Genomic DNA, 57,671 nt, shown 5'->3' on the forward strand with positions numbered 1-57,671 from the left:
GGCTTGCCGGATTGGTCGCAGCGATGGCCCCGGTCTTCGATGAGGACGAGGACGAAGGCGAGGGCGGCGATGATGACGCAGACGACATCCTCGACTTCGACCCGGACGCCAGCGACGATCCGCTGTTCAACGTGATGATCACCGGGCTGATCGAGCGTGGAGAGATGTCGCCGAAGGCCATTCGCGAATGCCTCCAGCGTGCGTTGCGCGGTTTCGATCAGGCGTCGATTCACACCATCCACGGTTTCTGCCAGCGAGCACTCGCCGAAGTGCCGTTTGCCGCGGGGCTGCCATTCGCTTATGAGTTAGTGCCGGACGACAACGGCGTGCGCCACGATCTGGCGGTGGAGTTCTGGCGTCGTGTTGTCGAGCCGATGGCGGCGCAGGACGACAATTTCGCCGCATGGCTGGTGGACCGCAAGCGTTCACCCGGCACGCTCACGGATCAATTGGCGCGGCGTCTGAAGAAGCCGATGTCCGAGTTGCGTTGGCCGGAGGCCGTGCAAAGCGATGTGGAAGCGTCGCCCGATTCGACGTTGCTGGCGACGTATTTGGCAGCGTGCGATTGCTGGGAAGCTGAGGCATCGGTGATTGCCGACCTGATGCACGCAGTACTGCCTTCCTACAAGAAGAATATCTACAACGAGACGTCGCTCCCGCAGGCCGTCTCGGCATGGCAGCGATATCTTGGCGCGCGCGACGCCGGTGCATTGCTGGCGCCGAAGGCCGAGTTGCTGACGACAACGCGACTCTCCAAGGACATCAAGAAGGGGGAGACGCCCCCCGACCATCGCTTCTTTGAAATGGCGGACGTACTCGTTCGGGCGCGCGCGGATGCCGACGAGCGCTACGCGATGCAGTGGTTGCGAATCCTGCGTGAGTGGTTGATACAGGCGCCGGAACAGTTGGCGCTGCGCAAGCGCGAACTGCGCGTGGTGTCGTTCGACGACTTGCTTGGCAATATCGCGCGCGCGCTGCATCAGCATCCCGATCTGGCGGACGCGTTGCGCGAGCGCTATCCGTGCGCACTGATCGACGAATTCCAGGATACCGATCCGCTGCAATTCGCCATTTTCAGCGCCGTGTACGGGCATCGGACAGGCGCATCGGACGAAGCGATGGAGCAAATTCCGGCGGCCAGCGGGCGCGGCCCGATGTTCATGGTCGGCGATCCCAAGCAGGCCATCTACAGTTTCCGCGCAGCGGATCTGCACACTTATCTGGCCGCGCGCGAGAACGCCGACGCGGCGTATACGCTCGCCGTCAATCAGCGCTCGACGCCAGCCATCATCGAAGCCGGTAACCGCTTGTTTGGTGCCAACGATCGTGCGTTCGTGCTGGAAGGGCTGGCGTACCCGCCGGTGCGTCCCGGCACACGTCGGCGTCCTCCGCTGTCGGACGTGCGGGACGTGGCCGACTTTACGGTCTGGTGGCTGCCCGACGCCGACGAGCCACTACCCAAGGACGAGGCGCAACACGCGTGTGCCCGCGCAACGGCGGCCGAAGTGGCGCGCTTGCTGGCGGGGGCGTCGCGCGGTGAGGTACTGGTTGGCGACGAGCCGCTCGCACCTGGCGATATTGCCGTGATCGTGCAGACGCACCGTCAGGGCGCGCTGATGAAGTCGATGCTCGCCGAGCATGCGGTAGGGAGCGTGGAGCTGACGCAGGACTCGGTATTCGCGAGCGAAGAGGCGGAAACCTTGCTGCGCGTGCTTCGCGCGGTGGAGGCGCCGGGCGACGTTCGAGCCCTTCGCGCCGCGCTCGCGACAGAGTTGTTCGGACTCGATGCCACGGCGCTTTATCGCATGCAGACAAGTGATGCCTCGGATGCGGAGGCGATCGCGTGGATCGAGCGCCTGCAACGCTATCGTCAGTTATGGACGGATCGTGGGTTCTCCGCGATGTGGCGCACGCTCATGCGCGAGCTTGGACTTGCGGCACGGTTGGTTGGGCAATCGGGAGGAGAGCGTCGTCTGACCAATTTCATGCATCTGGCTGAGCTTGCACAAGCGCGATGGGCAGAACAGCCTGGCATGCCTGCGCTACTGCGCTGGCTGGCGTCGCAGCGCAATGCCAGCGGCGGCGAGGAGGCGCAACTGCGCCTGGAGTCGGATCAGAATCTGGTCCAGATCGTGACCGTTCACAAATCGAAGGGCCTTGAGTACGGCGTGGTGTTCTGCCCGTTCCTTTGGGACGGCTCGGTGCGCGACGGTGGCGGTCTCGAAGGTCTGGAGTACCACGATGGTGCGACGGCCGTCATCGACTTCACCGACGCGGCAGGCAAGGGATCACCTGCCGCTGCCGCGTTGCGGCAGGAACAATCGGCGGAGCAAGCTCGCCTGCTGTACGTTGCGCTGACGCGAGCGGTTTACCGCTGCTATCTGGCAGCGGGTATCTATTCGTCACGTCGTAGCGTGAAGGAGGCGTGCGGCGGCATGCTCCACTGGTTAGCGGCCGGGCAGGGGACGACGTTCGACGCTTGGATTGCTTCGACCATCGATGCCGATGAGCGCGTTGAGGCGATTCGCTCAGCGTGGAAGGCGCTTGTTGGCGGGCCACTTGAGGTCGTGCCGTTGCCAGTGGGCGATGCGCTCGACGGCGACACGCGCGTCGTGCACGATGCCGCGCCGGAACTGGCCACGCGCGCGAGTACGCGAGCCTTGCGCGAAGCATGGCGCATCGGCAGCTTCTCCGGGTTGCTTGCAGGCATGCACACCGGACCGCAACTCGGTGGCGGGCAGTTGAGTGCACCGGAACGCACGCGTCCCGATTACGACGCACAAGCCAATGCGGGACCGACGTTTGCGCTGCCGCCGGAAGGCGATGACGCCTGGCCGCCTGCCGACGACATTCTTCGCTTTCCACGTGGCCCGGCCGCGGGGGAGAGCTTGCACCGGGTGTTCGAACTGGCGGACTTCCAGTCGCGGGCCCAGTGGTCGCATGCAGTGTCGCGGGCGCTGCGCGAGCGTCCGCCGGGACGCGGCGCGGAGCAAAACGACACATGGCGCGCCATGATGATGAACATGCTGAGCGACACGCTCGCCACGCCGTTGCGCCCGGGCATGCAATTGGCGGATGTCTCGCTGGTCGAGCGTCTTACCGAGATGGAGTTTACGTACCCGGCGGATGCGGTGTCGCTCGACGCACTGCGCGGCCTGTTGCGCCAATTCGGGTATCCCGATCTGCCGCTGGACGCGACGGTCCTTCGGGGCTATCTCAAAGGCTTCATCGATCTGGTGTTCCGTCACGGCGGTCAATGGTGGATTCTCGACTGGAAGTCGAACTACCTCGGCACCGCCCCCGAGAACTACGGCGGCGACGGCTTGCGCGAGGCCATGGCCGAACACGGCTATCACCTCCAGTACTTGCTTTACACGCTGGCGCTGCATCGCTATTTACGGCGTCGCTTACCCGATTACGATTACGACCGCGATATGGGCGGCAGCCTCTATTTGTTTGTGCGGGGCGTTCGTCCGGATTGGGCCAGCGCGCATCTTGCCGGGGATGAAGTCCCGGGGGTTTTCTTCGACAAGCCTTCTCGGGAAATGGTCGATGCACTCGATGGACTGTTCGCCGCCGGTGAAAACGCGGCGCTGGCTCAGGCGCTCTCACTGAACACGAGCAGTGCTTCGGTCGGGACCCGGGAGGAGGACGCATGAGCGATAGACGCCACATGGGCGATGCGTCCGGTGCCCCGCTGGCAGACAGCGGAGTGGTGCGACTCGCGCAAGGTTTCGCGCGTCGCATGGGTTTGCTCGCGCGAGGGAACGGTGCGGATGAGGTCACTTGCCGCTACGTTCGGCGGGCGGCGCTCGAAGTGAGCCTCGCCACGTCGGAAGGTCATGTTTGCGTGCCGCTCGACAACCTGCTCGACGCGCAGGCCAGCGGCGAACTGTTTCCCGGTGACGCGCCGGCGTTGTCCGTCTGGCGAGAGGCGCTCTTCGCAAGCGGCTTGTGTGCGCCGGCCAGCCTCGCACATGTGCTCGAAGGCGATGGGCGGGCAGACGCCTATCCGCTCTTGCTCGACGATCGGGACCGTCTGTATCTGGCTCGCTATTACCACTATGAAGCGCGCCTGGCCCTCGCGCTGGGACGAAAACTGACCCTGAGCGGCGAGGCGATGTCCGCATCGACGGCACTGACTTCGTCGATCACGGAGGAGGACCGTAAGCGCTTGCAACGCTACTTCCGCGATGGCGTGCTGCACTCGCCCGAAGGCCAGCGCGAGCCGAATTGGCAGATGGCGGCGGCGGCGCTCGCATTGCAGCGCTCGCTGGTCGTGCTCAGCGGCGGCCCGGGAACGGGGAAGACGACCACCGTCGTCGGTCTGATTGCGTGTCTGCTGGAGCGTGACGCCAACCTGCGCGTTGCGCTGGCGGCACCCACCGGCAAAGCGGCACAGCGTATGCAGGAAGCCCTGACGGCACGTCAGGACTTGCCGGAAACCGTGCGATTCGCGCTCCCCGAAGCAGCGGTAACGTTGCATCGACTGCTCGGTGTGTTGCCGGAATCGGCGGAGCAGGTCGGGCGACGCTTTCGTCATCACGCAGGCAACCCGTTGCCTTATGACCTGATCGTGGTGGACGAAGCGTCGATGATCGATTTGTCGATGGCGACGCAACTGCTGGAAGCGGTGCCGGAGGGGGCGCGTCTGGTTTTGCTGGGCGACAAGGACCAGTTGGCGGCTGTCGAGGCGGGAGCGGTGTTCGGCGAATTGAGCGCCCAGCGGGTGTTTTCGCCATCGATGCGCGTGCAATTGCTGTCGGCACTCGGCTGGCCGTCAAACGACTTCCCTCGATCCGGTCCGTTGGCTGTGAGTCGGGACAGCGTGTCGAAAACGAACGCTGAGCCGACGACGCAAGCTCGGGCACCACGTGGTTTGGAGGACGCCGTCGTTTGGCTGGAACGTACCTATCGCTTTGGCGCGAACTCGGCGATTGGCCGTCTGGCCACGGCCATTAAGACAGGGAAGGTCATTGATGCGCGTAAGGAGTTCACTGTTGCCGAGAGCGAGTCCGTCCGCATGAATACCGGGGGAAGGGCGGGCACCGCACTCTCCGAAGCCAGCCCGGTGGATCGCGTGCTGTTAAGCGAAGATGGCGGAATCCAGTTGTCACCAGCAACACTGAATGCGCTGGCGGATGGCTATGGCGAATACCTCGATGCGCTCGCTCAGGCGTTAACGACGATTGAGCAGTTAGGCGATCCCGCTGCCGCCACGACGGCCGACATTGCGATGGTCGCGCAGCCTGTCTTTGCCGCTTTTGGGAAGTTTCGCGTGCTATGCGCGACGCGAGGCGGGCGACGGGGCATCGAGTTTCTCGGTGCACAACTGACAGCGCTGCTGGCGCGTCGTGCGGGCGTGGCGTTGGGCGCGGGGGGCGGTGCGTGGTTTGCGGGGCGTCCGGTGCTTGTGACGCAGAACGAATACGCGCTGAACCTCTTCAACGGCGATATCGGCATTGCGTTGCCGCTTGGTCCTTCCGGCACGTTGCGTGTGACGTTCGCTACGCCGGACGGCGGCTATCGCCTCTACTCGCCTGCCAGTTTGCCCGCGCATGAAACAGCGTTCGCAATGACGATTCACAAGTCGCAGGGATCGGAATTCGAGCGCGTCGCGATAGTGCTGCCCGAGCAGGCAAGCCGGGTGCTATCGCGAGAACTGATCTATACGGGGGTCACGCGTGCGCGCCGGGAGGCGTGGCTATATGCGCCGTGGCCGGTGATCGCCTCGGCCATTGCGCGCCCGACGCAGCGCGATGGCGGTCTCACCGACCGTCTGACGGAGGTGCTGGCTACGATGTCTGATTCTCCGACGGGTTCGCGTTCAGCTTTGCCGCTGCGATAGCGGCCTCGGCAACTGCACCGATGCGGGTGACGAGCAGCTGGTCGATCTTGTAGTTGTCGATGTCGACCACTTCGAACTTGTAACCCGCCGCTTCGGTGGCTTCCGACTTTTTCGGAATGCGCTTTAGCTGATAGATCATGAACCCGGCGATGGTCTCGAACTCGCCCTCGCCGGGGAGTTCGTCGATATCGAGCGCCTTTTTCACGTCCTCGACGGACGTGACACCGTCGACGAGCCAGGAGTGCTCGTCACGCCGCACGATCTGGTCTTCGTCGGCCGGGTGGACGACGTCGCCCATGAGTGCGCCAACGATGTCGTTAAGCGTCACCACGCCGACCACCAGACCGTACTCGTTGATGATGACGGCGAAGCCTTCGCGGGTTTCCTTGAAGCGTGCCAGCGCTTCGGACAGGTTGAGCGTGTCCGGAATCACCAGCAGTTTCTTGGCGTAGAGGCGATCCAGATTGCGGATCACGCTGGAGAGGTCTTCGCTCGCAATGCGCTGGAGCAGGTCCTTTGAGTCGACGTAACCGAGCACGTTGTCGATTTCGTCGCGACACACGAGATACTTCGAATGCGGACTTTCCGTGATTTTCTGACGGATGCTGCGTTCGTCCTCAGCGATGGTGAAGTACACCACGTCGTCGCGGAAGGTCATGACTGAGCCAACGGTGCGCGACTCGAGCTCGAACACGTTCTCGATCAGATGCAGTTCCTGCTTGCGCAGCACGCCGGCCTGCGCACCGGCACCGACCATGGCTGCAATGTCCTCCGACGTGATGTTGTCGATCGCATGAGTGGGCAGCTTGAACATGCGCAGAAACAGGTTCGCTACGCCGTTGAAGAGGTAGACCAAAGGACGCAGGATTTTCAGGCAAAGCAGCATCGGATCGATGATTGCCATTGCGACGCGCTCAGGATTGACCATGGCGAGACGCTTCGGAATCAGATCGGCGAACTGGATGAAGGCGATCGTAATGAACAGGAACGAACCGATGCCAGCCAGTCGGAGCGCGAGCGCTTCGTCGGTGAATGGCGAGAGCCAGTCGAACAGGTAGCCGGTGAGGAAGCTTTCGCCGAGCACACCGCCGAGCACGGCGACGGCATTCACGCCGATCTGAACGACGGTGAAGAAGTTGCCTGGCTGTTCCTTGAGCGCGAGCACTTTGACCGCCTGTTCGTCACCCTTCTCCATAAGCACCTGGAGTTTAGTGCGCTTAGCCGCAGTGAGCGATATTTCGGAAGCGGAAAAGAAGGCGCTTGCCAGCACCAGCAAGAGAATACTGAAAAGAAAACCGTAACCACTCATATTGTTGTCCCTGTAAGTGCGAGTGCGGGTACATAGCCGCGACGCAAGCCGGACCGGTTCGCACGGGAGTGGGTCCGGGAGCAGGGAGACATTTCAAAACAAGGCCGGCGGGCCATCATTTTGAGATGCCTTCGGGCTGGAGCGCGGGAGCAGCGTACCCGCCGGGCGGGTCGCGTCAGCCGCGTCGGCTGTACCGCTGTCCGATAGCATGCCATAAGTTCGGGGCACTCCGACAGCGCGACCCCCGCGTACCCGACCCACACCGGACGCATTCAGGCGGCCCGGCTGTCCACTCCGAGGCGGTCGCTTGCACGAGCTGCGAGAGTCCGAGTGCAGAACCGAAAATTCCCGAGCGACCGTTCGGGCATCGTGGACGCCGTCCTGACGACGCCTCCCGGCGACATCCGAGCCCTATCGGTGTCTGCGGGGCCCGGCGCAGGCGACGTTGAGACCGTGGTGCACACCACGCTTCTCCCTTTCCCCTATTTGAGGACTTATCGATGACTTTCGGTATGCAGTTCGCGAATCACGCCCCCGCCATGGGCAGCCTTGCCCCGGTGCCCGTCACGCTTCATCCCTCCGGGCTCAACAATGTCGTAGATATGCCGCTCACGCGCATCGCAAACGTGCGAAGCGATCCCTCGGCGTCTTCCCGGACCGGGACCACAGTGACGCAATCGTCGAGTCACACTAATCGCGACACGGATCGTCTTCGGTTCAAAGCCGATTTCGCGAGCGTTTCGTCGCAAGAGAATCGGTCCGGTGAAGCATCCGTCGGCGCACTCACGGTCGGGCTCGAGGACGTCGACAGTGTTGATGTCCTTGTGGCACCCATGACCGGTGAATCGTTGGCGTCCTTTCTTGCCCCGCGTGTCGCACAACCGGTCCTCCCGCCTGCGGCGCTGGCAACGCTGCACGTCTGTGCCAGTGCGTATCAGGTCAGTACCCGGGTTGCCTCGCTGGACGGGCGTAACCACCCGGTTGTCATGCCGGACGGACGCAGCGAACGCGCGCAAGTCTGTCGCGACATCGTCAACGGTTCGTTGCTCGGCACGGATGGTCGCAACGGTACGGCGCCATTCGAGCCGACCCGTGCCGACGTAACAAAGACGGTGGCGGACACGGCGCGTCGATGGACCGGCAAGCCCGCACTGGCAGGCAAGAAGGAGTGGTCGACAGCATGTCTTGTGCGCGAGACGCCGGACAAATTCATCGGCAAGCTGAATGCGCACCTGCAATCCGGCACACGTCCCATGCCTGCGAGCGAAAGCACTGAGTGGATGCTTCGGGTGGGGTTTGCCGCCGGTCTGCCGATGCATCAGGCGATTGTGCGCAGCGATCTGCCCGCGTCCATCGGGTTGGGGACGGACGAGTGGGCGAAGCTCGCGCTCGGCGTCGAACAACTGGGCGAGCGCCACTGGGAGATGCGTCACACCGAAGTGATGGATGCCGCAGCTATGCCCGCGACCAACACGGAGGCGTTCACGGCGCTCGCAACGTCGATGTCTTCGGTCGCCAAGCACATCGCCACAGAGCGGTTGCGTAACTATCTGACGCAGCGTGGCGTGCCCACGGCGCCGGCCGCCGTGACCAGAGAGTCTCCTTCCGTCGTATAACGACGGTGTCAAACCTGTCCGCCACGTCGTCCGCCTGACTTAGGCAACAGAAGCCGACAACGCCATCGCAACAAAAAAAAGCGCCCGGTTTTACCCGGGCGCGTTTCGTTCCCTACGCGATGGTTTGCCGCACACTGCAGCGGCGTTGATGCCTGCCGCCGCGCACGCGTTCCTCTCGCGTTAATCAGGTGCGACGATAGATTTCGGCACCGCTCTTCACGAACTCGACCGCCTTGACCTCCATCCCTTGCTTGAGGGCGGCTTCGTCGGTGAGCCCTTGCTTGGCGGCGTAATCGCGCACGTCCTGCGTGATCTTCATCGAGCAGAAATGCGGTCCACACATCGAGCAGAAGTGAGCAACCTTGGCCGAATCCTTCGGCAGCGTCTCGTCGTGGAATTCACGCGCCTTGTCCGGATCGAGACCGAGGTTGAACTGGTCTTCCCAACGGAATTCGAAGCGTGCCTTCGACAGCGCATTGTCACGAATCTGCGAGCCCGGGTGACCCTTGGCGAGGTCGGCCGCGTGGGCAGCGAGCTTGTACGTGATGATGCCTTCTTTCACGTCGTCCTTGTTCGGCAAGCCAAGGTGTTCCTTCGGCGTGACGTAGCACAGCATGGCGGTGCCGTACCAGCCGATGGTGGCCGCGCCGATGCCCGAAGTGATGTGGTCGTAACCCGGGGCGATGTCCGTGGTCAGCGGTCCGAGCGTGTAGAACGGGGCTTCGTCGCAGTACTCAAGTTGGAGATCCATGTTCTCCTTGATGAGCTGCATCGGCACGTGGCCCGGACCTTCGATCATGACCTGCACGTCGTGCTTCCACGCGATTTGCGTGAGTTCGCCCAGCGTCTTGAGTTCGGAGAGTTGCGCTTCGTCGTTGGCGTCGTAGATCGAGCCGGGGCGCAGGCCGTCGCCCAGCGAGAACGCGACGTCATAGGCCTTCATGATTTCGCAGATCTCTTCGAAGTGCGTGTACAGGAAGCTTTCCTTGTGGTGCGCGAGGCACCACTTGGCCATGATCGAGCCGCCGCGGCTGACGATACCCGTCATGCGGTTGGCCGTCATCGGCACATACGCGAGACGCACGCCGGCGTGGATCGTGAAGTAGTCGACGCCTTGCTCGGCCTGCTCGATGAGCGTGTCGCGGAACATTTCCCACGTCAGATCTTCCGCCTTGCCGTTGACCTTTTCGAGCGCCTGATAGATCGGCACCGTGCCGATCGGCACCGGGCTGTTACGCAAAATCCATTCGCGCGTTTCGTGAATGTGCTTGCCGGTCGACAGATCCATGACCGTGTCGCCGCCCCAGCGGATCGCCCACGTCATCTTGTCCACTTCTTCGCCGATCGACGACGTCACGGCCGAGTTGCCGATGTTCGCGTTGATCTTCACGAGGAAGTTACGGCCGATGATCATCGGCTCGGATTCCGGGTGGTTGATGTTGTTCGGGATGATGGCGCGGCCGCGTGCAATCTCTTCGCGCACGAATTCCGGCGTGATTTCGGCGGGAATGCTGGCGCCGAAATGCTGACCCGGGTGCTGACGCGTGAGCAGCTTCGCGAGACGCTCGCCCTGCGGGCCGGCGGCGCGCACGCTTTCGATGTATTCCTGACGGCGCAGGTTTTCACGAATCGCGATGTATTCCATTTCGGGCGTGATGATGCCCTGACGCGCGTAGTGCATCTGCGTTACGTTCTTGCCGGCCTTGGCGCGGCGCGGCGTGCGATGCAGGCCCGGGAACCGCAGATCGGCGGTCGCGCTGTCGTCGGCGCGCTCACGGCCATAAGCCGAGGACAGGCCCGGCAGGGCTTCGGTGTCGCCGCGCTCTTCGATCCACTTCGCGCGCAGCGCGGGCAGGCCGGAGCGGATGTCGATGGTGGCGTTCGGGTCGGTGTACGGGCCCGAGCAGTCGTAGACGTAGATCGGCGGATTCTTCTCGCCGCCGAAGCTCGTCGGCGTGTCGGCTTGCGAGATTTCGCGCATCGGGACCTGAATGTCCGGGCGCGAGCCTTCGACGTAGATCTTGCGGGAATTGGGCAGCGGTGCGATCGCAGCTTCGTCCACGCGCGCGTTGGCTGAGAGGAACTTCGGATTGGCGTTCATGCAATGTCTCCTGGCGGGGCACGTGTTGACGCCGACAATTTCGGCGCAAAGCGGCTCAGGAGCATGAACGGGGGCGAGGAATTTCTACGCTCCCTGCGCTGGCATTATCCAGATCAGGTTCTAAGGGTATTTCTCACCCACAACTCACGTTGCAGGACCCCTGCGCTTAGCTTTGCGGCAACGATACACCGACACGCCGGGCAAAACAAGCGCGATGTGTCCCGAAAAACGTGAACTGAAAATGGTGCGGTGCCGCATGTTGACGGGCGCTTCAACCCTCCTGCGCCACCCGCACCTCGCGTTGAAAGTCGCGCGGCATCAGGCGTAGCGCGTCGCGGAAAAAGCGCCGGTCGGGCGCTGGCAGCATCGGCAGTACACGACCGAGCGATTGCGCGGCGTGGAATGCCTGCGGTGAGTCGCCGTCCTGATGCAGCGCGAACCAGAGCATTTCGAACCACAGATTGGCGAGCTGCAACGGCTCGAAGCGCACACGTCCCTCCTCGTGGTCGGCGAGCGTGGTGGCCACGACATCCGTCCAGCGCAGGAAGCCCTTGGCGCGCGAGAAGGGCGCGCCGAATGGCTGGACGGCATCGAGAAATGCATCGACCGCGAGGGGCGTACTCGCGCGCAGCGTCTCCAGATCGGGATCGCGTCGCACCGGGACGGCACCACGCGCAATGCGCAGCAGGAACACCGTATTCCAGACGGAATTCCCGCCCACGCCGAAGCGATCGCAAATCCACTCCGACAAACCGATCCACCGCAATGCCTGACGCTGGACTTCGGCCGCGGCAAGCCGCCTGCCCGGATCGATCAGCGCCTCTTGCCAGAACAGCCAGAGCGACAGACCGATGTTGGCGGCGACGTGCTGGGCCAGTTCGATGGAGTCGGCCTCGAACGCCGCTTGCAAGGCGTCCGAGAAGGCGGCTAGCGCGTCGGCGGCGGATTGCGCACGGGCAGGCATCGGACCATTGCGCGCGGCGTGCGACTTGTGCAGCAACGCCTGGAGATTGCGGCTCTCGAAGCGAATGCGCGGGTTGTAGACGAGGCATGGGGCGAGCGACGCGTCGTCACTGATGCGTTGCAGATGCGCGAACGCGCCCGGCTCATCACGCAACGCGTAGGCCTGCCATGCCTGCACGATCCAGTGCATGGCGCGTAACGTCGGCGAGCCGGGCTGGCTCGCACCGAAGGTGGCCGCGAGCGTGGCTAACGTCTGCTTCGTGCGCGCGGCGTCACCCATGCGACGCCACACGATGGTCTCGGCGAGCAGCGCAATGCCACGCTGTACGTCGTCCACGGCACACACCTGCGCCGCATGGAACGACGGGATCGCGCCTGTGCGCTGGCGTCTGGCTTCGCCTTGCGTCGACGGCGGCGGCGGAGCGAAGAACACGCCGTCCTGCATATCGCGCTTGCCGAGCGTCAGGTGATGCCAGAACGCAATGTCCTGCATGACGTAATCGAGTGCGGGTGACTGGGGATCAGGCGTGCTGTCCTGCGGCAAACCGAGAAACGCAGCGATAACGCGGCGCGAATCGGCAGGTACTGTGTCGCCGATGGCGACTTTGATGCGCGACATCTCGTGCGCGGCGAGCCAGAAAGGGCCCTTGCCACGTCCGCGCGTCGGGAGCAGACGCACATCGGCGTACCGGTCGTCGCCCCAGCCGACCGCGACGCCCCATCGCGCAAAGTCCGAAAACGCGCGGCTGATGAGCATGCGCAGATCGCCCCCGAGGCCTGCCTGACCGAAGCGGATCTTGAGCGACGCAAGCGTCACCGGCGACGCCTCGAAATGCGCGGCGTAATAGACGCGCATCAGTAACCACAGGCTTTGGTATCGCACCGGCTGACCGTCGATTTTCTGCGGCGCGTCGAGTCGCACGACGAGTGCGGGAGCGAGCGTGGGCTCGGTGGTGTCGTTCATGTTGACTGAGTGACTCGGGCAGCAAGCGTGGCAGGGACCGGCGACGCGCATTGCGTCGCGAACGGCATGCGCACGTTCCACGTATTCATGGAAGGGGCGAGCCGATGATACGGCGGTTACGTCGGTTACGGTAGCTTTGCTTTGCAGCTGCCGAAACGCGCACTAAGCTGCAAACGCTTTCGAAAAAGCAGTGCCTGGCCAGCGCGACTCATATCGGCAGCGACGACGTTTCGACGTCGCTGCCACACTCGGTGTGTCATCTCCATGTCACCCACTAGCTTCTGGAAAATAAGGATAACGAAATGAAACGAATTCTCTCTCGCTGGCGTCGCGTGGCCGTCGTGTTGCGTCTGGCGTCGGCGGTCGTCGCGCACGGTCTGCTGCCTTCGCCAGCACACGCGCTGGAGTTCTCGCGGGCGTCGGCTGCGGGCGCACCTTCCGTGGCGGCTCCTGTCCACCTGACGGAGCGCGCCGACTGGGGCAAGTTCTTTGCGGCGGAAAACGTGAAGGGCACGGTCGTTGTGCTCGACGGAAAGACGCAGACGTATCAGGCGTACGATTCGGCGCGCGCCGAGCGGCGTATGTCGCCGGCGTCGACGTACAAGATCTTCAACAGTTTGCTGGCGCTGGAATCGGGCGCACTGGACAACGAGCGCGAGATGATTCCGTGGGACGGAAAACCGCGCCGGATGAAGGCGTGGAATGCGGAGATGAATCTGCGTGAGGCGTTTCGGGTGTCTTGCTACCCGTGCTACCAAGTCGTTTCGCACAAGATTCCGCGCGCGTATGCGCAGGCGAAGCTCGACGCCGTCGGGTACGGTAACCGGACCATCGGTCGCGTGAACGACACCTATTGGGTGGACGACAGTTTGCAGATCTCGGCGCGCGAGCAAGTCGACTTCCTGCAACGTCTGGCGCGCGGCACGTTGCCGTTCTCGGCCCGTTCGCAGGACATCGTCCGGCAGATTTCCATTGTCGAAGCGAATGCCGACTATGTGCTGCACGGCAAGACCGGCTGGTTCGTCGACAAGAAGCCGGATATCGGCTGGTGGGTGGGTTGGCTGGAGCGTGACGGTAATCTGACGATGATCGCGCTGAACATCGATATGAACGGTGACGCCGACGGCCCGAAGCGCGCGCGTATCGTGCGTGAGGTGCTGAAGAACCTGAAGTTGATCTGAGTCTGGCGCCGTGCGACGCGAACGTCGAATGACGTCGCGTCGCACGCGTTGCCGGTGACTCGCCGAGGTGTTTTACAGGGCGCGTCCGTGTTTGAGCGCCGCAGCGATTTCTGCGACGTGACGGCCTTGCGTCCTTGCAATCGTCAACTCGTTCTCGCTCGGCTGACGTGAGCCGTCGGCGGCGGCGAGTGTCGTGGCGCCGTAGGGCGAGCCGCCGGTGATCTCTTTCATGTTGGTGAGCGCAGGCTCGGTGTACGGCACGCCGACGATGATCATGCCGTGGTGGAGCAGCGTGGTGTGGAAGCTGGTGATGGTCGTTTCCTGCCCGCCGTGCTGCGTCGCGGTACTCGCAAACACGCTGCCGACTTTACCGGCAAGCGCACCTTTGGCCCAGAGGCCGCCGGTCTGATCGAGGAAGTTGCGCATCTGCGCGGTCATGTTGCCGAAGCGCGTCGGGGTGCCGAAGATGATCGCGTCGTATTCGGGCAACTGGTCGACGCGCGCGACGGGCACGCTGGCGAAGGCTGCGCGTGCGGCCTTTGCGCCGCTTTTTTCCAGCACGTCGTCGGGGACGAGTTCAGGGACCTGCATCACAGTGACGTCGGCGCTGGCGACGCTGCGCGCCCCTTCGGCGACCGCTTCGGCCATCTTGTAGATGTGCCCGTACATGCTATAGAACACCACCAGGATCTTGGCATTGGCCATGGAATTCTCCTTTGGGGTCGAAAGATGCACGCGTCGCGGACCGTCGGCCGCGAGAGGCGAGCCGTTCCATCATAGTCGACGCGGATGACGCTTTAGCGCAGCTGCGACCCGCCTTAGCGCAGCCGCGAGCCGATAAGGCAGCCCAGTGCCAGCGCTGCCATGAGCACCGTCACGCTCGCCGAGACGCCGCCAGCCAGCGCGAGTCCCATGGCCGCAAGTCCATGCGCCATCACGGCGGCGGGCACGAGCAGTATGGCGCTCACGACACACCAGCGCATGACGTAGCGCCACATGAAGCGACTCACGATCTGCATGCGCGCGTCGAGTTGATGCCGCTGCCAGAAAGACAGATCGGCTGCCGCGTGGAAAAGCCACAGCGGGCTGAAGTATTTGATGAACAAGTCCATGACGCCGTACCGGAAACACAATGCCCGCAGGGCGCGGGCATGTCGTCGAGGCACGATGGCGGGGCAGACGCCCGATGGCACAGTCACGCACTTGGGGGGAGTCGACGCACAGGTATTGTAGCAGGCGCTCACTTACTTTGATGTGCCATGCCGCATGTCGGTCGGGTAGTTTTTCACTGAATTTCGCTCAACGGTACACAAAATTCTGTTATCCGTTGGTTATTCACATCATGTCAGGGGGCGTCACTTGCGAGGCTTGCTCGACGCCAGCGAGTGCGGCGTATTGGCCGTGATCTGCTGGATCAATTCCCAGACGGATTGCGCGGCGGGGGAGAGTGTCCGGTTCTTGCGGCGCACCAGCATGATGGTGCGGTCGATCTGAGGTGTGAGCGGCAGGGCCACGAGACGGCTGTCCGCTTCCGGGCCGCTCGCGGCCAGACCGGGCATTGCTGGCAACGCCAGAGCAGGCATGATGCTGATGCCGATACCCGCTTCGACCATCCGGAAGACGGTGATCGCGTGCCCGACTTCCTGCGCCACCTGACAGTACGCCCCGTGTTCGGCCAGTGCGCGGTCGATCAGCGGTCGGCTGCCGGACGCGTAGTCGAGCAACACCAGTTTCTCGCCGTTGAGTTCCTTCCAAGTCACCTCGGCCTGCTTCGCAAAGCGATGTGAGCGGTCGCACACAACGAGGAACGGTTCGACCATGATGGGCTCGCCCACCAGATCGTCCGTGCCCTCCGAGGCGACGATCACGCCAAAATCCACTTCGCCGTGCCGCACGCTGTCCGTCGCCAGCGTCTGAACCTGATCGCGCAGCATCAGGGTGATGTCGGGATAGCGGGCGGCACACGCCGAGATGCACTCCGGCATGAGATTCGCGGAAATGGTCGGCGCGCTGGCCACGCGCACGCGGCCGCGACGCTCTTCCGCCAGGCCGTGCGTGTCGCGCAGGGCGCTCTCCAGTTCGTCGAGCACCCGGGCGAGGGTGGCAGAGAGGCTAGCGCCCACTTCAGTCAGCGTGACCTCTCGCGTGGTGCGGTCCACCAACTTGAGCCCGAGTTCTTGCTCCAATTCCCGAATGCAGCGGCTCACGGCCGGCTGAGTCAGGCCGATATCCTCGCCCGCGCGGCTGAAACTGCCGTGCTCGGCCACCGCGAGGAACACTTTGAGCTGGCGCAGCGAGATATTCATGCGTCTTTGGTATGAATAAAATTTTTAAATGAATTTGTATTTTAACTACCCTTGCGCTCTAATACGTAAAAACCCGTAGCGCGAGCGCACACTTCAGGTCACTTTCGAGTCACTTTTTGACACCTGGGACCTCCAGGATCGACAGTCGACCTCGCTGACGGCCCTTCAATGCCGTCGCGTCCCGTGTTCTGGCGGAACGGGCTTTGTCATTTCAGACGTATCCGAGAGAGTATTCAAGAGCACCGATGGCCAGACCGCGTTTCCTTCCCGACAATTTCACGTTGATGCTGGTGGCTACCGTTGCGCTGGCCAGTTTCCTGCCTGCGCACGGCGAAGGCGAAGTCGCCTTCAACCTGTTGACCAACGTGGCGATTGCCGCATTGTTCTTCCTGCATGGCGCGAAGCTGTCGCGCGAAGCCGTGCTCGCCGGCGCGACCCACTGGCGTTTGCATCTGCTGGTGTTCGCCAGCACGTTCGCCATTTTTCCGATCGTCGGCGTGGCGCTCAAGCCCGTGCTGTCATGGATGGTGACCCCGGAGTTGTATCTGGGCATCCTCTTCCTGTGCACGCTGCCCGCGACGGTCCAGTCGGCCATTGCCTTCACGTCGATGGCGCGCGGTAACGTGCCCGCCGCGGTGTGCAGCGCATCTGCGTCCAGCTTGTTCGGCATCTTCATTACGCCGCTGCTGGTCGGCCTCATCGTGATCCATCACGATGGCAACAGCGGCGCGTCGCCGTTCGACTCCATCGGCAACATCATGTTGCAACTGCTCGTGCCGTTCATTGCCGGTCAGTTGTCGCGCAAGGCCATCGGTAAGTGGGTGGAGCGCAACCGCGGGTTGCTCAAGATCGTGGATCAGGGCTCGATTCTGCTGGTTGTCTATACCGCGTTCAGCGAAGCCGTGAACACGGGGCTGTGGCATCAGATTCCCCCGCTGGCGCTACTGGGCCTGCTGGGCTGCTGCGCGGTCATTCTGGCGATCATGCTCGCGATCACGACGTATTCGGCACGCTGGCTCGGATTTTCGCGCGAAGATGAAATCACTATCGTCTTCTGCGGCTCGAAGAAGAGTCTGGCGAGCGGCATTCCGATGGCCAAGGTGCTGTTTGCGACCGGCCCGCTCGGCGCGATTGTCCTGCCGCTCATGTTGTTCCACCAGATGCAACTGATGGTGTGCGCCGTGCTGGCGACACGTTACGCCAATCGTCAGCGGGCTGCCCAGGCGGCGAAAGCCGGTGCGGGCAAAGCCGCGTCCGGCGCCAAGCCTGGCAAGCCGGAGAGCGGCAGCGCCAACGCAGGGGCGGGTCGCTGAGCGCCCGAAGCGCCCGTTCTCCGACGCATTCGCCAGCGCGTAACCCCACTCGTTATCCGATAGACACGGCCCGGCAAGGGCCGTTGTCACACGTTGGTCGTGCGCAAGTGCTAGAATTGCGTCTGTTTCGCTTCTTGACGACCACCCCGGTCCGGCGGCGCCCGACGCATCTGTTACATGACAGACCCCTCTCGCGCCAGCCTTGAGCATGGCGCGCAGCGCCCCTTGAATCTTCGCGAGTGAGCTTTGATGCGGAAACCCTTCCGCGTGGCGGCCCCCGTTTTTTTAAAAGAGATGTCCCTTCATCATGGCTGATGTAAATGCTGTTCCGACCCCCGGCTTCGATAGCTTTGGGCTGCATGCGGACATCTTGCGGGCCATCGCCGAGCAGGGCTACACCCAACCGACTCCGATTCAGGCGCAGGCCATTCCGGTGGTGCTGTCCGGTCGCGACGTCATGGGTGCCGCACAAACGGGGACCGGCAAGACCGCCAGCTTCTCGCTGCCGATCATCCAGCGTCTGCTGCCCGATGCCAATACGAGTGCATCGCCCGCCCGTCACCCGGTGCGTGCGCTGATCCTCACGCCGACGCGCGAACTCGCCGATCAGGTGGCCGACAACGTGCGTTTGTATGCCTGTCACACGGCATTGCGCAACACCGTGGTGTTCGGCGGCGTCGACATGAATCCGCAGAAGGACGCGCTGCGCCGCGGCGTCGAAATTCTCATCGCCACGCCAGGCCGTTTGCTTGACCACGTCGAGCAGAAAACGGTGAACCTGAGCCAGGTGAAGATGCTGGTGCTCGACGAAGCCGACCGCATGCTCGACATGGGCTTCCTGCCGGATCTTCAGCGCATTCTGAATTTGCTGCCGAAGCAGCGCCAGACCCTGCTCTTCTCGGCCACGTTCTCGAACGACATCAAGCGGCTCGCCTCAAGCTACCTCACGAACCCGGTCACGATCGAAGTGGCGCGTCGCAATGCGACGGCCGATAAGGTCGAGCAAGTTGTCTACGAGGTGGATGAAGACGACAAGCGCGCGGCCGTGGTGCAAATTCTCAACGAACGCGACCTGAAGCAGGTCATCGTGTTCGTGAACAGCAAGATTGGCGCGAGCCGTCTGGCGCGTCAGCTTGAGCGCGATGGCATCGTGACAGCCGCCATTCACGGCGACAAGTCGCAGAACGAGCGCATGCAGGCGCTCGAGGCCTTCAAGCAGGGCGGTATCCGCGCGCTGGTGGCGACCGACGTCGCCGCGCGCGGTCTGGACATCTCCGATCTGCCCGGCGTGATCAACTACGATCTGCCGTACAACCCGGAAGATTACGTGCACCGCATTGGCCGTACGGGTCGCGCCGGGGCATCGGGCGAGGCAATCTCGCTGTGCGCACCGGACGAGCGCAAGCAACTCGTGGAAATCGAGAAGCTGATCAAGCGCGAACTCAAGCGTGGCGAGCTGGTGCTGGAGCGCCGCAGCCGCTCGCGCGACGAGCGTGGCGATCGATATGAGCGCAGCGACCGCGGTGAGCGTGCGGAACGTGGTGATCGCAGTGATCGCGCAGAGCGTCATAGCCGTCATGACGGCCTGCGCGCTGGCCGTAGCGGCGGCAGCACGCCGCGTCGCGTGCGTCCGGAAGATGAATTCTTCTACAAGCCGTACGAGCCGTCGCCGTCGGCCGGTGAGTCGCAGCGCGACCATCGCGCATCGATTGACGCTGCTGCACCGACGACCTTCGGTGCGCCGTCGGAAAAAGCCCCCAAGCGTCAGGTCGCCGCGCTGCTCGCGGGCTTCCCGCGCAAGGCGCAGGACCGCTAAGCAAAGCGCGAGCGCCGGGTGCGGTAGTCTCAGGCACCACGCAGTCGTCATAAAAAAAGCCAGCGTACGCACGCTGGCTTTTTTCATTGGGCGGCTATCTCCGGACGGGGCAGGACATCAGCCGACGAAGTCAGCGTGCGTGTTGCGCCTGCCACGCGAGCGTGGCCGCCGCGTAGAAGTCATCGCGATGGGAGATGTCGGCGAGTGCCGCGGGCAGTCCGAGGTGTGAGGCCGCCTCTTTGAGGGATGCGAGTACCGCGTCGGGAGTGTCGAGCGACAGCGGCGCGGCACCGTTCTGCTTGCTCAGCTTCTCACCGTCCTCGGCCATGACGAGCGGCACGTGCAGATAGCGAGGCGTCGGTGCGCCGAGGCAGGCTTGCAGGTAGATCTGACGTGCGGTCGAGTCAAGCAGGTCGGCCCCGCGCACGATGTCCGTGATGCCTTGCAACTGATCGTCGACGACGACCGCCAACTGGTAGGCCCACTGTCCGTCGGCACGCTTGAGCACGAAATCCCCGACTTCCGTCGCCAGGTCCTGCGTCTGCGATCCCATCCAACGGTCTTCGAAATGCATGCGGGCGGCGTCGCCATCCGGCACCCGAAGACGCCATGCGCGGGCCGTCTTGCCATGCAGACCATCGCGGCAGGTGCCCGGGTAGGCCAGTGTGCTGTGACGCGCATGCACGCGCGTGAGCGAGTCCGCGATTTCGCGACGGGTACATCCGCAGGGATAGACGACTCCGCGTGCGGTCAGGGCCGCGAGCGCCTGCTCGTAAAGCGCATGACGACGGCTTTGCCAGACGATCGGTTCGTCCGAATGCAGGCCGAGACGCGTCAGCGTGTCGAGAATGTCGGCAGCCGCACCGGGTACGCTGCGCGGTTCGTCGAGATCTTCCATGCGGACGATCCAGACGCCGCCGTGCGCGCGGGCGTCCAGCCAACTGGCCAGCGCCGTGACGAGTGAGCCGCGATGCAGCGGCCCGGTCGGGGATGGGGCGAAGCGACCGCGGTAGCCGCTGACGCTTGCACGGGCCGATGGCGTCAGGTTATCGGCGGGTACGGGGGCGTCGTGCGCCGAAGCCTGTGCCACCCGGAGTCTCAGGCCGACGTTGCCGTGACAGCCGCAGCGGTATCAGCGGCATCGGCGGCGGTGGCACCTGCCTTGTTCCCCACGCATGCCGGGCACCGCTTGCCTTCGATGTAATCGGGGCTGCGCTGGTCATCGGCCGTCACCACGGCGCGGCAGGCGAAGCACTGCTTGGTCGTCGACGGTGCGAGGTCTGGCGTGAGTGCGGTGCGGTAGTCGAACACGAAGCAGTCGCCTTGATAATGCGCGCCGCCCACGTCCTCGAAGTACTTGAGAATGCCGCCGTCGAGCTGATAGGTGTGCTCAAGCCCGATGTCGCGCATGTAGATGGCGGCCTTCTCGCAGCGGATACCGCCGGTGCAGAACGACACGATGGTCTTGCCCTCGAAGTCTGCGCGATGTGCGGCGATAACGTCAGGGAATTCCGAGAATTTCGTGAGACGGTAGTCGACGGCGTTGTCGAACGTGCCCACGTCCACTTCGAAGTCGTTGCGCGTGTCGAGCATCACCACCGGACGGCCTTCGTCGTCCTGTCCGGCGTCGAGCCAGCGCTTGAGCGTGGCGGGATCGACGCCCGGTGCACGTCCGTCAGCCGGTTTGATGACCGGCATCTTCATGGTGATGATTTCTTTCTTCTGGCGCACCAGCATCCGGCGGAAGGGTTGATCGTCCGAGAGACTTTCCTTGACTTCCAGATCGGCAAACCGGGCGTCGGCGCGCAGGCCCGCGAGGAAGGCATCGATCGACTCGCGCGAACCGGCGAGGAACAGGTTGATGCCTTCCGGGGCGAGCAGGATGGTGCCTCTCAGGTCGAGCGCATTGCAGCGCTCGAGCAGGGCCGGGCGCAGGGTCGCGATGTCGTCGAGCGTGACGAACTTGTACGCAGCGATGTTGACGATAGACATGGCAACGAAATTCCGCAAAAGCGTGAAGCAATAAACCGCCATTATCGCCGATTCGGTGCAAGTTCGCGCTTGATTCAGGACAAAGCGGGTCAATTCGGGGCCAGTGCGGTAAGCCTCAAGTGCGTGCTTCGACAAGCAGACGCGGGCTGAGCTTGGCCGCGTAGCCCATGGATTGGAGCGTGTCCATCACGTGGCGCAGGCCGTCGAGGCTCGATGCGCTCAACGGCTCGGCCCCGGGCACGAAGAAAAGCGGGGCGTCTGAGCTGGAAAAGCCGGGGGAAAACGGATTGCCGTTCTCGGGGTTGTGCCAGAAGAGTTTGCCGCCAGTGTAGCCGTCGCTAGCGACAGCAGTGTTAAGCGCATCGACGATGGTGCGGTGAAAGAGCGGAATGTTGCCCATATTCGGGTCTTCCGGCTCGCCCGCCCCCTCGCTGATGGACCGCAGGTATTGGAATGTGCGATGGCTTGCCGGGTTTTTCGGGCCGACGAGGATGCGTGGCTGCACGGGCATGGGGGGCAGGTCGATGTCGCGTTGCCAGCGGGAGAAGATGCAGAACAGGTCGTAGTCGGCAGTAATCGGTAGCGCGCTCGCCTTGAGCGCCTTGTCTCTGGCGAATCCTCCCGGTAGCTCCGGTGGGTTTGTCATGACAGTGATGGGACGCCCGGCATCATCGAATACGCTGAGCGAGTTTTGCGTGGACCGGCGCAGTGAGAAGTTCATTTCGCCAGCAGGATAACGTGCCCGGTAGGTTGTGTCGCTCACGTGGGTCATCGCGCCGAGTTCGATGAGTTCCGCGACGCGCGCCGATGTGAGTCGTAAATCGACCGCACGGGCCCCGGCTTGCAGCGAACTGGCAACGGCGCGGGCTTGTTTGTCCCATTGCGCGACGCCCACCTTCGAATACTTCGGCTCGATAGGTACGAATCCGGCGGTTGGCCCACTCCCGCTCGACTTCGCTTTGACGTGGAAATTCTTGGAAGGAAAGCCCTCGCGAAGCAACGACTGCCCGTGCGCGCCGGGTCTGCGCAGGCCGATGACGACGTTGTAGCGGTTGGCAACGCGCTGGATCGACTCGGCAAAGAGCAACGTCGACGCACCGGGCCGAAGGTGGGTGCAGGCCTCATTGGTGCCCGTGGTGGGAGCGGTCCGGTCAACGACATCGGTCTCCATATTGCGCGCACTGAGCAGCGCGCGTCGCAAGCCATCGACCGTGGAGTGACCGATGCGCCAGGCGTCGGGGTCCGGTTCCGCTTCGAGAGGCGTGCTGCTGCCAGACGGGTCGGGTGTATTGCCGTCGTTACTCTCGTAGCCCGATTCGCCTTGGTCGACGGGCGTTTCGGTGACAGAACAGGTTGAGGCGTCCGGCGGAGCGCCGGAGGGTGAAGGGTACGAGGAGGAAGAGGATGATGCGGAGGAAGTCGAGCGCGACGACCTTGTTGCCGAAGCGTTTGTGGATGACGTCGTGCTGGGCAACGTGAGAGGCGTGGGCGTCCCGAAGCGCGAGATTTGCATGCGAAGCCGTGCGGAGATCCGGTTTAAGAATGCGACGAGGGACGTCGCACATTTCGTTCTCACTCTAGATGGCCGCGTCACGGCCGGGATTGCCGTATTTGCTCGCGTTCCACCGAGGACCTATTCGAATTCGGCACGAATCCCGTTCGCCATCGATTCTCCGAAGACGATCAATCTAGGGGCGCCGCGTTACAATACGGCCCATGTCAGAACCTCGCTTCGTTCACCTCCGTCTCCACTCCGAATACTCGATCGCCGATGGCATCGTGCGGCTCGACGACGTCGTCAAGGCCGCCGCCAAGGATGGTCAGGGAGCGCTCGCGCTCACCGACCTCGCGAACATGTTTGGAGCCATCCGTTTCTACAAGGAAGCCCGTGGCAAGGGCGTCAAGCCGATCATCGGCTGCGACGCCTGGATCACGAATCCGGCCGACCGCGACAAGCCCTCGCGCCTGCTGCTGCTCGCGCGCGACCGGGAAGGCTATCTGAACCTGTGTCAGTTGCTGTCCAAGGCCTGGCTCGGCAACCAGTACCGGGGACGCGCGGAGATCGAGCCGTCGTGGCTTCAGCCCGACGGTCTCGCCCGTGGCCTGCTGGCGCTCTCCGGCGCGCAGATGGGCGACGTAGGCGCAGCGTTGGCCGCAGGCAACCCCGATCTGGCGTTGCAATGCGCGAAACACTGGGAGAGCGTTTTCCCGGGCGCGTTCTACATCGAACTGCAACGCACCGGCCAGCCGGGCATGGAGACGTACGTGCAGCAGGCGGTGCAGTTGGCTGCGAAGGCCGGGCTGCCGGTCGTCGCCACGCATCCGATCCAGTTCATGACGTCCGACGATTTCACCGCGCACGAGGCGCGCGTGTGTATTTCGGAAGGCGAGATGCTGGGCAACGCCCGCCGGGTGCGCCGTTTCACGCAGGACCAGAGTTTCCGCACGCAGGACGACATGCTGGCTGCGTTCGAGGACGTGCCGTCCGCGCTGGCCAACACCGTCGAAATCGCCAAGCGCTGCAACCTGACGCTCGAACTCGGCAAGCCGAAGCTGCCGCTGTTCCCTACGCCGGACGGCATGTCGCTCGACGACTATCTTGTCCAGTTGTCCAAGGAAGGGCTGGAGACGCGTCTCGCGCAGTTGTTCCCGGACGAAGCCGAGCGCGACAAGCAGCGTCCCGAGTATTACAAGCGGCTCGATTTCGAGACCGGCACCATCATCAAGATGGGCTTCCCGGGCTACTTCCTCATCGTGGCCGACTTCATCCAGTGGGCGAAGAACAACGGGGTGCCGGTGGGCCCGGGCCGGGGTTCTGGCGCCGGATCGCTCGTCGCCTATGCGCTGGGCATTACCGACCTCGACCCGCTCAAGTACAACCTGCTGTTCGAGCGCTTCCTGAACCCGGAACGTGTGTCGATGCCCGACTTCGACATCGACTTCTGTCAGGACGGCCGCGACCGTGTCATTCAGTACGTGAAGGAAAAGTACGGCGCGGACGCCGTCTCGCAGATCGCCACCTTCGGCTCGATGGCCGCCAAGGCGGCGGTGCGGGACGTGGGCCGTGTGCTCGATCTCGGCTACAACTTCGTCGACGGTATCTCGAAGCTGATCCCGTTCAAGCCGGGCAAGCACGTCACCATCGACGACGCGCTCAAGGAAGAACCGCAACTCGCCGAGCGCTTCCAGACGGAAGACGAAGTCAAGCAGCTGATCGAACTGGCGCAGCGGGTGGAAGGGCTCACGCGTAACGTCGGCATGCACGCGGGCGGTGTGCTGATCGCCCCGGGCAAGCTTACCGATTTCTGCCCGCTTTACACGCAGGGCAGCGGCGAAGACGCCAGCGGTGTGGTGAGTCAGTACGACAAGGACGACGTGGAAGCCGTCGGTCTGGTGAAGTTCGACTTCTTGGGCCTGACCACGCTCACGATCCTGAACTGGGCCGAGCGTTACATCAAACGCTTGCATCCGGAGATGGCGGACTGGTCGCTCGATCAGGTCTCGCTCACAGATCCGGCCGCGTTCAGCATTCTCAAGAAGGCCAACACGGTTGCCGTGTTCCAGCTGGAAAGTCGCGGCATGCAGGGCATGTTGAAGGACGCCCAGCCTGACCGCTTCGAGGACATCATTGCGCTGGTGGCGTTGTATCGTCCGGGCCCGATGGATCTGATTCCGAGCTTCTGCGCGCGTAAGCACGGCCGCGAGAAGACGGAGTATCCGGATCCGCGCGTGGAGCCGGTGCTTCAGGAGACCTACGGCATCATGGTCTACCAGGAGCAGGTGATGCAGATGGCGCAGATCATCGGCGGATACTCGCTCGGTGGCGCAGATTTGCTGCGCCGCGCGATGGGTAAGAAGAAGGCCGAGGAAATGGCCGAGCACCGCGAGATTTTCGCCAAGGGTGCCGCCGAGAATGGCCTGACGCGCGAAAAGTCGGACGAAATCTTCGACTTGATGGAGAAGTTCGCGGGCTACGGCTTCAACAAGTCGCACGCTGCCGCGTATGCGCTGCTGGCCTACTACACCGCGTGGCTGAAGGCCCACCATCCCGCCGAATTCATGGCCGCCAACATGAGCTTGGCCATGGACGACACGGACAAGGTCAAGATTCTCTACGAAGATTGCCTCGCCCCGGCCAACGGACTTGGCGTGCTGCCACCGGACGTCAACGTCTCGGCCTATCGGTTTGAGCCGGCGGACTCGAAGACCGTGCGTTACGGTTTGGGTGCCATCAAGGGCAGCGGTCAGTCGGCCATCGAGGAAATTCTGCGCGCCCGTGAGGGCAAGCCGTTCACAGACCTGTTCGACTTCTGCGCGCGGATCGACCGTCGCGTGGTGAACCGCCGCACGATTGAAGCGCTGATTCGCGCGGGTGCGTTCGATTCGATCCACGACAACCGGGCGCAGTTGATGGCGTCGGTGCCAATGGCGATGGAAGCGGCCGAACAGGCCAGCGCGGCCGCCAATCAGGTCAGCTTGTTCGATCTGGGCGACGAAAGCCTGCAAGCACCGCTGGAACTGGCCGACGAACCGGCATGGACCGACAAGCGCAAATTGCAGGAAGAGAAGCAGGCGCTCGGCTTCTACCTGTCGGGGCACATGTTCGATTCGTATTCGGACGAAGTGCGACGCTTCGTGCGCACGCGTATTCGCGATCTGTCCGAAGGGCGCGATCGTCTTGTCGCTGGCGTGATCTCCAGCATGCGCACCATGATGACGCAGCGCGGCAAGATGTTGATCGTCCAGCTCGACGACGGTACGGCCACGCTCGAAGTCACGATCTTCAACGAGCAATTCGAAGCGAACAAGCACCTGTTCAAGGAAGACGAACTGCTGATCGTGCACGGCAATGCGCGACCGGACAGCTTTACGGGCGGTCTGCGTTTCACTGTCGAAAGCCTGATGGACCTCGGCCGCGCGCGTGCACGCTTTGCCCGGGCGCTCAAGCTGTCGTTCAATGGCAACGCCGACTGGACGCGTCTTCGCGCCACGTTGCAACCTCACTGCACGATGTACCGCGTGGCCGCGACGGCCGGCGCGGGCGGTGGTGGCGGCTTCAATGGTGGCGGCGGGTTTAATGGCGGTGGCGGAGGTGGCGGAGGCTTCGGCCGACGCAACGGCAACGGTGATGGCGACGCGGATAAGCAAAACGGTCTGCCGGTGCATATCGTCTATCGCCGCGCGGATGCCGAGTGCGAGTCGCGTCTCGGCGATGACTGGAAGGTGCAGCCTGGCGACGAGTTGCTGGGCGAGCTTCGTCAGTGGCTCACCACCGAGTCGGTACAAGTCGTCTATTGATGCATCGGTGCGGGCAAGGCAGCGCGGGTCGGCTGCCTTTCGCTGACCGGCGCGTTGGCGTAATCGCGCATTGTCCTCGTTGCCCGCCGTTCGATATCACAAGGAAATCCGGATGTTCTCCATCATCGTTCCGACCTGGAACAACCTCGCCTTGCTGCAACTATGCGTGCGCAGCATCCGACAGAATTCGCGCTACCCGCATCAGATCATCGTGCACATCAACGACGGCTCCGACGGTTCGCTCGAGTGGGTCCGGGCCGAGGGGATCGAGCATACGGCGTCGCCCGATAACATCGGGATCTGTTACGCGGTGAATCAGGCGGCGGCGCTGGCGCGCGAGAAGTACATCGTCTATCTGAACGACGACATGTATTGTTGTCCGGGTTGGGACACGACGCTGATCGAGCGCGCCGAGGCGCAACCGGACAAGGCGTTCATGCTGTCGGGCACGATGATCGAACCGGTGGATACCGGCAATCCTTGCGTGCTGGTGCAGGACTTCGGCCGTGACGTCGATACGTTCGACGAGGCGGCGCTGCTCGCTGCTGTGCCGACGTACAAGAAGCCCGACTGGTTCGGCGCGACGTGGCCGCCCACGCTCGTGCATCGCGACTGGTGGTTCCTCGTTGGCGGCTACAGCACGGAACTGAGCCCTGGCATGAGCAGCGACAACGACTTTTCGATGAAGATGTGGGGCGCGGGCGCGCGCCGCTTCGTCGGTGTCGGCGCCAGTCTCGTCTATCACTTCCAGTGCAAGAGCACTGGCAAGGTGGTCAAGAACGACGGGCGCACGCAATTCTTGCGCAAGTGGGGCATGACGCAGTCGATCTTCGATCGCTACTATCTGCGTCGCGGTACGCCGGTGCCGTCGGGCAGCGACGGCCGTCTCGCCGAGCCGGTCGACGACAGCAAACTGCGCTGGCAGTTGTTCCGCTCGCGTATTAAACGGGCGCTGGCGAAGTAAGCGCGGAAGACGTCGCGCGACGACGCGCGTTGAATGAGAAACGGACGCCAGTGGCGTCCGTTTCGCTTTGGGGCTGTCGTGGTGAAGCCACCGTGTTCGAACGCCGTGCTTCGTCGGCTTCGACGGCCCGTGTCGGGGCCGTCGTCAGACGTCGCCACGTCGGAGCAGGGCGTACTTCAGGAACGCACTGCGAGCGTTCATGCGGGCAATCGCGGCGCCGGCTGCGCCGTCGAGAAAGCCACGACGCAATACGTAGGTCCGAACGAACGCCCATCCGCCATTGACCCACGGCTTGAGCGCAGAGACACGTTTGCCGCGCAGCGACATTTCTTTGGCACCGGCGCGTGCGTATCGCTGCACCTTGTCCTCAATCTGACGAACTTCCGTGTAGCTGTAATGGAGCAGGTGGTGGGTGAGGGTGCCGATCTCGCCGTCGACGATCACGCGCTCGTGCACGAGATTGTCGGAGAAGCGTCCGGCTTCGCGGCGAAACAGTCGCAGCACGTAATCGGGATACCAGCCGCAATGCTTCACCCAGTGCCCCAGAAACTGTGACAGACGGGGCATGCGATAGCCGGTGCACGACGCATCTCCAATCGCCGCCGCGATCTCGGTGGCCAGTTCCGGCGTGACGCGCTCGTCCGCATCCAGCGACAGCACCCAGGGTTGCGTGGCGAACGACAGCGCCCGATTTTTTTGCGGCCCAAAGCCCGGCCAGTCAGGCGTGACGTGGACCTCCGCCCCGGCTGCGCGTGCGATATCGGAGGTGCCGTCCGTACTCGCGTTATCTACCACGACGATCTGCGAGGCGAACGCCTTAACCGACGCAATGCAGTCGGCGATGTTGTGACGCTCGTTGCGCGTGAGGATCGTAACGGTCAGCGGTAATGTAGGCATGGGCGGGCGTGGGTGGGCGTGAGCCTCAGGCGTTCAGCAATTCGACGAGCGCTTCGCCGTAACGCTCGATCTTCGCTTCTCCGAGGCCGGTGATATCGACCAGTCCTTCGCGGTGACGCGGGCGGCGCTGAGCGAGTTCTCGCAGCGTACGGTCGTGAAGGATAACGTAGGCGGGGACGGCTTGCGTCTTCGCCATTTCCTGACGCCATGTGCGCAGCTTCTCGAACAATTGCTGATCGGCCGTATCCAGTTCGATGGCCTGCGACGACGCGTATCCGGCAAAGCGGCTCTTCTTGCTCGCTGTGGGACGCTGGCGTCGCAGCGACACGACCGTCTCACCCTTGAGCACCGGACGCGCCGCCGCATTGAGCGTGAGCGCCCCGTACTGGCTGCTGTCCGGCTCGATGATGCCGTGGGCGATCAACTGACGAAACACAGCCCGCCAGCCCTGATCGTCCATCTCGCCGCCCACCCCGAAGGTCGGCAGGCTTTCGTGGCCGAACTGGCGAATCTTGTCCGTGCTGCGCCCGCGCAGCAGGTCGACCAGATGGCCTGCGCCAAAGCGCTGGCCCGTGCGCAAGATCGCCGACAGCGCTTTTTGAGCCGCAATCGTGCCGTCGAAGACTTCCGGGGGATTCAGGCAGACGTCGCAGTTGCCGCATGGCTCGCTCGACTCGCCGAAGTACGACAGGAGTACCGTGCGGCGGCAGCGCGGGGCTTCGCAGTATCCGAGCAGCGCGTCGAGCTTCTGGCGCTCGATGCGCTTCTGTAGGTCCGGCGCGTTCGACTCGTCGATCCGGCTGCGGTGGACCACCACGTCGTTCAGGCCGTAGGTCATCCAGGCTTCGGCCGGTTCGCCGTCGCGCCCGGCGCGTCCCGTCTCCTGATAATAGGCTTCGAGGCTTTTGGGCAAGTCCAGATGGGCGACGAAGCGCACGTCCGGCTTGTCGATGCCCATGCCGAAAGCGACGGTCGCGGCCATGACCAGCCCTTCCTCGCGCAGGAAACGCTGCTGGTGCGTGCGGCGCACCTCGGCGTCCAGCCCCGCGTGATACGGCAGCGCGGGAATGCCTTGCGTTTCCAGCCACGCGGCAGTCTCTTCCACCTTCTTGCGCGACAGGCAGTAGACGATGCCCGCTTCGCCGCGATGCCGACTCAGAAAGGCCAGCAGCTGCTTGCGAGGGTTGTCGCGGTCGACGATTTCGTACCGGATATTCGGTCGGTCGAAGCTGGAGACGAACAGGCGCGCATCGGTCAGGCCGAGCCGCGTCTGAATATCCTCGCGGGTTGCGGCATCTGCCGTGGCCGTGAGCGCAATGCGCGGCACGCGCGGATAGCGCTCATGCAGCGCCGAGAGCTGGATGTACTCAGGACGGAAGTCGTGCCCCCATTGCGAGACGCAGTGAGCTTCGTCAATGGCGAACAACGCCAGTTGGCCACGTTCGTCGAGCCGGTCGAGCAAATTGAGGAAGCGGTCGGTCAGCAGCCGTTCGGGCGCGACGTACAGCAGATCGAGCTCGCCTCGCGCGGCGCGGCGTTCGATATCGACCGCTTCGTCGAAAGCGAGACTGGAATTCAGATAGGCAGCGCGGACCCCGGCCTGGAGCAGGGCGTCGACCTGATCCTGCATGAGGGCGATGAGCGGGGAGACGACGATACCGATGCCCGGGCGCAACAGCGCGGGGATCTGGTAGCAAAGTGACTTGCCGCCGCCCGTGGGCATGAGCACGAGTGCATCGCCCCCGTCGGCCACATGGTCGACGATGGCGGCCTGATCGCCACGGAATGCGTTATAGCCGAATACGGTACGGAGAACTTCGAGTGCGCTTGCCATGCGCTGGAGTATACCGGTTCCACCCGGCGTCCGGCGCGCCGACAGCCCCGGAAATCCGGCGTTAGGGCGATTTTTGGGGCGCGCTCCGAGTCCGCTTCGGACACGTCCCGACGGGACCGGCCGGTACGTTAGAATAGCGGTTTTCCCGCTGTCCCCGACTTACATGAGCGCACCGCACAAGCCCACCGGACCGATTCTGCGACGTCTGCTGGGCTATCTCCAGCCATATTGGCACATGGGCCTGCTGGCCGTTCTCGCCATGGCGCTGGTGGCGGCCACCGAAGCGGCCATCCCGGCAGTCCTCAAGCCGGTGCTCGACAAGGGCTTCTCGGGCGGCGATCCGTGGAAGCTCTGGTACGTCCCGGCCGCCGTGATCGGCCTGGCCGTGATCCGAGGGCTGGCGCAATATTCGGCCAACTACATGCTGTCGTGGGTCTCGAACCGCGTGCTGCTCGACTTGCGCGTGAAGATGTTCGAGCGCCTGCTGCACGCGCCGGCCGCCTACTACCAGCGAGAGACGACCAGCACGCTCATCAATGCGATTGTCTACGAAGTCAATCAAGTGCTAGGCGTGCTCACTACGGTGCTGATCACGCTCGTGCGCGATTCGCTGACCGTCGTCGGCCTGCTGGGGTATCTGTTCTATCTGAACTGGCGTCTGACGCTGGTCGTGGCCGTCATTCTGCCGCTGATCGGATGGCTGGTCGGCAAGATCAACCGCCGCCTGCGCCGTCTCAATCGTGAGCAGCAAACGCTGACCAACGCACTGTCGTATGTGGTCGAAGAGGCGGTCGGTGGCTACAAGGTCGTGAAGATCCACAACGGCGAAGAGTACGAGAAGAACCGCTTCGACAAGATGACCAGCGCGTTGCGCGGCTACGCCATGCGCGTGACGGTCTCGGGTGGTCTCGCGCAGCCGGTTACGCAGGCGCTGGCCTCGCTGGCGCTGGCCATCGTGATTACCGTCGCGATGATCGAGTCGTCGTCGGGCGAGATGACCGTGGGGGGGTTCACGGCGTTCGTCACGGCACTCCTGCTCGTCGTGTCCCCGCTCAAGCATCTGATGGACGTCAACCAGCCGCTGCAACGTGGCGTGACGGCCGCCGAGCTGATCTTCGAAGTGATGGACGTCGAAGTCGAGCCGGTCGGCGGCGAGCGCACGCTCGAACGTGCGAAGGGCCGTGTGACGTTCGATCAGGTCAGCTTCAACTACGGCGCGAGCGAGCGCCCGACGCTCGACAAGATTTCGCTGGAGGTCGCGCCGGGCGAGATGGTGGCGCTGGTCGGCCCCTCAGGCAGCGGCAAGACGACGATGGTCAATCTGGTGCCGCGCTTCTTCGATCCGACGGGCGGGCGCATTCTGCTCGACGACATTCCGCTCAACGATCTGCGTCTGGCCGATCTGCGCCGTCAGATTGCGTTTGTGAGTCAGGACGTTGTGCTGTTCAACGACACCATTGCCGCGAACGTCGCCTACGGTCAGGAAGTCGACGCCGAACGCGTGCAGGCAGCGCTGCGCGCCGCCAATCTGGCCGATGCAGTCGCCGCTATGCCCGATGGCGTGAACACGCTGGTGGGCGACAACGGCATGCGCCTGTCGGGCGGCCAGCGTCAGCGTCTGGCGATTGCCCGCGCGATCTACAAGGACGCACCGATCCTGATTCTGGACGAAGCAACGTCGGCACTGGATTCGGAATCAGAGCGTCATGTGCAGGCGGCGCTCGAAGTGTTGATGGAAGGCCGTACGACGCTGGTGATCGCGCACCGCCTGTCGACCATCGAACGCGCCGACCGTATTGTCGTGCTCGAACATGGCCGCATCGTGGAGCAGGGATCTCACCAGGCACTCGTGGCGCATAATGGTCTCTACGCCCATCTGCACCGCATTCAGTACGCGCAGCAGCAGGAAGCGTGACAACCGGGACGCCCGCCGGTGCCGTGTGCGCTGCGGGTGTCGGAACGTCATGCGCCGTCGCCCATTCGCCCGCCTTTGAGGAGACTATGATGAGTCAGCCGCCGATCAGTCGTTTTCCCGTGCCAGACCTCGCCGCGTTGCCGGACGATATCCGCGCGCGCATCGACGCGGTCCATGAGAAGGCTGGCTTCATCCCCAATGTCTTCCTCACACTGGCGCACCGTCCCGACGAATTTCGCGCATTTTTCGCATATCACGATGCCCTGATGCTCAAGGACGGCAATCTGAGCCAGGGCGAGCGCGAGATGATCGTGGTCGCCACCAGTGCGGCGAATCAATGTCTGTATTGTGTGGTCGCGCATGGTGCGCTGGTGCGCATCTACGAAAAGCAGCCGTTGCTGGCCGATCAGGTGGCCGTCAACTATCTGAAGGCGGACCTGACCGAACGCCAAAAGGCGATTCTGGCGTACGCGATGAAGGTCTGCGAGCGTTCGCATGAAGTGTGCGACGAGGACTACGCCACGCTGCGGCGCTACGGACTGAACGATGAGGATATCTGGGACATTGCGTCCATTACGGCGTTCTTCGGCATGTCCAACCGGATCGCCAATGCCATTTCCATGCGGCCTAACGACGAATTCTTCTTGATGGGGCGAGTGCCTCGCACCCGTTAAGGCTACTGCTCGTAAAACTTCGATACCTATGATCTTCGTGACTGGCGGCGCCGGATTTATCGGCGCAAATTTTGTTCTCGACTGGTTGGCGCTTCACGACGAACCGGTCGTGACCATCGACAAGCTCACCTACGCAGGCAATCTGGCGAATCTGGCAGGTCTGGAGCGTGACCCACGTCACCATTTCGCGCAGGTCGATATCTGCGACCGAGCCGCGCTCGACACGCTGTATGCCGAGCATCGCCCGCGCGCCGTGCTGCACTTCGCGGCGGAAAGCCACGTCGATCGCTCCATTCACGGCCCGGCCGATTTCGTTCAGACGAACATCGTCGGCACCTTCACGATGCTTGAAGCGGCCCGCGCCTATTGGGGATCGCTCGAAGGCCAGGCCCGCGACGACTTCCGTTTCCTGCACGTGTCGACGGATGAGGTCTACGGCTCGCTGAGTCCGACCGATCCGGCCTTTACCGAGACCACCCCGTACGCGCCGAACAGCCCGTATTCGGCCTCGAAGGCCGGTTCCGACCATCTCGTGCGCGCGTATCACCATACTTACGGTCTGCCGGTCCTCACGACCAACTGCTCGAATAACTACGGCCCGTACCAGTTCCCCGAGAAGCTGATTCCGCTGGTGATCGCCAATGCGCTCGCAGGCAAGCCGCTGCCGATTTACGGCGACGGCAGCAACGTGCGCGATTGGCTCTACGTTGGCGACCATTGCTCGGCCATTCGCGAAGTGCTTGCCAAGGGCGTCCTGGGCGAGGTCTACAACGTGGGTGGCTGGAACGAGCAGAACAATCTGTCGGTGGTCAAGCACCTGTGCACGCTGCTCGACGAGTTGTCACCGCGCGCCGATGGCAAGTCGTATGTCGATCAGATCACGTTCGTGACGGATCGCCCGGGACACGATCGCCGCTACGCCATCGATGCCCGCAAACTTGAGCGTGAACTGGGCTGGCGTCCGGCGCAAACGTTTGAGACCGGCATGCGCAAGACGGTGCAGTGGTATTTGGCCAATGGCGAATGGGTGCGTCAGGTGCAGTCGGGCGAGTACCAGCGCTGGATCGAAACGCATTATCAAAAGAATAATTGAGGTACGTATGAGCACCAAACGTAAAGGCATTATTCTTGCTGGCGGCTCCGGCACCCGCCTTTACCCGGCAACGCTGGCGATCTCCAAGCAGTTGCTGCCGGTCTACGACAAGCCGATGATTTATTACCCGCTCACGACGCTGATGCTGGCGGGTATCCGGGATATCCTGATCATCTCGACGCCTCAGGACACGCCGCGCTTTGAGCAACTGCTCGGCGACGGCAACCAGTGGGGACTGAATCTGCAGTACGCCGTGCAACCGTCCCCGGACGGTCTCGCGCAGGCGTTCCTGATCGGCGCGGACTTCATCGGCAACGATCCGTGCGCGCTGGTGCTGGGTGACAACCTGTTCTATGGGCACAATTTCGCCGGGCTGCTGCAGGCAGCGAACGCCCAGAGTGATGGGGCGTCGGTGTTTGCCTATCCGGTGCACGATCCGGAGCGCTACGGCGTGGTGACGTTCGACGAAAGCGGCAAGGCCATCGAACTCGTGGAAAAGCCGAAGGAGCCGAAGTCGCGCTACGCCGTGACGGGGCTGTATTTTTGCGACAACAACGTCATCGATATCGCGCGTTCGATCAAACCGTCGGCGCGTGGCGAACTGGAAATCACCGACGTCAATAACGAGTATCTGAAGCGCGGCAAGCTCAATGTCCAGATCATGGGACGCGGCTACGCCTGGCTGGATACGGGCACGCATGAGTCGATGCTCGAAGCGAGCACGTTCATTCAGACGATCGAGTCGCGACAGGGCCTGAAGGTCGCCTGCCCGGAAGAGATTGCTTACCGGAGCGGATGGATCGACGCGGCCGCCATCGAAAAACTGGCGCAGCCGCTGGCAAAGACGGGCTACGGTCAGTATCTCCTCTCGATGCTGCGTGAGCGGGTGTTCTGAGCACGCACGTCCCCGTTATTGACGCTTACCGGTACTCCAATATGCAAGTGATTCCCACCGCCATTCCGGCCGTTCGCGTGATCGAACCCAAGGTGTTCGGCGACTCGCGCGGTCATTTCTTCGAAAGTTTCAACCAGCGTAATTTCAACGACGGCCTTGGCGAGACGCTCACGTTCGTGCAGGACAATCAGTCGCGCTCGGTGCGCGGCGTGTTGCGCGGTCTGCACTATCAGGTCAAGCAGCCGCAAGGCAAGCTCGTCCGTGTGCTGCAAGGCGAGATCTATGACGTCGCCGTCGACATCCGCGAAGGATCACCGACGTTCGGCAAGTGGGTCGCCGAAGTGCTGAGCGCCGAGAACAAGCGGCAACTGTGGATTCCGGCGGGCTTCGCCCACGGTTTTGTGGTGACGTCGGAGACGGCCGAGGTGCTGTATAAGACCACCGACTACTGGGCGCCGCAGTTCGAGCGCTGCATCCGCTGGGACGATCCGACGCTCGCGATTCCCTGGCCGCTCGACGGCATTACGCCGGTCGTCTCGGACAAGGACAAGCAGGGCATGCTGTTCGCCGACTACACTCACGAAGACTGAGTTTCGCCCGCCACCCTGAGCACCCGCACGTACCGCAATCCCAGCGGGGCGAAGCGGGCGATCAGGGCATCGGCGACGGTCTGCGACGGCCCTTCGATGCCGCCGTAGCCCGCCGCCAAACTGTTCGAACCGTTCAGCCCTTCGACGATCACGTCGGCTTCCAACCCGTTGTTCAGATAGTGCAGCTTGACGTCGTTCAGGGCCAGCGCGTTGGCCCGGCACAGCAGTTCGGCCGCACCGACCACCACGGCACGTGCCGGCCACTGTTGTAGCGCGGTGCCCTTCGTGTCGCTTTCCGGATCGACGTGCACCAGCACGTCGAGAATCTGCGGTTCGTTCATGACTGCGGCCCGGGCCTGTTCGGCTAAGTAGTGCCCCTCCGAGACCGACAGCCTTGCGTCCACGAGAATATGGACGTCGACGACGATCTCATCGCCCATGCGTCGCGTACGCAGCATGTCGATGCCACGTACGCCCGGCGTGTCGAGCAGACGCTGGCGAATCGTGACGGTCGTGTCGTCGTCCACGCCGCGATCAATCAGGTCCTGCAAGGCGTTCCAGCCGAATTTCCACCCGGTGCGTCCGATCATCAGCCCGACGAGCGCTGCCGCGAGCGGATCGAGAATGCGGTAGCCCGCGAGGTTGCCGAGAATCCCGCACGCCACCACGAGCGACGACAGGGCGTCCGAGCGCGCGTGCCAGGCGTTGGCGACGAGCATCGCCGAGCGCACTCGTTGTGCCGCGCGCAACATGTAGCGGAAGAGTCCTTCCTTGCTGACGAGCACTATCACCGCTACGACCAGCGCGATGGTGTGCACCTCGGGAATGTCCTCGGGGTGGAGCAGACGCTCCACCCCGCGCCACAACATGCCCGCACCCACTACGAGCAGGATCACGCCCAGAAATAGCGACGCGGCGTTTTCGTAGCGGTTGTGCCCGTAAGGGTGATCGGCATCAGGTGCACGGGCGCTGCCGCGTGCGGCGGCGAGCACCACGAAATCGGAGACGATATCGGAGAGGGAGTGAATGCCGTCGGCGATCAGCGCCTGCGAGCGCGCGAAGATCCCGATGACGATCTGGGCGGTTGTCAGCACGACATTGACCCAGATGCTGACCCAGGTCGAATGGCGTGCGACGGCATGTTTGTCGAGCGCCTCGCTCGATGCCGCCAGGTTGTCGTAGTTCGAGTAGGGCATGGCCGGGGCGTGCTTGTGCGCACGACGAAATCGTATCGATTGCGTATTGTATTGCGGATGCCCAGGTTTTCTATGACAGCGGTTACATCAGAATGATGTCGTACTGCTCCTGATGGAACGACGATTCGACCTGAAGCGAGATCGGCTTGCCGATGAAGTCGATCAGCATCGCGAGGTGCTGCGACTCTTCTTCGAGGAACAGATCGACGACTTCCTGCGAGGCGATCAAACGGAACTCGCGCGGATTGAACTGGCGCGATTCGCGCAAAATCTCGCGCAGAATGTCGTAGCACAGCGTACGCGGCGTCTTGACCTGTCCCTTGCCCTGACACACCGCACACGGTTCGCACAGCACGTGCGCGAGCGATTCGCGCGTGCGCTTGCGGGTCATCTCCACCAGCCCCAACTGCGAGAAGCCGTTTACCGTGATGCGCGTGCGGTCGCGTGCGAGCGCTTTCTTCAATTCCGCGAGCACGGAGTCGCGATGGTCGGCGCTCTCCATGTCGATGAAGTCGATGATGATGATCCCGCCCAGATTGCGCAGCCGTAACTGGCGCGCAATCATCAGCGCCGCTTCCAGGTTGGTCTTGAAGATCGTGTCGTCGAAGTTGCGTGCACCGACGTAGCCGCCGGTGTTCACGTCGATGGTCGTCATCGCTTCGGTCTGGTCGATCATCAGATAGCCGCCGGACTTCAGATCGACGCGACGCGACAACGCGCGCTCGATTTCCGTCTCGACGTTGTACAGATCGAACAGCGGACGCTCGCCCGTGTAGTGCGTGAGCTTGCCAAGCACGGCAGGCGTGTAAGTCGCCGCAAACTCGGCCAGCTTCTGATACGTCTCCCGCGAGTCGACGAGGATCTTGCCCGTCTCTTCATGCACGAAGTCGCGCAGCACGCGTTGGGCCAGATTCAGATCTTGATACAGCAGCGCAGGGGCGGGCACGCGCGTGCTCTGCTCACCAATCGTCTGCCATGACTTGCGCAGGTAGGCGATGTCGTTGGCGAGTTCGGCGTCGGCTGCGTCTTCGGCAATGGTACGCACGATGAAGCCGCCTTTCTCATCAGCCGGCACGAGCGCCTGAATCTTGCTGCGCAGCGCCTCGCGCTCGGCTTCGCTCTCGATACGCTGCGAGATGCCGATGTGCGGCTCCTGCGGCAGATAGACGAGCGTGCGTCCGGCGATGCTGATTTGCGTCGACAGGCGAGCGCCCTTCGTGCCGATCGGGTCCTTGATGACCTGCACCATCAGCGTCTGCCCTTCGAAAACCGTCTTCTCGATGGGCGGCTGCGGATGCGGCACGGACGTGTCGTTATTCGTGCGCGGATGCCAGATATCGGCCACATGCAGGAACGCCGCGCGCTCCAGCCCGATATCGATGAAGGCCGACTGCATGCCCGGGAGCACGCGCACGACCTTACCCAGATAGATGTTGCCGACCAGACCGCGCGAGAGCGTGCGCTCGATGTGCAGTTCCTGCACAGCGCCGAGCTGCATAAGCGCCACACGGGTTTCCTGTGGCGTGATATTGACCAGAATGTCTTCGTTCATAAATTGTCGACCAGACTCGAAATGCGCGGGGCTAGGTAGCGTTAGAAGTCGACGCCCGCCTGACGCAGCAGCGCGGCGGTTTCGCAAAGCGGCAGTCCCATGATGCCGGAGTAGCTGCCGTCGATACGCATCACAAACTCGGCGGCCTTCCCCTGAATACCATAAGCGCCCGCCTTGCCTTTCGGTTCTCCCGAGGCGACGTAACGCTCGATCTCCTCGCGGCGCAACGGCCGGAACCACACGTGCGAGATGTTGACCGCCTGATGGATCTGTCCGTCGGCACAGACCGCTACGGCGGTGAGCACACGGTGACGGGTGCCTGACAGACGGGCGAGTACGGCGCAGGCGTCGGCGTCGTCGAACGGTTTGCCGAGGATGGTGCCGTCGAGACAGACGGTCGTGTCGGCCGTCAGGATCGGCGCGCCGGGCAGTCCGGCGCGCGCCAGACGGGCCACCGCCGCTTCGGCCTTGGCGCGCGTGACGCGCTGCACATAGTCGTCGGGCGGCTCCCCAGGCAGCACGGCTTCGAGTGCTTCGGCGTCCTCGTCGGCATGGGGTAGCAGCAACTCGAAACGAACGCCGAGCTGTTGCAGCAGTTCCTGACGGCGGGGGCTTTGCGAAGCGAGATAAATGTACGGCATGGCGGCTTGGCTTGAATTCGTCCAGCCCGGCACACGGCTTTGCAGAAAATTGCAGCGCGCGCACCGGGCCGCTGGATGGGCTGGGCGAGGGGAACGTCCTATTATGCCGCCTTGCGACCCCGCCCGCCACCATGGGGCAGCGACCGGCGGGTGCCGTTTTTCAAGGGAATTGCGCGCGGTAGGGGGCTTTCGGGCGCGGTAGGGGCGGTGGGGACGTCCGCGACGTCCCCACCGCCCTTCACCGCTCAGAGGTCGGCGAGGAAGTCCGCGCCGATCAGGTCGATGCGGTCGGTGCAGATGGCGTCCACGCCCCATGCGGCCAGTTCGCGGGCACGCGCCGGCTCGTTGACCGTGTAGACGAGCATATGCAGCCCGGCGGCTTTGATCTCGGCGACCTGCGGGCCGTCGAGATGCTTATGGCTCGCGTGCAGCGTGACGGTGCCCAACTTGCGCGCGTCGTCGCGCCAGTGGGCCGGTACGGCCTCGTACAGCATGCCGCACGGCAGTTCCGGCACGGCAGCGGCCGCCGCTTCGAGCGCCTCATAGGAGAACGAGGAGAGCAACGGCGGCTGGGCCTGACCGGCCCACAGCGCCTTGACCGCCTGCGCCACCAACGTGCCCGTCTCGGCTTCACGCCCCGGGCACGGCTTGATCTCGACGTTCGCCGCGAGTCCCAGCGCCTGACAACGCTCGGCCACCTGCGCCAGCGTCGGCATCGTCTGGCCTGCAAAGCGGCCGTCCGCGCCGAACCAGCTACCGGCGTCCAGCTTCTCAATTTCGGCGTACGTCATCTGCGCCGCCGCGCCGTGACCGTTGCTGGTGCGATCGACGGTGTCGTCGTGCAGCAGAAAGACGACGTTATCCGCCGAGAGCTTGGCGTCGAACTCGACCATGCGCAGGCCGAGCGATGCACCCATCTCGAAGGCGGCGAGCGTGTTCTCCGGTGCGAGCTTGCCGCCGCCGCGATGCGAGACGATGCGCGGATACGGCCAGTCGCGCCACAAATGGGCGGTTGCCGGGTCTGAGGTCGCGCTGCTCATGCTTCCACCCGCTTGCCCGTCGACGGATCGAACAGGTGCAGCGCCTTGGCGGAAATCGCCAGTGGCATGACGGAACCCGCCGCCGGGCGCAGCTCGTGCGGCAGACGCACCGTCACGTTTTGCTCGCCCCAGCGGCCGTGCAGCAGATTGTCCGCGCCGAGCAGTTCGAGTTGATCGACGTTGATGCTGGTTTGTGCGGCGAACGCGCCCAGCCCATTCTGCTGTTCGGCGGGCACCAGATGTTCCGGACGCACGCCAAGCACCAGTTCGCGCCCTGCGTGGGCCATGCTCGTCGGCGGCAGACGCAGCGCCGGGCCGCCGTCGACTTCGAACGTACGGCCTTCCGCATCGACCCGGCCCTTGAGCAGATTCATGGCGGGCGAGCCCATGAAACTCGCCACGAACAACGATGCCGGACGCTCGTAGACGTCGGTCGGCGTGCCGATCTGCTCGGCGTAGCCCTTGTTCATGACGATCACGCGATCGGCCAGCGTCATGGCTTCGACCTGGTCGTGCGTGACGTACAGGCTCGTCGTCTTCAGGCGTTTGTGTAGACGCTGAATTTCCAGGCGCATTTGCACGCGCAGCTTGGCGTCGAGGTTCGAGAGGGGTTCGTCGAACAGGAACACAGCCGGTTCGCGCACGATGGCACGGCCCATGGCCACGCGCTGACGCTGACCGCCCGAGAGTTCACGCGGCTTGCGCGCGAGCAGGGGTTCGAGTTCCAGAATACGCGCCGCCGCGAGCACGCGCTCTTCGATAGCCTTCTTGTCGATGCCGCGAATCTTCAGGCCGTACGACATGTTCTGACGCACGTCCATGTGCGGATACAGCGCGTAGTTCTGGAACACCATCGCAATGTTGCGATCCTTCGGCTCCAGTTGATTGACGACCTGCGAGCCGATCAGAATGCTGCCTTCGCTCACCGATTCGAGGCCGGCGACCATGCGCAGCAGTGTCGACTTGCCGCAGCCCGACGGGCCGACGATGACCACGAACTCGCCGTCTTCGATGTCGATGTCGACACCGTGCAGCACGTAGTTGTTCTGGTCGTAGGTTTTCTTGACGCTATGGAGTTTGAGATTTGCCATGATTACTTTTCCGAATCGACCAGACCGCGCACGAACCAGCGTTGCATCAGCAGCACCACCGCGAGCGGTGGCAGCATGGCGAGCAACGTAGCGCTCATGACGAGTTGCCATTGGGTAGCGGTGTCGCCGCTGCCGATCATGCTCTTGATACCCACGACTGCCGTGGTCATTTCCGGTGCGTTGGTCACCAGAATCGGCCACAGGTACTGATTCCAGCCATAGATGAAGGTGATGACGAACAGCGCCGCGATGTTCGTCTTCGACAGCGGCAGGACCACGTCGAAGAAGAAGCGCATCGGCCCTGCGCCGTCGATGCGTGCGGCTTCGACGAGTTCGTCCGGCAGCGTCATGAAGAACTGACGGAACAGGAACGTGGCCGTGGCCGAGGCGATCAGCGGGATCGTCAGACCGGCGTAGCTGTTGATGAGCCCGAGGCTCGAAATCACCTGCACCGTCGGGAAAATCCGCACTTCGACCGGCAGCATCAGCGTGACGAAGATGAGCCAGAAGAACAGATTACGCAGCGGGAAGCGGAAATACACGATGGCGAAGGCCGACAGGATCGACACCGAAATCTTGCCGATCGTGACGACCAGCGCCATGAACAGACTATTGCCGAGCATCAGTCCGAAGGGCATGGCAGCGTTGCCGGTGCCCGCGCTCCACACTGTCGAGAAGTTCTCGAACAGATGCGAGCTCGGAATGAGCGACAGGGGAACGTTGAAGACTTCGCTCTCGTTCATGGTGGCGGCGACGAACGCCACGTAGAGCGGGAAGACCACCAGCAGCACGCCGATTATCAGCATGACGTGGCAGAAGATATCCAGGCCGCGACGGTTCTCGATCATGCGTATTGCACCTTGCGTTCGATGAAGCGGAACTGCACGACCGTGAGCACGATGACGATGACCATCAGCACCACCGACTGGGCAGCCGAGCTGCCGAGGTCGAGCCCCTTGAAGCCTTCCGAGTAGATCTTGTAGATCAGCGTCATGGTCGACTGACCCGGACCGCCGCCCGTGGCCGCATCGATCACCGGGAAGGTGTCGAAGAACGAGTACACGAGGTTGACCACGAGCAGGAAGAACGTCGTCGGCGAAATCAGCGGCAGCACCAGCCCGAAGAAGCGACGGATCGGGCCTGCACCGTCGATCGCGGCGGCTTCCACGAGCGAGCGCGGAATCGCCTGCAACCCGGCGTAGAAGAACAGGAAGTTGTAGCTGACCTGCTTCCAGATCGAGGCGAGTACGACGAGGAACATCGCCTGCCCGCCGTTGAGCGCGTGGTTCCACTCGATGCCGACCTTCGCCAGGCCGTAGGTGACCAGACCGATACTCGGGTTGAAGAGGAACGCCCACAGCACGGCGGCAATGGCCGGTGCCACGGCGTACGGCCAGATCAGCAGCGTCTGGTAGAGGCGCTTGCCGCGCGTGACCCGGTCGGCCATCGCCGCAAGTAACAGCGAGATGACCAGTCCGCAGACGGTGACCAGCCCGCTGAAAATCATCGTCGTGCGAAACGACGCGAGATAGAGCGAATCGCCCCACAGCGAGGTGAAGTTGTCGAGCCCGACGAACTCGCTCGACAGGCCGAAGGCGTCTTGCGTCGATGTCGATTGCCACAGGGCCTCGCCCGCGGGCCAGAGGAAGAACAGGGCAGTGATGATGAGCTGCGGCGCGACAAGCGCGTAGGGCAGCCAGCCGGTGCCGAAGCGGGGACGTTCTCTGGAGGTATGCGCCATAACGTAGTGACCGAAAAAAACCAAACCGGCCCGCGTATCACGCGAGCCGGGGTGGCGTCATTGTAACGTCACGATTCCCCCCGCAAATGCAGGAAAAGCCCCCGCATTGCGTGCGTCATCGTGCGTTCACCGAACGTTGAGGGCGACTTAGCTGCCTTGCTTTGCGAAGCGAGCCAGAAGGTCGTTGCCACGTTCCACTGCCTTGTCGAGCGCGGCTTTAGGCGTTTGCTTGCCGCTCCACACGCCTTCGAGTTCCTCGTCGACCACCGTACGAATCTGCGGCATGTTGCCCAGACGCAGACCGCGCGTGTACGGCAGCGGGTCCTTGTTGAGCATCTGCTTGATGGCCGTGTCGGCGCCCGGGTTCTTCGCGTAGAAGCCTTGCTTTTCCGTCAGTTCGTAAGCGGCCTTGGTGACCGGCAGGTAACCGGTGTCCTGGTGCCACTTAGCAGCCACGGCCGGCGAAGCGAGGTAGTTCAGGAACTTTGCCACGCCCTTGTACTCGGTGGCCGACTTGCCGGCGAGCACCCACAGGCTGGCGCCACCGATGATGGCGTTCTGCGGCGCACCCTTCACGTCTGCGTCGTACGGCATCATGCCCACGCCGTAGCTGAACTTGGCGTACTTGCCGATGTTGGCGAGCGCGCCCGACGTCGTCATGGCGATACCGCAGTCGCCGCTGTAGAACTTCGAGGTCACTTCATCCTTACGGCCCACGTACGTGAACGTACCGTTCTTTGCCATGTCGGCCAGGAACTGGATGTGCTTGACCTGTTGCGGGCCATTGAACTCAAGCTTGGCGTCGAGGCCGCCGAAGCCGTTATCCTTCGTCGCGTACGGCAGGGCGTGCCAGGCGCTGTAGTTCTCAAGCTGCGTCCAGCCTTGCCAGCCCATCGTGAAACCGCACGACATGCCCGAAGCTTTCAGCTTCGCGGCGGCGGTGTTCACGTCGGCCCAGGTCTTCGGCGGGGTGTTCGGATCGAGGCCGGCCTTCTTGAAGGCGTCCTTGTTGTAGTACAGCACCGGCGTCGAGCTGTTGAACGGCATCGAGATCAGGTGGTTGGTCTTGCTGTCGGCGTAGTAACCGGCGATGGCGGGCACGAAGGCCTTTTCGTCGAACGGCTCACCGGCGTCCTTCATGACTTGCCACACGGGCTTTACGGCCTTCTTGGCACCGATCATCGTGGCGGTGCCCACTTCGTACACCTGAAGAATGGCCGGTGCATTGCCGGCGCGGAAGGCGGCGATCCCTGCGGCCAGCCCCTGCTCGTAGTTGCCCTTGTAGATCGGGACAATCTTGTAGTCGCTTTGCGATGCGTTGAAGTCGGCAGCGATCTGGTTGACGCGATCGCCGAGGGCCGATTCCATCGAATGCCAGAATTGGATTTCCGTGGCGGCCAGGGCCGACGTGCTCATGCCGAGTGCCAGGGCGGCGCCAACGCCAGCGAGGGCGAACGTGCGCAGGGAAGGTTGCTTCATGCCAATCTCCGGGGGTTCACGAGAAGTCAAGGGTCTGATTGTGTGAGTGGACCCTACTTGTTCGCGGTGCGAACTGTAGCGCCGCGTAGACTAACACGTCACCGTGTTATTTCCATTCGCACTGCACAATGCGTGTTGCACGCGAGTGCAACGGGGGGATTGACACGCCGCGAAGTGCCACGGCCAGCAAGGCCTGGCGCGGCATCGAGGGTCCGGCACAACGTTGCGTTGCACCGCAAAATGCGTTGGTGACTTATGGATGACTTATTTTTTTGTCATACAAGGATGGTGGACATAACGTCGGATGACGCGCCGCCCCGTCGACAGAATGCCGTCAGACCCGATGATAGGGGTGATTGGCGTTGATGCTCCACGCGCGGTAGAGCTGTTCGGCGAGCAGCACGCGCACCATGCCGTGCGGCAGGGTGAGGCTGGACAGGCGGATGAGGGTGTCGGCGCGCGACTTGAGGGTCGGGTCGAGCCCGTCGGCGCCGCCGATCACGAAGGCCACGTCGCGCCCGTCCTGTTGCCAGACGGTGAGCGACTGGGCCAGACGCATGGTGGTGAGATCCTGCCCGCGTTCGTCCAGACAGACGAGACGACAGCCGCGCGGCAGCGCCGCGTCGATGCGTTGCGCTTCGGCGGCCATGACCGTCTCGGCGGTGCGGGAGTTGGAGCGCTGCTCCGGCTTGATTTCCTTGAGTTCGATGCGCAGCTCGGGCGGCATGCGCTTGGCGTACTCGGCGAAGGCGGTCTCGATCCAGCCGGGCATCTTATGCCCGACTGCGAGAATGAACAGACGCATGTCGGCAGGATCGCGTACGGCGTCTTACTTGCTGGTCTTGCGACGGGCCGGTGCCGGGGTGGCAGCGGGCGCGTCTTCCTCGTCTTCGTCTTCCGCGCTGGCCTTCGCACCGGCCTTGGTGCCGGCGGCCTTCAGGCGGACGGGCTTCTCGCCCCAGATTTCTTCGAGGTTGTAGTACTGGCGCAGGGCCGGTTGCATGATGTGCACGATGGCGTCGCCCGTGTCGACCAGCACCCATTCGCCCACGTCTTCGCCTTCCATGCTGACGATGTCGCCGCCGGCGGCTTTGACCTTGTCGCGCACGCTTGCGGCCAGTGCCTTGGTCTGGCGGTTGGACGTGCCGCTCGCGATGATCACGCGCTCGAACAGGGCGGTGAGGTGTTCGGTGTTGAACACCTTGATGTCCTGGGCCTTGACGTCTTCGAGGGCGTCGACAATCAGGCGCTGAAGTTTACGAATATCCATAGTGCGTCTATTTGGTGAAACAGGGGTGCGAGATAGCGGCCCGGCAATTGCCGTGGGGCCGTCAGGCGCGGTACAGGTGTTGCGTGCGGATGTACTGCCACACGGGTTCGGGCAGGTTTGCCGGGGGTGTGACGGTGTCTCGCGCGTGCGCCAGCATGGCGCGCAACTCGGTGGCGGAGATGTCGACGGCCAGTGAGTCGTCGATCAGGATGCCGCCGCATGGCGTGGATTGTACCCCGAGCGCGGACTTTTCCCGTTGAACGAAGACCGGGCGCAGTTCCGGGGACGCCGCATCAAGACTGAAACCGGGCCGCGCCGCCGCACAGACATGGGCGTAATCGAACAGTTCGCGCCACGCATGCCAGGTGTCGAGCCGCACCAGTTGGTCCGAGCCGATGAGCAGAGAGAGCGACGCGTCGGGCCCGGCGTCCTGCCGCATTTCCCGTAGGGTATCGACGGTGTAGCTCGGCCCGGCGCGTTCGATCTCGCGCGTGCTGACGATCACCTGCGTCGACGGATGGGTGACGGCCAACTCGGCAGCCAGCCCCTGTGCGGCAAGCCGGGTCATGGCCAGCCGGTGCTCGGCGGCCGTGCTGCCTTGCTTCTGCGGCTGTTGCCCGGCGGGCATCAGCACCAGTTCGTCCAGCGCCAGCGTGCGCGCGAACAATGCGCCGAGCGCGAGATGCCCGGTGTGAATCGGATCGAACGTGCCGCCGAGCACGCCGATACGTTTGCGCGTTGGGTGGCACGGAGTGGCCGGGTTGCCTTGTGCTGCAGGAGAGGTGACGGTCATGCGCGCAGAGCCTTTACACCCACTCGCGGCGCACGAGGAAGTCGGTGTAGAGCTTTTCTTCGGGCGTGCCCGGCTCCGGCTTCCAGTCGTAGTGCCATTTCACGATCGGGGGCATCGACATCAGAATCGACTCGGTGCGCCCGCCCGATTGCAGGCCGAAGTGCGTGCCACGATCCCAGACCAGGTTGAATTCGACGTAGCGGCCGCGGCGATGCGCCTGAAAATCGCGTTCGCGTTCGCCATAAGGCATGCCACGACGGCGCTCGACGATGGGCACATACGCGTCGAGGAACGCATCGCCCACGCTTTGCATGACCGCGAAGCCGGTGTCGAAGCCGCCACCGGAGAAGTCGTCGAAGAAGATGCCGCCGATGCCGCGCGGTTCCTGACGATGCTTCAGATAGAAGTACTCGTCGCACCACGTCTTGAAGCGCGGATACCACGTGGTGTCGAACGGATCGAGCGCGTTCTTGCACGTCTGATGGAAGTGCCGACAGTCTTCTTCGTGCGCGTAGTACGGCGTGAGATCCATGCCGCCGCCGAACCAGAACGCCGGCAACTCGCCGGGCGCGGTGGCAATCAGAATGCGCACGTTGAAGTGCACCGTGGGGCAGTACGGATTACGCGGATGCAGGACCAGCGAGACGCCGAGCGCTTCGAAGCCGCGTCCGGCCAGCTCTGGCCGCGAGGCGCTGGCCGACGCGGGCAGCTTGTCGCCGATCACATGAGAGAAGTTGACGCCGCCGCGCTCGAAGAAGTCACCGTCGTCGAGTACGCGGGTGCGCCCATCGCCACGCAGCGCGCCATCGGCGGGACGCTGCCAGTCGTCGACGACGAAGCGTTTGCCGTCCAGGCGCTCCAGCGTCTCGACAATGCGGTCCTGAAGCCCGAGAAGATACGTGCGTACCGCGCCCGTGTCCGGCGCCGGTGCGGTGTCTTGCGCTGTCATTCTGTGACGTCCCTTGCGTGGTCTGTGTATGCAAATTGCGGTTTTATCCGCGATTGTACCGGCACGAGGGCAGACGCGGGCAGGCGGCACCGCGTGCCGGTGCCGCCCGAATGACCTGAATCAAACGAGGGTGCGCCCGCGTTTCAGGGCGCTGGCGCGTTCGGAAGTGTCCCTGCGGGGGCCGTGCCACCCGCGCCCGGAACGATTGGCGGCACAGCGCTGGTGCCGCTGACCGCCGGTCCGGCCGCGCCCGGCGCAGGCATCAGGATCTGCCGTGTGGCGGGCACCGGCCAGTGGGCCGTGCCGCCGACCTCGGCAATCGCCTTGTTGGTGTCGAAGTAGACCTGCCAGTAGTCGCGGTTGTGGCAGTAAGGGCGCACCGCGAGCACCGGCCCGGACGGATTGAACTCGAGAATCTCGACGTCCACGCCCGGCTTTTCGACCACGTTGGGAATCTGCGCGACGCGTGCCTTCAGGCGATCCACGGCGTCCTGCAGGTCGACCGTATGCGCGAGCTGTGCCGTGAGGTCCACGCGTCGGAAGGCGTTGGCGTCGTACACGGTGATGTTGTCGCCGAATACCTTCGTGTTGCCGACGTACACGCGCAGGTTGTCCGGCGTCGTGAGTGTGGTGACGAACAGCCCGATCTCGTCGACCACGCCCGTCACGCCGCCTGCGCTGATCATGTCGCCCGACTTGAACGGACGCAGCACGATGAGGAAGATGCCCGACGCGAAATTCGACAGCAGTCCGGACCAGGCGGCCCCGATGGCGATACCGGCAGCGGCGAGTAGGGCAGCGAACGATGTTGTTTCGATGCCGCAGACACTAAGAATGGTAAGAATCAGCGCGATACGCAAGGCAATGCGCATCGTCGATTCGGTATAGCGAACGAGGGTGGGATCGATGTGGCGGCGATTCATCGCGCTGCGAACGAACCGCGCCAGCAGATTGATGACGATGCCACCGACGATCCAGATGACGACGGCCATCGCGATTTTCAGGCCGAACGGCACCAGATAATCGTTGACCAGCTTATCGAGGTCGAACATGTAAGTCTCCGTCGAGCAAGGGTCTGTCGGGAAAACTGCATGAATGCCGCCGGGGCTGGCCGGCCGCGCGCTCTCGGGGTAAACCTTCGATGTCACGCGACGCCAGCGTGCCAATTTGGCCAGCGCTTGTCAATCGCGGGGGAATGAAGATGTGAGGCGGCCCATTGAGGGGGCGTGGGGAGGGTGGTGCAGCGTGCGATGCCAACGCCTGCGTCAAAAGACAACGGCCCGGGGAACGCGAGGTTCCCCGGGCCGTGGCGAAACGATCCGGCGTAAGTAAGCTAACGGCCGGATGCTGGCAACTTATTCCGGCTTGCGCGCGAGTGCGCGATTGCCGATGTCGTGGCGATATTGCATGCCGTCGAAGTTGATCTGATTGACGGTCTGGTACGCCACGCTCTGCGCGCCGCGCACCGTGTCGGACAGGCCGACCACGCACAGCACACGTCCGCCCGTGACCTTGAGCACGTTGTCTTCGAGCTCTGTGCCCGCGTGGAACGTCACGCATTCGTCGGTCTCCGCCGGGACTTCCGAAATACGGTCGCCCTTGCGCGGCGTGTCCGGGTAGCCGTGCGCGGCGAGCACCACGCCCAGCGCATAACGACGATCCCAGTCGAGTTCGATCTTGTCGAGCGTGCCCGCAATCGCGTGCTCGACCACCACCGAGAAGTCGCCCTTCAGACGCGCCATGATCGGCTGCGTTTCCGGGTCGCCCATACGGCAGTTGAATTCGAGCGTCTTGACGTTACCGTCGGCGTCGATCATCAGACCGGCGTAGAGGAAGCCCGTGAAGCGAATGCCGTCGGTCTCCATACCGCGCACCGTCGGCATGATGATCTCGCGCATCACCTTCGCGTGAATCTGCGGCGTGACGATCGGCGCGGGCGAGTAAGCGCCCATGCCGCCCGTGTTCGGGCCCTGATCGTTATCCAGCAGACGCTTGTGATCCTGCGACGTGGCCAGCGGCAGTACGTTCTTGCCATCGACCATCACGATGAAGCTGGCTTCTTCGCCTTGCAGGAATTCCTCGATCACCACGCGCGCACCGGCATCGCCGAGCTTGTTGTCCGCGAGCATCATGTCGACGGCGTTGTGCGCTTCTTCCAGCGACATCGCCACGACCACACCCTTACCGGCGGCCAGACCGTCGGCCTTGATGACGATCGGCGCGCCCTTGGCGTCGATGTAGGCGTGAGCGGCGGCTGCGTCGGCAAACGTTTCGTAATCGGCAGTCGGAATGCCGTGGCGCTTCATGAACGCCTTGGCGAAGTCCTTCGACGATTCGAGCTGCGCGGCTTCCTTCGTCGGTCCGAAGATCTTCAAGCCACGGGCGCGGAAGATGTTGACGATACCGGCGGCGAGCGGCGTTTCCGGGCCGACGACCGTGAGCGCGATGCCTTCGCGTGCGGCGAATTCGGCGAGCACGTTCGGATCGCTGATCGGCACGTTGCGCAGACGCTCGTCGAGCGCCGTGCCGCCGTTACCCGGTGCGACATAGACCAGTTGAATACGCGGCGATTGGGCAAGCTTCCACGCGAGCGCGTGTTCGCGGCCGCCCGAGCCGACAACCATAATCTTCATACTTATTCCCCGATGACGGCGTTGGTGAACACTTCCTGCACGTCGTCGAGGTTTTCGAGCGCGTCGAGCAGCTTTTGCATCTTCACGGCGTCGTCGCCGGTGAATTCCACTTCGGTTTGCGGCTTCATCGTCACTTCGGCGACTTCTGCCTTCAGGCCAGCGGCTTCGAGCTTGTCTTTGACGGACTGGAAGTCGTTGGGCGGGCAAACCACTTCGAAGCTGCCGTCTTCATTGGTGATGACGTCGTCCGCACCGGCGTCGAGCGCCACTTCCATGAGCTTGTCTTCCGGGGTATCCGGCGAGAACAGGAACTGACCGCAGTGCGTGAAGAGGAAGGCGACCGAGCCGTCGGTGCCCATGTTGCCGCCGAACTTCGAGAAGGCGTGACGCACTTCGGCCACCGTGCGCACACGGTTGTCCGTCATGGTGTCGACGATCACGGCCGCGCCGTTGATGCCATAGCCTTCGTAGCGGATTTCTTCGTAGTTCGCGCCGTCCAGACCGCCCACGCCGCGATCGATCGCGCGCTTGACGTTGTCCTTGGGCATGTTCGCGTCGGCAGCCTTTTCGACGGCCAGACGCAGGCGCGGGTTGCTGTCGGCGTCACCGCCGCCCAGACGGGCCGCGACCGTGATTTCCTTGATCAGACGTGTCCAGACTTTACCGCGCTTGGCATCTGCCGCAGCCTTCTTGTGCTTGATGTTGGCCCATTTGCTATGACCCGCCATGAATTTCTCCGTCGTGCCGCGCTGAGCGGCGAAGTATGCTCTGCCAGCCTGCGCAGTCCGGCGCGGCCAACCTTTGAAACGGGAGCGCCCGCCACCATGGGGGTCGCGGGCGCCGATTGCCTCGCCGCCCCGTCGTCTCGCACGGATCCTGTCGATCACGTGGGGCATTTCGGGGCGGTGCAGTCCGAGCGGCAACCTGTGCCGCTATAATCGGAGGCAATTTTATCATGCCGCCGCACCGTGCCACGGGTGTTTGCTGCGCCGTGTCACGAGCCACGCCGCGTCTACCGCAGAGGTCGCTCATGCCCAAGAAGCCCGTGCCGTCGCAAGCGTCGTTCACCGCGACCCCAGCCGTCGCCCCCGCGTCGGCCGCTCCCGTCTCACCCGTCGCAACATCCACTGTGTCAGCGAGTTCCGCTCACGAGTCCGGCGAAGGGCTGGTGATAGCGCGCAACGCACAGCACCTGCTCGGCCTGCTGCCCGCGATGGGCAACCGCCACGGGCTCATCACCGGTGCGACCGGCACCGGCAAGACCGTCACCCTGCAAGTCATCGCCCAAGCGTTTTCGGACATTGGCGTGCCCGTCTTTATGGCGGACGTCAAAGGCGACCTGACGGGCATCACGCAGCCCGGCGTCGAGACGCCCAAGCTCAAGGAGCGCATCGCCAACCTCGGCTTCGACACCCCCGACTGGCACGGCAGCCCTGCCACGCTGTGGGACGTCTTCGGCGAGCAGGGCCACCCGGTGCGCGCCACCATCTCCGATTTGGGACCGCTCCTGCTCTCTCGCCTGCTGGGCCTGAACGAGACGCAGACCGGTGTGCTCAACCTCGTCTTCAAAATCGCCGACGATAACGGTCTGCTGCTGCTCGACAGCAAGGACCTGCGCGCCATGCTTCAGCATGTGGGCGACAACGCGTCGAACTTCACCACGCAGTACGGCAATATCTCGGCCGCGTCGGTCGGGGCGATCCAGCGCGGGTTGCTCACGCTGGAGCAACAGGGCGCAGACAAGTTCTTCGGCGAGCCGATGCTCAACATCGAAGACTTCATGCAGACGGACGCGCAGGGACGCGGCATCGTCAACATTCTCGCGGCGGACAAGCTCCTGGCCGCCCCGCGCATCTATGCCACGTTCCTGTTGTGGCTGCTCGCTGAGCTGTTCGAGCGCCTGCCGGAAGTGGGCGACCCCGATAAACCCAAACTCGTCTTCTTCTTCGACGAGGCGCATCTGCTATTCAACGAAGCGCCGAAGCCCTTGCTCGAACGCATCGAGCAGATGGTCCGGTTGATTCGCTCGAAGGGTGTCGGTGTGTACTTCGTGACGCAGAACCCGGTCGACGTGCCGGACACGGTGCTCGGCCAGTTGGGTAACCGCGTGCAGCATGCGTTGCGCGCCTATTCGCCGCGCGACCAGAAGGCGGTGAAGGTCGCTGCGCAGACAATGCGCGCCAATCCGTCGCTCGACATCGAGACGGTGATCGGCGAACTGGGTGTCGGTGAGGCACTTGTGTCGCTGCTCGACGAAAAGGGACGTCCGGCCATCACGGAGCGTGCCTACATCTCGCCGCCGGCGTCACGTATCGGGCCGATCACGCCGCAGGAGCGCGCTGCGTTGATGGCCAGTTCGCTCGTTGCGGGCGTGTACGAAAACGCCGTCGACCGGGAGTCGGCTTACGAGAAGCTTGTGGGGCGCACGGACTCACGCCAGCCGGACGGCACGCCGACGCCTTCGGGCGGCGCACCCGCCGGAACCGGTGGAGGCGGTGGCTGGCTCGACTCCCTCGGCGGTCTGCTGGGCGGTAGCGGGTCGCGCAGCAAGGACTCGCCCGTCGAAGCGATGGTCAAGAGCACGATGCGCACCGTCGGCAGTCAGCTCGGACGCGAAATCGTGCGCGGCGTGCTGGGCAGCATTCTGGGCGGCAACAAGCGCCGGTAAGGCTGATACTGACGCGGATGCGGGCGTGCAGTGCGCGCCCGCGTTCTCTCGCCTCTCGCGTCTTCTTTGCCCGTGTTGCAGATCCGGTTCCGGTCAAACAATAAAAGGTCGCTCACTCGCCGATGTCCCTCAAATCTTCGCTGGAGCCGGTGCGAACCGGCGTGGCACACGACCCGCTGTGGCTGCGCGCCGCACCGCTCATCTTCCTGTTCCTGTGGTCCGTCGGTTTCACCGTCGCCAAGATCGGTCTGGAGTACGCCGATCCGCTGACCTTTCTGGCGTTGCGTTACGGGCTGGTGCTCGTGGTGCTGGCACCGCTGGCGGTCGTCATGCGCCCGCCTTTGCCGAAGACGGCGGCCGCATGGGGCCATCTCATCGTCATCGGCCTGTTGATTCAGGCGCTGTATTTCAGCATGACGTATCTGGCGCTGCGACTCGGCGTGTCGGCGGGGAGTGTGGCGCTGATCACGTCGCTGCAACCGATTCTCGTGGCGCTGGCGGTACCGCACCTGGTGGGCGAGCGCGTGAGCGGGCTGAACTGGATCGGGCTCGGTCTGGGGCTGGCGGGGGCGGCGCTGGTGATCGTGGCGCGCTCGGCCGTGGAGGCGACGTCGGCCGTCGGGCTGCTATTGACGTTCGTGGCGCTCGGCGCGATTACGTGCGGCACGCTGTACGAAAAGCGCTTCGGTGTGGGCCAGCACCCGGTGACCTCGAATCTGGTGCAGTACTTCGTCGGGTTCGCGGCGACGCTGCCGCTTGCGTGGTGGCTCGAACCGATGCACGTCGCGTGGACGTGGCAACTCGGTCTGACGCTCGTCTATCTGGTGATCGGCAACTCGATTATCGCGATCTCGTTGCTGCTGGCGATGATCCGGCGCGGCGAGGCGTCGCGCGTGTCGGCGCTGTTCTTCCTCGTGCCGCCCTCGGCGGCGCTCGCGGCGTGGCTCATGGTCGGGGAACATATGCCGCCGCTGGCGTGGGCGGGGATGGTGCTGGCGGCCATCGGCGTGGCGCTGGCTACGCGACGCAAGGCGGCATAAGGCGGCATAAGGCAGACGCAGCAGGACGCTCCCCAAAGCAAAAGCCCCGGCAGGACCGGGGCTTTTTTCATCGTTCCATCAGTTCTTGGTGCCGAACAGGCGGTCGCCTGCGTCGCCGAGACCCGGAATGATGTATGCATGGTCGTCCAGACGCTCGTCGAGCGAAGCGACATAGAGCTTCACGCCCGGATGCGCGTCGAGCAGCACCTTCACGCCTTCCGGGGCGGCCACGAGTGCGAGGAATGCAATGTTCTCGGGCGATACGCCGCGCTTGATGAGCACATCGACGGCGTGCACGGCCGAGTAGCCGGTCGCCACCATCGGATCGCACAGGATGAAGCTGCGGTCGGCCACGTCGGGCAGACGCACGAGATACTCGACGGGACGATGCTGCTCGTCGCGATACACGCCAATGTGGCCGACACGTGCGGATGGCACCAGATCGAGCAGCCCGTCGCTCATGCCGACGCCGGCGCGCAGCACGGGCACGATGGCGAGCTTCTTGCCCGCGATGACCGGGGCGTCCATCTCCACCATCGGCGTGTCGATGCGCTCGGTCGTGAGCGGCAGGTCGCGCGTGATTTCGTAACCCATGAGCAGCGTGATCTCCCGCAGCAGTCCGCGGAACGTGCGCGTCGACGTTTCCTTGTCGCGCATGTGCGAGAGCTTGTGCTGAATCAGCGGGTGATCGCAGATGAAGAGGTTCGGGAATCGGGTGTCTTGTTTCATGGCAGGCAATTTGGGGCTGGGCCGCCGAATCGGTATGACTGGGTTCGGCCCGCATGGCCGCGATTTTAGCCGATGCGGACGATGCCGGTCCGGGTTTCGACTTAGAATCGCTGCAAGACGGCTGCACAGCGGCCAACGACCAACGCATCACTTGTCTTGAAGGCAGAACATGGATCTGGGAATCAAGGGCCGCACCGCGCTGGTGTGCGGCGCGAGCAAGGGACTGGGGCGCGCTTGCGCACAAGCGCTGGCCGAAGCCGGTGTCAATGTCGTGATCGTGGCGCGCACGGCCGACGCGCTGAACGCCGCCGCCGCCGACATCCGTGCGGCCACGGGCGTGAACGTGACCGCCGTGGCCTGCGACATCACCACGCCGGAAGGCCGTGCGCAAGCGCTTGCTGCCTGCCCGCAGCCCGACATCCTCGTGACGAACGCGGGCGGGCCGCCCCCGGGCGACTTCCGCGACTGGCAGCGCGACGACTGGATTCGCGCGCTCGATGCCAACATGCTCACGCCCATCGAGCTGATCAAAGCCACGGTCGACGGCATGATCGCGCGGGGCTTCGGGCGCATTGTGAACATCACGTCGTCCGCCGTGAAAGCGCCTATCGATATTCTCGGGCTGTCCAACGGAGCACGCTCCGGACTGACGGGTTTCGTCGCCGGGCTGGCGCGCACCACCGTGTCGCACAACGTCACCATCAACAATCTCCTGCCGGGCGCGTTCGACACCGATCGTCTGACGGCGACGATGCAGGCGTCGGCGGCCAAGAGCGGTCAGAGTGTCGAGGACACGCGCAGCAAGCGCGCCGCCGCGATTCCGGCGCGCCGCTTCGGTCAGCCCGAGGAGTTCGGCGCGACCTGCGCATTCCTGTGCAGCGCGCACGCGGGCTACATTGCCGGACAAAACGTGCTGATCGACGGCGGGGCTTACCCCGGCACGTTCTAAACCGCGCCACGGCGCATCCCCTTTATCGCAATCACCGCACTCATCGGTGCTTATCGGCACTCAGGACTCGCATTCATGACGGTTTCGACGGTACCCAAGGTAAGAATTGCGCTGATCGCGCACGACAAGAAGAAGGACGAAATCCTCGCGGTCGCTCGTGACTACGTCGAGGTGCTGCGTCAGTGCCAACTCGTCGCGACGGGCACGACCGGCGGGCGCATCGCCTCGGAACTCGGTCTCGACGTCGAGCGCATGCTCTCGGGCCCGCACGGCGGGGACTTGCAGATCGGCGCACAACTGGCCGAGGGACGTGTGGACATGGTGCTGTTCCTGCGCGACCCCATGACGCCGCAACCTCACGAACCCGACATCAACGCATTGGTGCGCGCTTGCGACGTGCACAACGTACCGTGCGCGACCAACAGTTCGACGGCGCGTCTGCTGCTCGAACAGTTGATCGTGCGGCTGGCTGCGCAACCATCCGCTTGAGCGTCGACACGGTCGACGGCAACGCCGCAGCAAGACACTACTCAGACAGAAAGGAGCGAGGAAGACGACCATGACGAAAGCCATTCGCATCGAACAGAACGGCGGCCCCGAAGTGATGAAGTGGGTCGATGTCGAAGTCGGTGAACCCGGTCCGGGCGAGGCGCGCGTGCGCCATAACGCCGTCGGGCTGAACTACATCGATGTCTATTTCCGCACCGGGTTGTATCCGCAGCCGCTGCCTGCGGGGCTCGGCATGGAAGCCGCAGGCGTGGTCGAGGCGGTGGGCGAGGGTGTGACGCACGTGAAGCCCGGCGACCGCGTGGCCTACGCGAGCCGACCGTGCGGCGCTTACTCGCAGGCGCGCGTGATGCCCGCCGCACCGCTGGTGCGCGTGCCGGATAACATCAGCGACGATCAGGCCGCCGCCATGATGCTGCAAGGCATGACGGCGCAGTACCTGCTGCGTCGCACGTATCCGGTCAAGGCCGGGGACACCATTCTGATTCACGCGGCCGCCGGTGGCGTGGGGCTGATCGTGTGTCAGTGGGCGAAAGCGCTGGGCGCGACGGTGATCGGTACCGTCGGCTCGGATGAGAAGGCCGCGCTGGTGCGCCAGCACGGCTGCGATTACCCCATCGTCTATACCCGCGAGAACTTCGTCGAGCGCGTGAAAGAGATCACCGGCGGCGAAGGCGTGCCGGTCGTATACGACTCCATCGGCAAAGACACCTTCATCGGCTCACTCGACTGCCTGCGTCCGCTGGGCACGATGGTGAACTTCGGCAACGCGTCCGGCCCCGTCACGCAAATCAACACGGCGGATCTGGTGTCGCGCGGCTCGCTGTTCTTCACGCGTCCCACGCTGTTCAACTACACCGCCAAGCGTGCCGATCTGGACGCCACGGCCAACGAGTTGTTCGATGTCGTCGGCAAGGGCACGGTCAAGATCGAGGTCAATCAGCGTTACGCACTGTCCGACGTCGCACAGGCGCATCGCGATCTCGAAGCCCGCAAGACCACCGGGTCGACGTTGTTAATGCCCTGAGCCAATCGCGCGCGTTTTGCACGTTTTGCGCGATGCCAATGAAAAAGGACGCCTCGGCGTCCTTTTTTGTTTCCTGCGATGCGCGCCCGTCAGCGACCATCAGGCCCGCTGAGTGAACACATGCGCACGCGCGTCCTCGCGCACATCGACCGGCAGGCGCTTGATGAGCCAGTGGACCACCATGCCGATCACGACCACGTCGTCGAGCAAACCGAACACCGGCACGAAATCAGGGATCAGATCGATGGGGCTGAGCAGATAGACGGCGAGCAACACCACGGCAGGCAACAGCCAGCGCGGACGGCGCGGGTCACGGACCGCATGCCAGAGCACGCGGAAATCATGACGGGCGATTTGCCACAGACGAAGAAAACGCTTCACTTGCAAACTCCTGGTACCAATGCGTCCGCCGGAAAGCCTCGGTCGGGGCCGGGGTAACGTTGGACGCCGAAAGGCGATTTCATTCAATCGACACGAATTTCGTTCAATATCGATTGAATGTCGTGCAATTTCAACCGATTATACGCAAACGGCGTGCAGTGTGCCGAGCCGCGCTCAACCGCCGCTGGCCTGCATCCCATGCGTAACAATCAATTAAGACATCGCCCGGTCGAGACGGTTTCATCGATGCGGGGAAACGGGAAAGCGGGGAAGCGGGGAAGCGGGCGATGGCGCGGCTGAAGTCGCGGGGGCCTGCAAAAAGGGGCGTCTGGGATAGCGGTTGCGGTGGGATTGTGGCGGCGGGATAATTCCCGGGCCGACGTGGTCAATCCTACTTTCCCCCTTCGTCCACCTTT

Annotated in this window: 46 protein-coding genes and 1 riboswitch (1 of these 47 only partly in view); of the genes, 18 read left to right on the forward strand and 28 right to left on the reverse strand. The window is 63.6% G+C overall.

From position 1 onward, the window contains the following. Positions 1-3,659, forward strand: the 3' portion of a protein-coding gene (gene recB, locus PAN31117_RS22685; protein WP_150740201.1) for an exodeoxyribonuclease V subunit beta. Its footprint begins 208 nt before the window's first position; 3,659 of the gene's 3,867 nt are visible here — the last part of the coding sequence; its start codon lies beyond the left edge, outside the window; the stop codon is at positions 3,657-3,659. Further along, a complete protein-coding gene (recD, locus tag PAN31117_RS22690) occupies positions 3,656-5,848 on the forward strand; it encodes an exodeoxyribonuclease V subunit alpha (protein ID WP_246189224.1) in 2,193 nt (730 codons plus the stop codon). The genes recB and recD overlap by 4 nt, the downstream gene beginning before the upstream one ends. On the opposite strand, the gene paeA is transcribed toward recD, so the two are convergent. After that, positions 5,796-7,157, reverse strand: coding sequence for a polyamine export protein PaeA (paeA, locus tag PAN31117_RS22695; protein WP_150740202.1), 1,362 nt, complete (start codon positions 7,155-7,157; stop codon positions 5,796-5,798). The genes recD and paeA overlap by 53 nt on opposite strands. Before the next feature lie 500 nt (positions 7,158-7,657). On the opposite strand from paeA, the gene PAN31117_RS22700 reads away from it, so the two are divergent. Then, positions 7,658-8,773 (forward strand): hypothetical protein, encoded by a 1,116-nt coding sequence (locus PAN31117_RS22700; RefSeq protein WP_150740203.1) that lies wholly within the window; start codon positions 7,658-7,660, stop codon positions 8,771-8,773. A 184-nt stretch (positions 8,774-8,957) separates the two neighbouring features. On the opposite strand, the gene thiC is transcribed toward PAN31117_RS22700, so the two are convergent. Together thiC and PAN31117_RS22710 are read right to left on the reverse strand one after the other, a co-directional pair. Then, positions 8,958-10,874: a phosphomethylpyrimidine synthase ThiC gene (thiC, locus tag PAN31117_RS22705; protein WP_150740204.1), complete on the reverse strand. Its 1,917-nt coding sequence runs from the start codon at positions 10,872-10,874 to the stop codon at positions 8,958-8,960. Between the two features lie 73 nt (positions 10,875-10,947). Next, a riboswitch (TPP riboswitch) is annotated at positions 10,948-11,046 on the reverse strand. A gap of 99 nt (positions 11,047-11,145) precedes the next feature. Further along, on the reverse strand, positions 11,146-12,801 hold the full coding sequence (locus PAN31117_RS22710; RefSeq protein WP_150740205.1) for a hypothetical protein: 1,656 nt from the start codon (positions 12,799-12,801) through the stop codon (positions 11,146-11,148). Positions 12,802-13,103: 302 nt separating this feature from the next. Between PAN31117_RS22710 and blaOXA the strand changes: the two genes are divergently transcribed. After that, a complete protein-coding gene (gene blaOXA, locus PAN31117_RS22715) occupies positions 13,104-13,982 on the forward strand; it encodes an OXA-62 family carbapenem-hydrolyzing class D beta-lactamase (protein WP_150740206.1) in 879 nt (292 codons plus the stop codon). Positions 13,983-14,054: 72 nt separating this feature from the next. On the opposite strand, the gene wrbA is transcribed toward blaOXA, so the two are convergent. The 3 genes from wrbA to PAN31117_RS22730 all read right to left on the reverse strand — a co-directional run bounded on the left by wrbA (position 14,055) and on the right by PAN31117_RS22730 (position 16,288). Then, positions 14,055-14,687, reverse strand: a complete 633-nt coding sequence (gene wrbA / locus PAN31117_RS22720) for an NAD(P)H:quinone oxidoreductase (protein ID WP_039400726.1) — start codon at positions 14,685-14,687, stop codon at positions 14,055-14,057. Between the two features lie 113 nt (positions 14,688-14,800). Beyond that, complete coding sequence (locus PAN31117_RS22725) at positions 14,801-15,094, reverse strand: hypothetical protein (RefSeq protein ID WP_150740207.1); 294 nt, start codon at positions 15,092-15,094, stop codon at positions 14,801-14,803. 243 nt (positions 15,095-15,337) lie between these two features. Beyond that, positions 15,338-16,288 carry a LysR family transcriptional regulator gene (locus tag PAN31117_RS22730; RefSeq protein ID WP_150740208.1) on the reverse strand — a complete coding sequence of 317 codons (951 nt, stop codon included), beginning with the start codon at positions 16,286-16,288 and terminating at the stop codon, positions 15,338-15,340. 245 nt (positions 16,289-16,533) lie between these two features. On the opposite strand from PAN31117_RS22730, the gene PAN31117_RS22735 reads away from it, so the two are divergent. Further along, positions 16,534-17,601 (forward strand): bile acid:sodium symporter family protein, encoded by a 1,068-nt coding sequence (locus PAN31117_RS22735; protein WP_150740209.1) that lies wholly within the window; start codon positions 16,534-16,536, stop codon positions 17,599-17,601. A gap of 307 nt (positions 17,602-17,908) precedes the next feature. Further along, the gene (locus tag PAN31117_RS22740) at positions 17,909-19,417 is read left to right on the forward strand and encodes a DEAD/DEAH box helicase (protein ID WP_150740210.1); all 1,509 of its coding nucleotides are present in this window, start codon (positions 17,909-17,911) and stop codon (positions 19,415-19,417) included. Positions 19,418-19,547: 130 nt separating this feature from the next. On the opposite strand, the gene gluQRS is transcribed toward PAN31117_RS22740, so the two are convergent. The 3 genes from gluQRS to PAN31117_RS22755 form a co-directional block, all read right to left on the reverse strand. After that, positions 19,548-20,462, reverse strand: a complete 915-nt coding sequence (gene gluQRS, locus PAN31117_RS22745) for a tRNA glutamyl-Q(34) synthetase GluQRS (RefSeq protein ID WP_150740280.1) — start codon at positions 20,460-20,462, stop codon at positions 19,548-19,550. A gap of 53 nt (positions 20,463-20,515) precedes the next feature. Continuing rightward, positions 20,516-21,409 carry a sulfurtransferase gene (locus PAN31117_RS22750; RefSeq protein WP_150740211.1) on the reverse strand — a complete coding sequence of 298 codons (894 nt, stop codon included), beginning with the start codon at positions 21,407-21,409 and terminating at the stop codon, positions 20,516-20,518. 115 nt (positions 21,410-21,524) lie between these two features. Beyond that, positions 21,525-22,922 carry an anthrax toxin-like adenylyl cyclase domain-containing protein gene (locus tag PAN31117_RS22755; RefSeq protein ID WP_150740212.1) on the reverse strand — a complete coding sequence of 466 codons (1,398 nt, stop codon included), beginning with the start codon at positions 22,920-22,922 and terminating at the stop codon, positions 21,525-21,527. A 194-nt stretch (positions 22,923-23,116) separates the two neighbouring features. Between PAN31117_RS22755 and dnaE the strand changes: the two genes are divergently transcribed. Both dnaE and PAN31117_RS22765 read left to right on the forward strand, forming a co-directional pair. Next, a complete protein-coding gene (gene dnaE / locus PAN31117_RS22760) occupies positions 23,117-26,707 on the forward strand; it encodes a DNA polymerase III subunit alpha (protein ID WP_150740213.1) in 3,591 nt (1,196 codons plus the stop codon). Between the two features lie 112 nt (positions 26,708-26,819). Beyond that, positions 26,820-27,671, forward strand: a complete 852-nt coding sequence (locus PAN31117_RS22765; RefSeq protein WP_150740214.1) for a glycosyltransferase family 2 protein — start codon at positions 26,820-26,822, stop codon at positions 27,669-27,671. A 144-nt stretch (positions 27,672-27,815) separates the two neighbouring features. On the opposite strand, the gene PAN31117_RS22770 is transcribed toward PAN31117_RS22765, so the two are convergent. Both PAN31117_RS22770 and recQ read right to left on the reverse strand, forming a co-directional pair. Further along, positions 27,816-28,568 carry a glycosyltransferase family 2 protein gene (locus PAN31117_RS22770; protein ID WP_150740215.1) on the reverse strand — a complete coding sequence of 251 codons (753 nt, stop codon included), beginning with the start codon at positions 28,566-28,568 and terminating at the stop codon, positions 27,816-27,818. A 25-nt stretch (positions 28,569-28,593) separates the two neighbouring features. Then, positions 28,594-30,402: a DNA helicase RecQ gene (recQ, locus tag PAN31117_RS22775; RefSeq protein WP_150740216.1), complete on the reverse strand. Its 1,809-nt coding sequence runs from the start codon at positions 30,400-30,402 to the stop codon at positions 28,594-28,596. 163 nt (positions 30,403-30,565) lie between these two features. Here recQ and msbA point away from each other — a divergent pair, with 163 nt between their 5' ends. The 5 genes from msbA (at position 30,566) to rfbC (ending at position 35,569) form a co-directional block, all read left to right on the forward strand. Next, the gene (gene msbA, locus PAN31117_RS22780; RefSeq protein ID WP_150740217.1) at positions 30,566-32,317 is read left to right on the forward strand and encodes a lipid A export permease/ATP-binding protein MsbA; all 1,752 of its coding nucleotides are present in this window, start codon (positions 30,566-30,568) and stop codon (positions 32,315-32,317) included. Positions 32,318-32,406: 89 nt separating this feature from the next. Next, complete coding sequence (locus PAN31117_RS22785) at positions 32,407-32,991, forward strand: peroxidase-related enzyme (RefSeq protein ID WP_150740281.1); 585 nt, start codon at positions 32,407-32,409, stop codon at positions 32,989-32,991. 28 nt (positions 32,992-33,019) lie between these two features. Further along, a complete protein-coding gene (rfbB, locus tag PAN31117_RS22790; RefSeq protein WP_150740218.1) occupies positions 33,020-34,084 on the forward strand; it encodes a dTDP-glucose 4,6-dehydratase in 1,065 nt (354 codons plus the stop codon). Between the two features lie 7 nt (positions 34,085-34,091). Then, a complete protein-coding gene (gene rfbA / locus PAN31117_RS22795) occupies positions 34,092-34,979 on the forward strand; it encodes a glucose-1-phosphate thymidylyltransferase RfbA (protein ID WP_150740219.1) in 888 nt (295 codons plus the stop codon). Positions 34,980-35,020: 41 nt separating this feature from the next. Then, complete coding sequence (gene rfbC, locus PAN31117_RS22800) at positions 35,021-35,569, forward strand: dTDP-4-dehydrorhamnose 3,5-epimerase (protein WP_150740220.1); 549 nt, start codon at positions 35,021-35,023, stop codon at positions 35,567-35,569. On the opposite strand, the gene PAN31117_RS22805 is transcribed toward rfbC, so the two are convergent. From PAN31117_RS22805 to PAN31117_RS22875, 15 genes are all read right to left on the reverse strand, one after another. Continuing rightward, complete coding sequence (locus PAN31117_RS22805; RefSeq protein WP_246189225.1) at positions 35,557-36,765, reverse strand: cation diffusion facilitator family transporter; 1,209 nt, start codon at positions 36,763-36,765, stop codon at positions 35,557-35,559. The genes rfbC and PAN31117_RS22805 overlap by 13 nt on opposite strands. Positions 36,766-36,847: 82 nt before the next feature. Beyond that, positions 36,848-38,317, reverse strand: coding sequence for a ribonuclease G (gene rng / locus PAN31117_RS22810; protein WP_150740221.1), 1,470 nt, complete (start codon positions 38,315-38,317; stop codon positions 36,848-36,850). 41 nt (positions 38,318-38,358) lie between these two features. Continuing rightward, positions 38,359-38,958 (reverse strand): Maf family protein, encoded by a 600-nt coding sequence (locus tag PAN31117_RS22815; RefSeq protein ID WP_150576337.1) that lies wholly within the window; start codon positions 38,956-38,958, stop codon positions 38,359-38,361. A gap of 245 nt (positions 38,959-39,203) precedes the next feature. After that, positions 39,204-39,998, reverse strand: coding sequence for a glycerophosphodiester phosphodiesterase (gene ugpQ / locus PAN31117_RS22820; protein WP_150740222.1), 795 nt, complete (start codon positions 39,996-39,998; stop codon positions 39,204-39,206). Then, on the reverse strand, positions 39,995-41,089 hold the full coding sequence (locus PAN31117_RS22825; RefSeq protein WP_150740223.1) for a sn-glycerol-3-phosphate import ATP-binding protein UgpC: 1,095 nt from the start codon (positions 41,087-41,089) through the stop codon (positions 39,995-39,997). The genes ugpQ and PAN31117_RS22825 overlap by 4 nt, the downstream gene beginning before the upstream one ends. A gap of 2 nt (positions 41,090-41,091) precedes the next feature. Next, positions 41,092-41,937, reverse strand: coding sequence for a sn-glycerol-3-phosphate ABC transporter permease UgpE (gene ugpE, locus PAN31117_RS22830; protein ID WP_150740224.1), 846 nt, complete (start codon positions 41,935-41,937; stop codon positions 41,092-41,094). Next, positions 41,934-42,830 (reverse strand): sn-glycerol-3-phosphate ABC transporter permease UgpA, encoded by an 897-nt coding sequence (ugpA, locus tag PAN31117_RS22835; RefSeq protein WP_150740225.1) that lies wholly within the window; start codon positions 42,828-42,830, stop codon positions 41,934-41,936. The genes ugpE and ugpA overlap by 4 nt, the downstream gene beginning before the upstream one ends. Positions 42,831-42,977: 147 nt before the next feature. Beyond that, on the reverse strand, positions 42,978-44,309 hold the full coding sequence (ugpB, locus tag PAN31117_RS22840; protein ID WP_150740226.1) for a sn-glycerol-3-phosphate ABC transporter substrate-binding protein UgpB: 1,332 nt from the start codon (positions 44,307-44,309) through the stop codon (positions 42,978-42,980). Positions 44,310-44,643: 334 nt separating this feature from the next. Then, positions 44,644-45,114, reverse strand: coding sequence for a 23S rRNA (pseudouridine(1915)-N(3))-methyltransferase RlmH (gene rlmH / locus PAN31117_RS22845; protein ID WP_150740227.1), 471 nt, complete (start codon positions 45,112-45,114; stop codon positions 44,644-44,646). Between the two features lie 24 nt (positions 45,115-45,138). Next, positions 45,139-45,579: a ribosome silencing factor gene (gene rsfS, locus PAN31117_RS22850; RefSeq protein ID WP_150740228.1), complete on the reverse strand. Its 441-nt coding sequence runs from the start codon at positions 45,577-45,579 to the stop codon at positions 45,139-45,141. 61 nt (positions 45,580-45,640) lie between these two features. Continuing rightward, complete coding sequence (locus PAN31117_RS22855) at positions 45,641-46,372, reverse strand: nicotinate-nucleotide adenylyltransferase (protein ID WP_150740229.1); 732 nt, start codon at positions 46,370-46,372, stop codon at positions 45,641-45,643. 13 nt (positions 46,373-46,385) lie between these two features. Beyond that, positions 46,386-47,321 (reverse strand): oxygen-dependent coproporphyrinogen oxidase, encoded by a 936-nt coding sequence (hemF, locus tag PAN31117_RS22860; protein ID WP_150740230.1) that lies wholly within the window; start codon positions 47,319-47,321, stop codon positions 46,386-46,388. Between the two features lie 143 nt (positions 47,322-47,464). Then, positions 47,465-48,373 carry a mechanosensitive ion channel family protein gene (locus PAN31117_RS22865; RefSeq protein WP_150740231.1) on the reverse strand — a complete coding sequence of 303 codons (909 nt, stop codon included), beginning with the start codon at positions 48,371-48,373 and terminating at the stop codon, positions 47,465-47,467. Between the two features lie 303 nt (positions 48,374-48,676). Beyond that, positions 48,677-49,954 (reverse strand): phosphoribosylamine--glycine ligase, encoded by a 1,278-nt coding sequence (gene purD / locus PAN31117_RS22870; RefSeq protein WP_150740232.1) that lies wholly within the window; start codon positions 49,952-49,954, stop codon positions 48,677-48,679. A 2-nt stretch (positions 49,955-49,956) separates the two neighbouring features. Continuing rightward, positions 49,957-50,682, reverse strand: a complete 726-nt coding sequence (locus tag PAN31117_RS22875; RefSeq protein WP_150740233.1) for a YebC/PmpR family DNA-binding transcriptional regulator — start codon at positions 50,680-50,682, stop codon at positions 49,957-49,959. 302 nt (positions 50,683-50,984) lie between these two features. On the opposite strand from PAN31117_RS22875, the gene PAN31117_RS22880 reads away from it, so the two are divergent. Together PAN31117_RS22880 and PAN31117_RS22885 are read left to right on the forward strand one after the other, a co-directional pair. Further along, positions 50,985-52,622 carry a helicase HerA-like C-terminal domain-containing protein gene (locus tag PAN31117_RS22880; RefSeq protein ID WP_150740234.1) on the forward strand — a complete coding sequence of 546 codons (1,638 nt, stop codon included), beginning with the start codon at positions 50,985-50,987 and terminating at the stop codon, positions 52,620-52,622. Positions 52,623-52,744: 122 nt separating this feature from the next. Further along, complete coding sequence (locus tag PAN31117_RS22885) at positions 52,745-53,662, forward strand: DMT family transporter (protein WP_150740235.1); 918 nt, start codon at positions 52,745-52,747, stop codon at positions 53,660-53,662. A 78-nt stretch (positions 53,663-53,740) separates the two neighbouring features. Here the strand turns inward: PAN31117_RS22885 and upp are convergent, their stop codons facing one another. Continuing rightward, entirely contained in the window at positions 53,741-54,391 is a 651-nt protein-coding gene (upp, locus tag PAN31117_RS22890; protein ID WP_150740236.1) for a uracil phosphoribosyltransferase, read from the reverse strand. A 169-nt stretch (positions 54,392-54,560) separates the two neighbouring features. On the opposite strand from upp, the gene PAN31117_RS22895 reads away from it, so the two are divergent. The 3 genes from PAN31117_RS22895 (at position 54,561) to PAN31117_RS22905 (ending at position 56,874) form a co-directional block, all read left to right on the forward strand. Next, positions 54,561-55,340 (forward strand): SDR family oxidoreductase, encoded by a 780-nt coding sequence (locus PAN31117_RS22895; RefSeq protein WP_150740237.1) that lies wholly within the window; start codon positions 54,561-54,563, stop codon positions 55,338-55,340. A 75-nt stretch (positions 55,341-55,415) separates the two neighbouring features. Further along, complete coding sequence (locus PAN31117_RS22900) at positions 55,416-55,829, forward strand: methylglyoxal synthase (RefSeq protein WP_150740238.1); 414 nt, start codon at positions 55,416-55,418, stop codon at positions 55,827-55,829. Between the two features lie 70 nt (positions 55,830-55,899). Beyond that, positions 55,900-56,874, forward strand: a complete 975-nt coding sequence (locus PAN31117_RS22905; protein ID WP_150740239.1) for a quinone oxidoreductase family protein — start codon at positions 55,900-55,902, stop codon at positions 56,872-56,874. Between the two features lie 99 nt (positions 56,875-56,973). Here PAN31117_RS22905 and PAN31117_RS22910 read toward each other — a convergent pair whose 3' ends face one another. Further along, positions 56,974-57,255, reverse strand: a complete 282-nt coding sequence (locus PAN31117_RS22910; protein ID WP_150740240.1) for a YkvA family protein — start codon at positions 57,253-57,255, stop codon at positions 56,974-56,976. Positions 57,256-57,671 lie beyond the last annotated feature (416 nt).

The organism is Pandoraea anapnoica (assembly GCF_902459765.1).
GTDB classification, from domain to species: domain Bacteria; phylum Pseudomonadota; class Gammaproteobacteria; order Burkholderiales; family Burkholderiaceae; genus Pandoraea; species Pandoraea anapnoica.

Excerpts from the sequence above, each read along its gene's own strand:
- wrbA (WP_039400726.1), bottom strand. The coding sequence starts at position 14,687 with ATGGCCAATGCCAAGATCCTGGTGGTGTTCTATAGCATGTACGGGCAC.
- recQ (WP_150740216.1), bottom strand. The coding sequence starts at position 30,402 with ATGGCAAGCGCACTCGAAGTTCTCCGTACCGTATTCGGCTATAACGCA.
- PAN31117_RS22900 (WP_150740238.1), top strand. The coding sequence starts at position 55,416 with ATGACGGTTTCGACGGTACCCAAGGTAAGAATTGCGCTGATCGCGCAC.
- PAN31117_RS22905 (WP_150740239.1), top strand. The coding sequence starts at position 55,900 with ATGACGAAAGCCATTCGCATCGAACAGAACGGCGGCCCCGAAGTGATG.
- ugpA (WP_150740225.1), bottom strand. The coding sequence starts at position 42,830 with ATGGCGCATACCTCCAGAGAACGTCCCCGCTTCGGCACCGGCTGGCTG.
- thiC (WP_150740204.1), bottom strand. The coding sequence starts at position 10,874 with ATGAACGCCAATCCGAAGTTCCTCTCAGCCAACGCGCGCGTGGACGAA.
- ugpQ (WP_150740222.1), bottom strand. The coding sequence starts at position 39,998 with ATGAGCAGCGCGACCTCAGACCCGGCAACCGCCCATTTGTGGCGCGAC.
- rfbB (WP_150740218.1), top strand. The coding sequence starts at position 33,020 with ATGATCTTCGTGACTGGCGGCGCCGGATTTATCGGCGCAAATTTTGTT.
- PAN31117_RS22880 (WP_150740234.1), top strand. The coding sequence starts at position 50,985 with ATGCCCAAGAAGCCCGTGCCGTCGCAAGCGTCGTTCACCGCGACCCCA.
- PAN31117_RS22785 (WP_150740281.1), top strand. The coding sequence starts at position 32,407 with ATGAGTCAGCCGCCGATCAGTCGTTTTCCCGTGCCAGACCTCGCCGCG.
- hemF (WP_150740230.1), bottom strand. The coding sequence starts at position 47,321 with ATGACAGCGCAAGACACCGCACCGGCGCCGGACACGGGCGCGGTACGC.
- rng (WP_150740221.1), bottom strand. The coding sequence starts at position 38,317 with ATGAACGAAGACATTCTGGTCAATATCACGCCACAGGAAACCCGTGTG.
- rfbC (WP_150740220.1), top strand. The coding sequence starts at position 35,021 with ATGCAAGTGATTCCCACCGCCATTCCGGCCGTTCGCGTGATCGAACCC.
- PAN31117_RS22765 (WP_150740214.1), top strand. The coding sequence starts at position 26,820 with ATGTTCTCCATCATCGTTCCGACCTGGAACAACCTCGCCTTGCTGCAA.
- msbA (WP_150740217.1), top strand. The coding sequence starts at position 30,566 with ATGAGCGCACCGCACAAGCCCACCGGACCGATTCTGCGACGTCTGCTG.
- PAN31117_RS22755 (WP_150740212.1), bottom strand. The coding sequence starts at position 22,922 with ATGCAAATCTCGCGCTTCGGGACGCCCACGCCTCTCACGTTGCCCAGC.
- PAN31117_RS22895 (WP_150740237.1), top strand. The coding sequence starts at position 54,561 with ATGGATCTGGGAATCAAGGGCCGCACCGCGCTGGTGTGCGGCGCGAGC.
- purD (WP_150740232.1), bottom strand. The coding sequence starts at position 49,954 with ATGAAGATTATGGTTGTCGGCTCGGGCGGCCGCGAACACGCGCTCGCG.
- ugpB (WP_150740226.1), bottom strand. The coding sequence starts at position 44,309 with ATGAAGCAACCTTCCCTGCGCACGTTCGCCCTCGCTGGCGTTGGCGCC.
- PAN31117_RS22875 (WP_150740233.1), bottom strand. The coding sequence starts at position 50,682 with ATGGCGGGTCATAGCAAATGGGCCAACATCAAGCACAAGAAGGCTGCG.
- paeA (WP_150740202.1), bottom strand. The coding sequence starts at position 7,157 with ATGAGTGGTTACGGTTTTCTTTTCAGTATTCTCTTGCTGGTGCTGGCA.
- PAN31117_RS22735 (WP_150740209.1), top strand. The coding sequence starts at position 16,534 with ATGGCCAGACCGCGTTTCCTTCCCGACAATTTCACGTTGATGCTGGTG.
- PAN31117_RS22700 (WP_150740203.1), top strand. The coding sequence starts at position 7,658 with ATGACTTTCGGTATGCAGTTCGCGAATCACGCCCCCGCCATGGGCAGC.
- PAN31117_RS22855 (WP_150740229.1), bottom strand. The coding sequence starts at position 46,372 with ATGACCGTCACCTCTCCTGCAGCACAAGGCAACCCGGCCACTCCGTGC.
- PAN31117_RS22770 (WP_150740215.1), bottom strand. The coding sequence starts at position 28,568 with ATGCCTACATTACCGCTGACCGTTACGATCCTCACGCGCAACGAGCGT.
- PAN31117_RS22740 (WP_150740210.1), top strand. The coding sequence starts at position 17,909 with ATGGCTGATGTAAATGCTGTTCCGACCCCCGGCTTCGATAGCTTTGGG.
- blaOXA (WP_150740206.1), top strand. The coding sequence starts at position 13,104 with ATGAAACGAATTCTCTCTCGCTGGCGTCGCGTGGCCGTCGTGTTGCGT.
- rfbA (WP_150740219.1), top strand. The coding sequence starts at position 34,092 with ATGAGCACCAAACGTAAAGGCATTATTCTTGCTGGCGGCTCCGGCACC.
- PAN31117_RS22750 (WP_150740211.1), bottom strand. The coding sequence starts at position 21,409 with ATGTCTATCGTCAACATCGCTGCGTACAAGTTCGTCACGCTCGACGAC.
- PAN31117_RS22825 (WP_150740223.1), bottom strand. The coding sequence starts at position 41,089 with ATGGCAAATCTCAAACTCCATAGCGTCAAGAAAACCTACGACCAGAAC.
- ugpE (WP_150740224.1), bottom strand. The coding sequence starts at position 41,937 with ATGATCGAGAACCGTCGCGGCCTGGATATCTTCTGCCACGTCATGCTG.
- upp (WP_150740236.1), bottom strand. The coding sequence starts at position 54,391 with ATGAAACAAGACACCCGATTCCCGAACCTCTTCATCTGCGATCACCCG.
- PAN31117_RS22730 (WP_150740208.1), bottom strand. The coding sequence starts at position 16,288 with ATGAATATCTCGCTGCGCCAGCTCAAAGTGTTCCTCGCGGTGGCCGAG.
- PAN31117_RS22710 (WP_150740205.1), bottom strand. The coding sequence starts at position 12,801 with ATGAACGACACCACCGAGCCCACGCTCGCTCCCGCACTCGTCGTGCGA.
- PAN31117_RS22865 (WP_150740231.1), bottom strand. The coding sequence starts at position 48,373 with ATGTTCGACCTCGATAAGCTGGTCAACGATTATCTGGTGCCGTTCGGC.
- PAN31117_RS22885 (WP_150740235.1), top strand. The coding sequence starts at position 52,745 with ATGTCCCTCAAATCTTCGCTGGAGCCGGTGCGAACCGGCGTGGCACAC.
- rlmH (WP_150740227.1), bottom strand. The coding sequence starts at position 45,114 with ATGCGTCTGTTCATTCTCGCAGTCGGGCATAAGATGCCCGGCTGGATC.
- rsfS (WP_150740228.1), bottom strand. The coding sequence starts at position 45,579 with ATGGATATTCGTAAACTTCAGCGCCTGATTGTCGACGCCCTCGAAGAC.
- PAN31117_RS22725 (WP_150740207.1), bottom strand. The coding sequence starts at position 15,094 with ATGGACTTGTTCATCAAATACTTCAGCCCGCTGTGGCTTTTCCACGCG.
- PAN31117_RS22815 (WP_150576337.1), bottom strand. The coding sequence starts at position 38,958 with ATGCCGTACATTTATCTCGCTTCGCAAAGCCCCCGCCGTCAGGAACTG.
- PAN31117_RS22805 (WP_246189225.1), bottom strand. The coding sequence starts at position 36,765 with ATGCCCTACTCGAACTACGACAACCTGGCGGCATCGAGCGAGGCGCTC.
- recD (WP_246189224.1), top strand. The coding sequence starts at position 3,656 with ATGAGCGATAGACGCCACATGGGCGATGCGTCCGGTGCCCCGCTGGCA.